The organism is Ulvibacter litoralis, assembly GCF_900102055.1.
GTDB classification, from domain to species: Bacteria; Bacteroidota; Bacteroidia; order Flavobacteriales; family Flavobacteriaceae; genus Ulvibacter; species Ulvibacter litoralis.
On the sequence record NZ_FNBA01000001.1, the window covers coordinates 576,714 to 633,399 of the forward strand.

The 56,686-nt window shown below is 36.5% G+C and carries 64 protein-coding genes (2 of these 64 only partly in view); 20 read left to right on the plus strand and 44 right to left on the minus strand.

The genetic code is table 11. The features are described 5' to 3' along the window. From BLQ00_RS02670 to BLQ00_RS02690, 5 genes are all read left to right on the plus strand, one after another. Positions 1-166, plus strand: partial view of a cell division protein FtsX gene (locus tag BLQ00_RS02670; RefSeq protein ID WP_093140136.1) — the final stretch only. Its footprint begins 713 nt before the window's first position; 166 of the gene's 879 nt are visible here — the last part of the coding sequence; its start codon lies off the left edge, out of view; the stop codon is at positions 164-166. 41 nt (positions 167-207) lie between these two features. Further along, positions 208-465, plus strand: coding sequence for a DUF3098 domain-containing protein (locus BLQ00_RS02675; protein WP_093140139.1), 258 nt, complete (start codon positions 208-210; stop codon positions 463-465). A 3-nt stretch (positions 466-468) separates the two neighbouring features. After that, positions 469-1,263, plus strand: a complete 795-nt coding sequence (locus BLQ00_RS02680) for an undecaprenyl-diphosphate phosphatase (RefSeq protein ID WP_093140142.1) — start codon at positions 469-471, stop codon at positions 1,261-1,263. A gap of 1 nt (position 1,264) precedes the next feature. Further along, positions 1,265-1,966, plus strand: a complete 702-nt coding sequence (truB, locus tag BLQ00_RS02685; protein WP_093140145.1) for a tRNA pseudouridine(55) synthase TruB — start codon at positions 1,265-1,267, stop codon at positions 1,964-1,966. A gap of 107 nt (positions 1,967-2,073) precedes the next feature. Beyond that, positions 2,074-2,793 (plus strand): hypothetical protein, encoded by a 720-nt coding sequence (locus BLQ00_RS02690; RefSeq protein ID WP_093140148.1) that lies wholly within the window; start codon positions 2,074-2,076, stop codon positions 2,791-2,793. On the opposite strand, the gene BLQ00_RS02695 is transcribed toward BLQ00_RS02690, so the two are convergent. Continuing rightward, positions 2,790-3,410, minus strand: coding sequence for a thioredoxin family protein (locus BLQ00_RS02695; RefSeq protein WP_093140151.1), 621 nt, complete (start codon positions 3,408-3,410; stop codon positions 2,790-2,792). The genes BLQ00_RS02690 and BLQ00_RS02695 overlap by 4 nt on opposite strands. Before the next feature lie 71 nt (positions 3,411-3,481). On the opposite strand from BLQ00_RS02695, the gene BLQ00_RS02700 reads away from it, so the two are divergent. Beyond that, positions 3,482-4,045: a DNA-3-methyladenine glycosylase I gene (locus BLQ00_RS02700; protein WP_093140154.1), complete on the plus strand. Its 564-nt coding sequence runs from the start codon at positions 3,482-3,484 to the stop codon at positions 4,043-4,045. Here the strand turns inward: BLQ00_RS02700 and BLQ00_RS02705 are convergent. The 4 genes from BLQ00_RS02705 to BLQ00_RS02720 form a co-directional block, all read right to left on the minus strand. Then, a complete protein-coding gene (locus tag BLQ00_RS02705; protein ID WP_093140157.1) occupies positions 4,042-4,392 on the minus strand; it encodes a hypothetical protein in 351 nt (116 codons plus the stop codon). The genes BLQ00_RS02700 and BLQ00_RS02705 overlap by 4 nt on opposite strands. A 157-nt stretch (positions 4,393-4,549) precedes the next feature. Beyond that, positions 4,550-5,200 (minus strand): leucyl/phenylalanyl-tRNA--protein transferase, encoded by a 651-nt coding sequence (gene aat, locus BLQ00_RS02710; RefSeq protein ID WP_093140159.1) that lies wholly within the window; start codon positions 5,198-5,200, stop codon positions 4,550-4,552. Positions 5,201-5,376: 176 nt separating this feature from the next. Continuing rightward, positions 5,377-5,754 carry a DUF3127 domain-containing protein gene (locus BLQ00_RS02715; RefSeq protein ID WP_093140162.1) on the minus strand — a complete coding sequence of 126 codons (378 nt, stop codon included), beginning with the start codon at positions 5,752-5,754 and terminating at the stop codon, positions 5,377-5,379. A 21-nt stretch (positions 5,755-5,775) separates the two neighbouring features. Next, on the minus strand, positions 5,776-6,606 hold the full coding sequence (locus BLQ00_RS02720; RefSeq protein ID WP_093140165.1) for a flavin reductase family protein: 831 nt from the start codon (positions 6,604-6,606) through the stop codon (positions 5,776-5,778). A 145-nt stretch (positions 6,607-6,751) separates the two neighbouring features. Here BLQ00_RS02720 and BLQ00_RS02725 point away from each other — a divergent pair, with 145 nt between their 5' ends. Together BLQ00_RS02725 and BLQ00_RS02730 are read left to right on the plus strand one after the other, a co-directional pair. Continuing rightward, positions 6,752-7,906 (plus strand): sensor histidine kinase, encoded by a 1,155-nt coding sequence (locus BLQ00_RS02725; protein WP_093140168.1) that lies wholly within the window; start codon positions 6,752-6,754, stop codon positions 7,904-7,906. Beyond that, positions 7,903-8,244 (plus strand): hypothetical protein, encoded by a 342-nt coding sequence (locus BLQ00_RS02730; protein ID WP_093140170.1) that lies wholly within the window; start codon positions 7,903-7,905, stop codon positions 8,242-8,244. The genes BLQ00_RS02725 and BLQ00_RS02730 overlap by 4 nt, the downstream gene beginning before the upstream one ends. A gap of 7 nt (positions 8,245-8,251) precedes the next feature. Here the strand turns inward: BLQ00_RS02730 and BLQ00_RS02735 are convergent, their stop codons facing one another. Both BLQ00_RS02735 and greA read right to left on the minus strand, forming a co-directional pair. Continuing rightward, positions 8,252-8,644 (minus strand): HIT family protein, encoded by a 393-nt coding sequence (locus BLQ00_RS02735; RefSeq protein ID WP_093140173.1) that lies wholly within the window; start codon positions 8,642-8,644, stop codon positions 8,252-8,254. Then, entirely contained in the window at positions 8,645-9,121 is a 477-nt protein-coding gene (greA, locus tag BLQ00_RS02740) for a transcription elongation factor GreA (RefSeq protein ID WP_093140176.1), read from the minus strand. A 180-nt stretch (positions 9,122-9,301) separates the two neighbouring features. Here greA and BLQ00_RS02745 point away from each other — a divergent pair, with 180 nt between their 5' ends. Beyond that, positions 9,302-9,736, plus strand: coding sequence for a Rieske (2Fe-2S) protein (locus BLQ00_RS02745; RefSeq protein ID WP_093140178.1), 435 nt, complete (start codon positions 9,302-9,304; stop codon positions 9,734-9,736). Here BLQ00_RS02745 and BLQ00_RS02750 read toward each other — a convergent pair. After that, on the minus strand, positions 9,733-11,910 hold the full coding sequence (locus BLQ00_RS02750; RefSeq protein ID WP_175445402.1) for a TonB-dependent receptor: 2,178 nt from the start codon (positions 11,908-11,910) through the stop codon (positions 9,733-9,735). The genes BLQ00_RS02745 and BLQ00_RS02750 overlap by 4 nt on opposite strands. Positions 11,911-12,209: 299 nt before the next feature. Between BLQ00_RS02750 and BLQ00_RS02755 the strand changes: the two genes are divergently transcribed. After that, positions 12,210-14,660: a hybrid sensor histidine kinase/response regulator gene (locus tag BLQ00_RS02755; protein ID WP_093140184.1), complete on the plus strand. Its 2,451-nt coding sequence runs from the start codon at positions 12,210-12,212 to the stop codon at positions 14,658-14,660. Here BLQ00_RS02755 and BLQ00_RS02760 read toward each other — a convergent pair. The 9 genes from BLQ00_RS02760 to BLQ00_RS02800 form a co-directional block, all read right to left on the minus strand. Continuing rightward, a complete protein-coding gene (locus BLQ00_RS02760; RefSeq protein ID WP_093140186.1) occupies positions 14,657-16,015 on the minus strand; it encodes a sigma-54-dependent transcriptional regulator in 1,359 nt (452 codons plus the stop codon). The two genes, BLQ00_RS02755 and BLQ00_RS02760, sit on opposite strands and share 4 nt — an antisense overlap. A 122-nt stretch (positions 16,016-16,137) precedes the next feature. Further along, positions 16,138-16,488: a hypothetical protein gene (locus BLQ00_RS02765; RefSeq protein WP_093140189.1), complete on the minus strand. Its 351-nt coding sequence runs from the start codon at positions 16,486-16,488 to the stop codon at positions 16,138-16,140. Between the two features lie 208 nt (positions 16,489-16,696). Further along, positions 16,697-17,101: an alternative ribosome rescue aminoacyl-tRNA hydrolase ArfB gene (arfB, locus tag BLQ00_RS02770; protein ID WP_093140191.1), complete on the minus strand. Its 405-nt coding sequence runs from the start codon at positions 17,099-17,101 to the stop codon at positions 16,697-16,699. After that, positions 17,101-18,630 (minus strand): DUF4301 family protein, encoded by a 1,530-nt coding sequence (locus tag BLQ00_RS02775; RefSeq protein ID WP_093140194.1) that lies wholly within the window; start codon positions 18,628-18,630, stop codon positions 17,101-17,103. The genes arfB and BLQ00_RS02775 overlap by 1 nt, the downstream gene beginning before the upstream one ends. Further along, positions 18,624-19,199, minus strand: a complete 576-nt coding sequence (locus BLQ00_RS02780; RefSeq protein WP_093140197.1) for an AAA family ATPase — start codon at positions 19,197-19,199, stop codon at positions 18,624-18,626. Before BLQ00_RS02780 ends, BLQ00_RS02775 begins: the two co-directional genes overlap by 7 nt. Beyond that, positions 19,160-19,792: a nicotinamide riboside transporter PnuC gene (gene pnuC / locus BLQ00_RS02785; RefSeq protein WP_093140199.1), complete on the minus strand. Its 633-nt coding sequence runs from the start codon at positions 19,790-19,792 to the stop codon at positions 19,160-19,162. The genes BLQ00_RS02780 and pnuC overlap by 40 nt, the downstream gene beginning before the upstream one ends. Next, entirely contained in the window at positions 19,776-20,036 is a 261-nt protein-coding gene (locus BLQ00_RS02790; RefSeq protein ID WP_093140202.1) for a thiamine-binding protein, read from the minus strand. Before BLQ00_RS02790 ends, pnuC begins: the two co-directional genes overlap by 17 nt. A gap of 3 nt (positions 20,037-20,039) precedes the next feature. After that, the gene (locus BLQ00_RS02795; RefSeq protein WP_093140205.1) at positions 20,040-20,738 is read right to left on the minus strand and encodes a phosphoglycerol geranylgeranyltransferase; all 699 of its coding nucleotides are present in this window, start codon (positions 20,736-20,738) and stop codon (positions 20,040-20,042) included. A gap of 8 nt (positions 20,739-20,746) precedes the next feature. After that, a complete protein-coding gene (locus tag BLQ00_RS02800) occupies positions 20,747-21,376 on the minus strand; it encodes a 4'-phosphopantetheinyl transferase family protein (RefSeq protein WP_093140207.1) in 630 nt (209 codons plus the stop codon). A gap of 83 nt (positions 21,377-21,459) precedes the next feature. On the opposite strand from BLQ00_RS02800, the gene ahcY reads away from it, so the two are divergent. Further along, a complete protein-coding gene (ahcY, locus tag BLQ00_RS02805) occupies positions 21,460-22,776 on the plus strand; it encodes an adenosylhomocysteinase (RefSeq protein ID WP_093140210.1) in 1,317 nt (438 codons plus the stop codon). Between the two features lie 169 nt (positions 22,777-22,945). On the opposite strand, the gene BLQ00_RS02810 is transcribed toward ahcY, so the two are convergent. From BLQ00_RS02810 to mutY, 10 genes are all read right to left on the minus strand, one after another. Continuing rightward, on the minus strand, positions 22,946-23,488 hold the full coding sequence (locus BLQ00_RS02810) for a hypothetical protein (RefSeq protein WP_093140213.1): 543 nt from the start codon (positions 23,486-23,488) through the stop codon (positions 22,946-22,948). Positions 23,489-23,525: 37 nt separating this feature from the next. Further along, entirely contained in the window at positions 23,526-23,861 is a 336-nt protein-coding gene (locus tag BLQ00_RS02815) for a hypothetical protein (protein WP_139149350.1), read from the minus strand. A gap of 126 nt (positions 23,862-23,987) precedes the next feature. Continuing rightward, complete coding sequence (gene rpmA, locus BLQ00_RS02820; protein WP_093140218.1) at positions 23,988-24,248, minus strand: 50S ribosomal protein L27; 261 nt, start codon at positions 24,246-24,248, stop codon at positions 23,988-23,990. A gap of 44 nt (positions 24,249-24,292) precedes the next feature. Next, entirely contained in the window at positions 24,293-24,940 is a 648-nt protein-coding gene (gene rplU / locus BLQ00_RS02825; RefSeq protein WP_093140221.1) for a 50S ribosomal protein L21, read from the minus strand. A 115-nt stretch (positions 24,941-25,055) separates the two neighbouring features. Next, positions 25,056-25,505 carry a DUF4199 domain-containing protein gene (locus BLQ00_RS02830; RefSeq protein WP_093140223.1) on the minus strand — a complete coding sequence of 150 codons (450 nt, stop codon included), beginning with the start codon at positions 25,503-25,505 and terminating at the stop codon, positions 25,056-25,058. Between the two features lie 74 nt (positions 25,506-25,579). Next, positions 25,580-26,458: a DMT family transporter gene (locus BLQ00_RS02835; RefSeq protein ID WP_093140226.1), complete on the minus strand. Its 879-nt coding sequence runs from the start codon at positions 26,456-26,458 to the stop codon at positions 25,580-25,582. Positions 26,459-26,516: 58 nt separating this feature from the next. Next, positions 26,517-27,074, minus strand: a complete 558-nt coding sequence (gene gldD / locus BLQ00_RS02840; RefSeq protein WP_093140229.1) for a gliding motility lipoprotein GldD — start codon at positions 27,072-27,074, stop codon at positions 26,517-26,519. Position 27,075: 1 nt separating this feature from the next. Continuing rightward, a complete protein-coding gene (locus BLQ00_RS02845) occupies positions 27,076-28,374 on the minus strand; it encodes a gliding motility-associated protein GldE (RefSeq protein WP_093140231.1) in 1,299 nt (432 codons plus the stop codon). Between the two features lie 21 nt (positions 28,375-28,395). Further along, the gene (locus BLQ00_RS02850; protein WP_093140234.1) at positions 28,396-28,857 is read right to left on the minus strand and encodes a single-stranded DNA-binding protein; all 462 of its coding nucleotides are present in this window, start codon (positions 28,855-28,857) and stop codon (positions 28,396-28,398) included. A gap of 60 nt (positions 28,858-28,917) precedes the next feature. Next, the gene (gene mutY, locus BLQ00_RS02855; RefSeq protein WP_093140237.1) at positions 28,918-30,006 is read right to left on the minus strand and encodes an A/G-specific adenine glycosylase; all 1,089 of its coding nucleotides are present in this window, start codon (positions 30,004-30,006) and stop codon (positions 28,918-28,920) included. A gap of 126 nt (positions 30,007-30,132) precedes the next feature. On the opposite strand from mutY, the gene BLQ00_RS02860 reads away from it, so the two are divergent. The 3 genes from BLQ00_RS02860 (at position 30,133) to BLQ00_RS02870 (ending at position 33,022) form a co-directional block, all read left to right on the plus strand. Continuing rightward, a complete protein-coding gene (locus tag BLQ00_RS02860) occupies positions 30,133-30,423 on the plus strand; it encodes an HU family DNA-binding protein (protein ID WP_093140239.1) in 291 nt (96 codons plus the stop codon). Between the two features lie 345 nt (positions 30,424-30,768). Further along, positions 30,769-32,319: an Rne/Rng family ribonuclease gene (locus BLQ00_RS02865; RefSeq protein ID WP_093140242.1), complete on the plus strand. Its 1,551-nt coding sequence runs from the start codon at positions 30,769-30,771 to the stop codon at positions 32,317-32,319. Positions 32,320-32,545: 226 nt separating this feature from the next. Next, the gene (locus BLQ00_RS02870) at positions 32,546-33,022 is read left to right on the plus strand and encodes a regulatory protein RecX (RefSeq protein WP_093140245.1); all 477 of its coding nucleotides are present in this window, start codon (positions 32,546-32,548) and stop codon (positions 33,020-33,022) included. A gap of 8 nt (positions 33,023-33,030) precedes the next feature. Here the strand turns inward: BLQ00_RS02870 and BLQ00_RS02875 are convergent, their stop codons facing one another. The 6 genes from BLQ00_RS02875 to BLQ00_RS02900 form a co-directional block, all read right to left on the minus strand. Next, the gene (locus BLQ00_RS02875) at positions 33,031-33,546 is read right to left on the minus strand and encodes a DUF6646 family protein (protein WP_093140247.1); all 516 of its coding nucleotides are present in this window, start codon (positions 33,544-33,546) and stop codon (positions 33,031-33,033) included. Between the two features lie 40 nt (positions 33,547-33,586). Then, positions 33,587-34,441, minus strand: coding sequence for a cupin-like domain-containing protein (locus BLQ00_RS02880; RefSeq protein WP_373287746.1), 855 nt, complete (start codon positions 34,439-34,441; stop codon positions 33,587-33,589). A 111-nt stretch (positions 34,442-34,552) separates the two neighbouring features. Then, entirely contained in the window at positions 34,553-35,647 is a 1,095-nt protein-coding gene (bioB, locus tag BLQ00_RS02885) for a biotin synthase BioB (RefSeq protein WP_093140250.1), read from the minus strand. A gap of 15 nt (positions 35,648-35,662) precedes the next feature. After that, positions 35,663-37,081, minus strand: coding sequence for a flotillin family protein (locus BLQ00_RS02890; RefSeq protein ID WP_093140253.1), 1,419 nt, complete (start codon positions 37,079-37,081; stop codon positions 35,663-35,665). A 1-nt stretch (position 37,082) separates the two neighbouring features. Then, positions 37,083-37,658 (minus strand): hypothetical protein, encoded by a 576-nt coding sequence (locus BLQ00_RS02895; RefSeq protein WP_093140257.1) that lies wholly within the window; start codon positions 37,656-37,658, stop codon positions 37,083-37,085. 71 nt (positions 37,659-37,729) lie between these two features. Further along, positions 37,730-38,914: a beta-ketoacyl synthase N-terminal-like domain-containing protein gene (locus tag BLQ00_RS02900; RefSeq protein WP_093140260.1), complete on the minus strand. Its 1,185-nt coding sequence runs from the start codon at positions 38,912-38,914 to the stop codon at positions 37,730-37,732. A gap of 66 nt (positions 38,915-38,980) precedes the next feature. Between BLQ00_RS02900 and BLQ00_RS02905 the strand changes: the two genes are divergently transcribed. Continuing rightward, a complete protein-coding gene (locus tag BLQ00_RS02905) occupies positions 38,981-39,421 on the plus strand; it encodes a cytochrome c oxidase assembly factor Coa1 family protein (RefSeq protein WP_093140263.1) in 441 nt (146 codons plus the stop codon). Here the strand turns inward: BLQ00_RS02905 and bioA are convergent. The 4 genes from bioA to BLQ00_RS02925 all read right to left on the minus strand — a co-directional run bounded on the left by bioA (position 39,407) and on the right by BLQ00_RS02925 (position 42,993). Beyond that, on the minus strand, positions 39,407-40,672 hold the full coding sequence (bioA, locus tag BLQ00_RS02910; protein WP_093140266.1) for an adenosylmethionine--8-amino-7-oxononanoate transaminase: 1,266 nt from the start codon (positions 40,670-40,672) through the stop codon (positions 39,407-39,409). The two genes, BLQ00_RS02905 and bioA, sit on opposite strands and share 15 nt — an antisense overlap. 129 nt (positions 40,673-40,801) lie before the next feature. Beyond that, positions 40,802-41,083 (minus strand): GIY-YIG nuclease family protein, encoded by a 282-nt coding sequence (locus tag BLQ00_RS02915; protein ID WP_093140268.1) that lies wholly within the window; start codon positions 41,081-41,083, stop codon positions 40,802-40,804. A 90-nt stretch (positions 41,084-41,173) separates the two neighbouring features. Continuing rightward, on the minus strand, positions 41,174-41,794 hold the full coding sequence (gene bioD, locus BLQ00_RS02920; RefSeq protein WP_093140271.1) for a dethiobiotin synthase: 621 nt from the start codon (positions 41,792-41,794) through the stop codon (positions 41,174-41,176). A gap of 32 nt (positions 41,795-41,826) precedes the next feature. Continuing rightward, complete coding sequence (locus tag BLQ00_RS02925) at positions 41,827-42,993, minus strand: aminotransferase class I/II-fold pyridoxal phosphate-dependent enzyme (protein WP_093140274.1); 1,167 nt, start codon at positions 42,991-42,993, stop codon at positions 41,827-41,829. Between the two features lie 37 nt (positions 42,994-43,030). Here BLQ00_RS02925 and BLQ00_RS02930 point away from each other — a divergent pair, with 37 nt between their 5' ends. Then, positions 43,031-43,561: a GNAT family N-acetyltransferase gene (locus tag BLQ00_RS02930; protein ID WP_093140277.1), complete on the plus strand. Its 531-nt coding sequence runs from the start codon at positions 43,031-43,033 to the stop codon at positions 43,559-43,561. Here BLQ00_RS02930 and BLQ00_RS02935 read toward each other — a convergent pair. The 6 genes from BLQ00_RS02935 to BLQ00_RS02960 form a co-directional block, all read right to left on the minus strand. Beyond that, complete coding sequence (locus BLQ00_RS02935; RefSeq protein ID WP_093140280.1) at positions 43,558-44,088, minus strand: hypothetical protein; 531 nt, start codon at positions 44,086-44,088, stop codon at positions 43,558-43,560. The two genes, BLQ00_RS02930 and BLQ00_RS02935, sit on opposite strands and share 4 nt — an antisense overlap. A 98-nt stretch (positions 44,089-44,186) precedes the next feature. Beyond that, the gene (locus BLQ00_RS02940; RefSeq protein WP_093140283.1) at positions 44,187-44,465 is read right to left on the minus strand and encodes a F0F1 ATP synthase subunit delta/epsilon; all 279 of its coding nucleotides are present in this window, start codon (positions 44,463-44,465) and stop codon (positions 44,187-44,189) included. Positions 44,466-44,508: 43 nt separating this feature from the next. Next, on the minus strand, positions 44,509-46,014 hold the full coding sequence (atpD, locus tag BLQ00_RS02945; RefSeq protein WP_093140285.1) for a F0F1 ATP synthase subunit beta: 1,506 nt from the start codon (positions 46,012-46,014) through the stop codon (positions 44,509-44,511). A 287-nt stretch (positions 46,015-46,301) separates the two neighbouring features. Continuing rightward, complete coding sequence (glmS, locus tag BLQ00_RS02950) at positions 46,302-48,149, minus strand: glutamine--fructose-6-phosphate transaminase (isomerizing) (RefSeq protein WP_093140288.1); 1,848 nt, start codon at positions 48,147-48,149, stop codon at positions 46,302-46,304. Between the two features lie 10 nt (positions 48,150-48,159). Beyond that, on the minus strand, positions 48,160-49,758 hold the full coding sequence (gene bamH, locus BLQ00_RS02955) for a BamH family beta-barrel-assembly machinery protein (protein WP_093140291.1): 1,599 nt from the start codon (positions 49,756-49,758) through the stop codon (positions 48,160-48,162). Between the two features lie 20 nt (positions 49,759-49,778). Next, positions 49,779-50,588, minus strand: a complete 810-nt coding sequence (locus tag BLQ00_RS02960; protein ID WP_093140294.1) for a glycogen/starch synthase — start codon at positions 50,586-50,588, stop codon at positions 49,779-49,781. 105 nt (positions 50,589-50,693) lie between these two features. Between BLQ00_RS02960 and panC the strand changes: the two genes are divergently transcribed. The 4 genes from panC to BLQ00_RS02980 all read left to right on the plus strand — a co-directional run bounded on the left by panC (position 50,694) and on the right by BLQ00_RS02980 (position 54,146). Continuing rightward, a complete protein-coding gene (panC, locus tag BLQ00_RS02965) occupies positions 50,694-51,539 on the plus strand; it encodes a pantoate--beta-alanine ligase (RefSeq protein WP_093140296.1) in 846 nt (281 codons plus the stop codon). Positions 51,540-51,618: 79 nt separating this feature from the next. Further along, entirely contained in the window at positions 51,619-51,966 is a 348-nt protein-coding gene (gene panD, locus BLQ00_RS02970) for an aspartate 1-decarboxylase (RefSeq protein WP_093140299.1), read from the plus strand. 1 nt (position 51,967) lies between these two features. After that, positions 51,968-52,933 (plus strand): lysylphosphatidylglycerol synthase transmembrane domain-containing protein, encoded by a 966-nt coding sequence (locus BLQ00_RS02975; RefSeq protein WP_093140302.1) that lies wholly within the window; start codon positions 51,968-51,970, stop codon positions 52,931-52,933. A gap of 64 nt (positions 52,934-52,997) precedes the next feature. Next, complete coding sequence (locus BLQ00_RS02980) at positions 52,998-54,146, plus strand: alpha/beta hydrolase (RefSeq protein ID WP_093140305.1); 1,149 nt, start codon at positions 52,998-53,000, stop codon at positions 54,144-54,146. A gap of 171 nt (positions 54,147-54,317) precedes the next feature. Here BLQ00_RS02980 and BLQ00_RS02985 read toward each other — a convergent pair whose 3' ends face one another. Beyond that, positions 54,318-56,686: the 3' portion of a T9SS type A sorting domain-containing protein gene (locus BLQ00_RS02985; RefSeq protein ID WP_093140308.1), read on the minus strand. The gene runs 1,651 nt beyond the window's last position; the window shows 2,369 of its 4,020 coding nt (coding positions 1,652-4,020); the start codon falls outside the window, past its right edge; the stop codon is at positions 54,318-54,320.

The following is a 56,686-nucleotide window of genomic DNA, read 5'->3' on the forward strand; positions in this document are numbered from 1 at the left end:
TTATTTAGACAAAAGTTTTCCAGAATTACAATTGCTAAGCGACGAAGTGCTTATCGGACTTCTATTTGCTTTTATCTTTTTTATGGGACTGTTTATTACGTGGATTAGCACCTTTTTTGCAACCCAACGTTTTTTAAACCTACGAACCGACGAATTGTATTATTAAAAAAGGGTAAATTTGCACCCGAAACCTAAAGTATATCAATTATGGGAGAGAAGAAACGAAGAGAAGAAACACAAATGCCTTTTGTATTTGAGCGTAAAAACTACAAATTCATGCTAATTGGTATTGCCGTTATTATTCTAGGTTTTATCTTAATGACAGGCGGAGGAAGCGACGATCCTAATGTGTTTAATCCTGCTATCTACAACTGGCAACGTATTCGTTTGGCTCCAGCGCTGATTTTAATTGGCTTTGGAATTGAGGTGTATGCCATTTTACTGAACCCTCATAAAAAAGACTAATTTATGGACGCATGGGAAGCCATTATTCTCGGTATTATTCAAGGATTTACCGAGTTCTTACCTGTTTCATCTAGTGGACATTTAGAACTAGGAAAAGCCATTTTAGGAGATACTTCGGTACCCGAAGAAAGTCTTTTATTTACCGTAATTCTGCACTTCGCTACTGCTTTAAGTACCTTGGTTGTTTTTAGAAAGGATGTATGGGAAATAATTAGCGGCTTACTAAAATTTAAATGGAATGAAGAGACTCAGTTTACTGTAAAAATTATAGTATCCATGCTGCCTGCTGTCATTATCGGATTGTTATTTGAAGAACAACTAGAATCCTTTTTTGGAGGAAATATCGCTTTTGTGGGTGCTATGTTAATTGTAACTGCAGTATTGCTTTGGTTTGCAGATAGAGCCAAAAGCACAGGCAAACCAGTAACCTTTAAAAATGCATTTATTATCGGGATTTCACAAGCCATCGCTATGTTGCCTGGTATTTCTCGAAGTGGCGCTACCATTTCCACCTCAGTACTTTTAGGAAATGATAAAAGTAAAGCCGCAAGATTTTCCTTTTTAATGGTTGTTCCGCTTATCTTCGGAAAAATTGCAAAAGACATTTTAAGTGGCGATTTAGCTTCAGAAAGTGCTAACTTTTCAACCTTAGGACTCGGATTTATTGCAGCTTTTGTTTCTGGATTAATTGCCTGTACTTGGATGATTTCACTGGTGCGAAAAAGCAAACTAAGGTATTTTGCCGTGTACTGCATTATTGTAGGGATTATCGCAATTGCTGTAGGATTATACCAATAAGATGAACGCAGAAGACTACAAGGAAGGACAACTTATCTTAATAGACAAACCGCTAGACTGGACCTCGTTTCAGGTAGTGAATAAAGTCCGTTGGCTTATTAAGAAGCAATTTCAACTTAAAAAAATTAAAGTTGGACATGCAGGAACATTAGATCCTTTGGCGTCTGGACTTCTTATTCTATGCGCAGGAAAGTTCACCAAGCAAATTGACACTTACCAAGCGCAAGTAAAAGAATACACTGGAACGATCACCTTAGGAGGCACGACACCGAGTTACGACTTGGAAACAGAAATTGATCAAACCTTTGATATATCAGGGATTACTTCGGAAGAAATTATAGCCGCAACGCATCAGTTTACAGGAGACATTCAGCAGCAACCACCAATTTTTTCTGCGTTAAAGAAAGAAGGAAAACGTTTGTACGAATTTGCTAGAGCTGGTGAAACCGTAGATATTCCAAAGCGAGACATTACGATTTCAGAATTTGAAATTACCAACATTACATTGCCAAACGTTGAATTTAGAGTGGTTTGCAGCAAAGGAACTTATATTCGATCGCTGGCACACGACTTCGGAAAAGCTTTAAACAATGGCGCCCATCTTTCGGCATTACGAAGAACCAAAATCGGAGACTTTTCAGTTGAAAACGCAATTTCTATTGAAGCTTTTGAAGCAAAATTGACCGAAGAAACGGCATCATAGCCACCCGCAAATTGCAATTGCAATTTGTTAAATGCATCAAAACGCTTCTCATTTTCGCCTAAATTCTATAAGTTTCCCTAAATTCGCTAAATATTTCAGTACTTACAATGAATTTTAATTATTCATATCGCGCCTTTTTAATCACTTCGTTACTCTTCGGAATTTTGTTTTTAGCCTTCAAAAGCATAAAACTTTCAAAATACAAAGTAGTTCCTGAAGAAAGCTTTGATATTGAATATGCGGTTATAGAAAATGAAGTAGAAGACGATATGGCTTCGGTTCCGAAGAAAACCATTAAAATTCAAACCAACAGAGCCTTTAATGAAGCTGAAAAATTTATTTCAGAAATAGAAAACGAAGAACGTATTTTAACGGAAGAAACCGACGGACTCAAAGAAGAGTCAGCATCTGAAAGCAATGAGAGCGACACCAATGCTTCTGCAGGAGATTTAGCCCTTCAGAAAAAAAAGGTTTCAGAAGTCAAGAAAAAAACCTCTAACGGTTCCAATAAAACTGAAAAAGTTTCAGTAACAAAATCGGCAAATAGAAACAGTACCGTTAGTTATCGTTTGGTAAACCGAAATGTGATAGACCTTCCAAATCCAGTATATACTTGCGGTAGCTACGGAAAAGTTGTCATAAACATTGAAGTGAGCGCCACTGGGAAAGTGGTTAAAAGCAAATACAACGAAGCGAGCTCTACCACCTCAAATGCCTGCCTTATAGATGCCGCTTTAGACTATGCAGATCAAACCAGATTTACCACAGAGGCTAATAAAGACAAACAATTAGGATCTATTACGTATAATTTTCAAGGACAAAATTAGCTTATATACTTTGTTAAATCTTCGATGGTACTTTGTCCTTTATCTTTATTGTACCATACTTGCAATTCTTGTTTAAATTCTGGAGTTAATAATCCGTGAGCTTCTTTAAATTCGGTTACCATCTTGGTTGCTTTTTCGGGTCTTGGTCCCCAAACACCTTGAATCGAATTTGACGTTTTATCAAAAACAACAAGTTTCGGAATAGACATAGCGCCGTTGGTTAAAAATGCATTCATCAAATCAGGATTTTCATCTCTTAAAACCACACTGAAATTGATTTTATCAGATAACTGAGCAACTGCATTCATAACAGGCATTGTTTGCGCCGCATCACCACACCAACTTTCCGTAATCACTAACCACTCGAGGGGCTCTGCAGTGTTTTTAAACAGTTCTAAAGCACTTTCTGGAACTTTCACTGTCTTGTCTAGACGTCGCATTCGCGCATCGTTAAGCACTGTGTATTGCGCCAAACCTTCATTTTGAACGGGTCCGGTATTGGTACCTTCTAACACATGATTTGCTACTAAGTCTCTATATTCTTTATATGAAATTGCTTTCTTCAAGCCTTCAGCCACTAAGGTTTCTGGCGTTTGTAATTCAATTGTTTTTTCCATAATCATTAAGACGTCATGTTGTTCAAAAACTTACTAGCTTTACTTATATTGCTGTTTCAAAAATAGTCAAAATGGATAAAAAAAGATGTTCTTGGTGTGGATCGGACCCACTTTATATGGCATATCATGATGAAGAATGGGGTGTTCCCGTTAAAGAGGATGCTTCATTGTTCGAATTTCTCCTTTTAGAAACTTTTCAAGCAGGTTTGAGTTGGATTACAATTCTTCGAAAACGTGAAAACTTCAGAAAAGCTTTTGACAATTTTGACTACAAAAAAATTGCCCACTACGATCAAGAAAAAATAGCCTCATTATTACAAGACGCGGGAATTATTCGAAATAAATTAAAAGTAAATTCGGCCGTAAGCAATGCCATTGCATTCCAAAAAATTCAAGACGAATTCGGTAGTTTCAGCAAGTATATTTGGAATTTTGTTGACGAAAAGCCTGTTCAAAACAAACTTACATCACTTACAAATGCTCCTGCCAACACTCCTTTAAGCGATGTTATTAGCAAAGACTTGAAGAAACGCGGATTTAAATTTGTAGGTTCAACCGTTGTGTATGCCTTTATGCAAGCCACCGGAATGGTAAATGACCACTTGATAACTTGTTTTCGATACCAGGAAGTTTAGTCAAGCTTTACAACCGCAAGGTATTCGTTGTTTGCGTGTGCAATATTTAAAGCCTTTAGCGTTTGTCTATATCTATGCTTAAGGGTTGCATCTAAAGGTTTTTGAAGTTTAAACAACTGTTCAAACCACTTTTTCGCCTTCTTGTACTCGTTTTTAAAATAATAGGCATTGGCTAATTCTTTATAAATACGAGGAGTTCCGTATCCTTCCATGGCTAATTGTTCGTAAACCTTAACAATATCAACATCTTTATTGACATCAATTTTTGAACTTTTAGTCGTTTGCGCTAAAGAACTAAATGAAATAAAAAGTAACAGTAGACAGATAAGCTGGGGGAGCTTTTTCATAAATAGTATTTTACATTGGAAAGCAAATGTAGGAAAATTCTTATTGATATGGAAATTTCTTACGTTTACTGTTTTTAATTAGGCTTGTTTCACAAAAAAACGAAAAAACTTGGAGATTAATCTATAGACTATGTTAAAATAAAAAGAAAACATAAATTTAGTCACCAAATCTATTCAAAAGCGCTAAAAACTGGTCTCTAGAAACCTCCTCAGCCCCAAGGCTTTCTAAATGAGCGGTATACACCTGACAGTCTATTACGTGGTATTCTTTTTGTCTAAGTTTCGATACCAAATGACAAAACCCAACTTTAGAGGCATCGCTTTGTTTGCTAAACATACTTTCGCCACAAAAAACCTTTTTTTCTTTTAAATCAATGCCGTACAGTCCGCCTACCAAGGCACCGTCTTTCCACACCTCAACAGAAATTGCAATTCCTTGATTGTGTAATTGAATGTAGGCTTCTTGCATTTCGGCTGTAATCCAAGTTCCATTTTGTCCGTTTCTTTTTGCGGTGGCACAGTTATGTATTACTTCGGAAAAAGCAGTATTATAGGTTACTGTAAATACATTTTTAGTAATTGTTTTCTGAAGGCTTTTCGAAACCTTTAACTGCTCAGGATATAATATCATTCTTGGATCTGGACTCCACCATAAAATAGGTTGATCGTCTTCATACCAAGGGAAAATTCCGGAGTTATAAGCTAGCAGTAACCGCTTTGTAGATAAATCGCCTCCTATGGCTAACAACCCATCATCATCTGCTTTGGAAGGTTCTGGAAAGGCAAGAGCTGAAGACAAGTAAAACACTTATATAATATGGTGTTAGCAGTTAATTTTTAAAATAAAAAGGCTGTCTATAGTTGTACTTATAATCTATTTGTAGAATCGAGCGAAGTCGAGACCTATGCAACAGTTAGGAACTGTGCTCAAACGGACATAAAAACGTACTATACAGACAGCCTTTCGTTTACTGTTTTATAGATTTAAAACGGTAAATCGTCGTGATCTTCTTCGTTTAAATTGCTCGCTGGCTCAAAAGCATCAACTGGAGGCATTGGAGGCATTCCAGCGCTATTAGCAGATTGATCAATATTTTCGATTCTCCAACCTGTAATAGAGTTGAAATATTTAGTTTCACCTTGAGGGTTTACCCACTCACGGCCTCTAATATTGATACTTACTTTTACGTTTTGTCCAACTTGGTATGAATTTAACAAATCTGTTTTATCTTGAACAAACTCAATAAGAATATGCTGTGGGTATTGTTCTTCGGTAGTAATTACCAGCTCTCTCTTTCTAAAACCATTGTTTCCAAACGTTTTAGTTTCATCTATCATTTTAATTTTTCCTTGTAAATCCATCTTATTCGTTTCTATAATTATTTATTTTTTTACTAAAAGTTTCCATGCTTCGGAAACATTTCCGTTACAAAGCTGCTGTTGTGCTAAAATATGTATTTCTTCCGAAGCATTTACAAAAGTGTTTGCTTCTTCAGGCAAATTTTCAACATTCGCCAACATTCCTAAATCATTTCCTGTTAATATCGCACTGTTTTTAATCGCTTCAGGTAAAGCATCTACACCAATACCAAGCGTTGTAAGAGGTTTTGGCACTTCAAACATTCCTTCTTTGGCACGATTGTACCAATTCCCACCCATTCTAGCTACCGTATCAATTTTTACAGGATCAATTTTTCCTTCGGAATCTAAAATAGTTTCATCTATATGTAACTGAACAACCTCGCAAATAACAAGGTTTCCTGCACCTCCATTGTCCCCAAGAGAAATCACTTCATTTACTTTACATTCAAATTGAACAGGAGATTCTGCCACGCGGGGTGGTTTTACTGCTACTGAAGCTGCTTCAGTAAACCCAGCTTTTTCAAACTCATTAACTCCTTTGGCATATTCTGTAGAAGACAAAGACATTTGTTGCACCATGGCATAACTTACAATGTTTATAACAACCTCTTTGTTAATAAGTACATTTTCTAGGGTGTGTTTTGTAGTATTATCACGAACTCTTCTCGCAGGAGAAAAAATTAGAATGGGCGGATTAGCACTAAACACATTAAAGAAGCTAAAAGGCGATAAATTTACATTGCCTTCAGCATCAACAGTACTTGCAAATGCAATAGGACGAGGAGCTATGGCGCCTAAAAGGTACCCGTGCAATTGCCCTGTAGATATGTCTTTCGGATTAATTGATTTCATGGATTACAAAAGTAGCCAAACTATAAAGTTTCTAAAAATTTGTGTACACAATAATATTAACATATTTGCATTATATTTATCCACTAAGGTTTTAACCCCACCGTATAAAATTAATGAAGGTTAAAATCGGAAATCGCTTTTCTGTATGCAAAACAATACTACACTTACCCGTTGGGTATTTATTTTTTCTTCACTTTGTATTATTGGACTTATTTTATGGAATACATATTCATTTTTTAATCAACTAAAAGAAAACGAACGAACCAAAATGCAGATTTGGGCTACCGCTCAGACCGAACTTCAGAACGACGATAAGGATGCTGTAATTAGCGACACTTCATTAGAAGTAATTAAAGCGAACACCACAACTCCTATGCTGGTATATAGTCATCGGGAACAAATTTACACCGAGCGAAATTTGGACAAAAGAGATGTAAATACGCCTGAAAAAATTGAAAATCTCGTAGTGCAATTTAAGTCTGAATACAAGCCTATTGAGATAAAATATAATGATGAATTATTAGCAACTATTTACTACGGAAACTCTCCCATTATTAAAAAGCTAAAGTATTATCCTGCTGTATTAATTTTAATAATCTTCTTATTTATTGCTGCAATTTATCTTTTTTATAAGACTTCTAAATCGGCCGAACAAAACAAATTGTGGGCTGGAATGGCAAAAGAAACTGCACATCAAATTGGAACACCTTTATCCTCGCTTGTAGGTTGGACCGAAATTTTTAAAACGGAAAATATAAATCAAGAATACATCGTCGAAATGGAAAAAGACATTCACCGTCTGGAAACCATTACAGAACGATTTTCGAAAATTGGATCGATCCCAAAACTTGAAAAAACAGATTTAATTGCTGAAACAAAAGCTACTTTTGACTATCTTAAAAGGCGTAGTTCTAAATTAATCAAGTTTGAATTAGACGTTCCTGATGATGAAATTTACGTAAAACTGAATTCTCAATTGTATAGTTGGACCATAGAAAATATGGTAAAGAATGGCATTGATGCAATGAGAGGGAAGGGAACCATTACCGTCTCCATTGAAACAAATGCAAAATACGCAATGGTTCGCATAAGTGATACGGGAAAAGGAATAGCCAAACGAGATTTTAAAAAAATATTTCGTCCTGGCTACACAAGTAAAAAGAGAGGTTGGGGACTCGGTTTGTCCCTCTCTAAACGAATTATATCTGAATACCATAACGGTAAAATACGCGTGTTAAAAAGTAGCCCAGAAACTGGAACTACTATGGAAATAGCATTACAATTTAATAAATTGACATGAATACCATAGAACAAATACTACATATCGCAAAGCTAAAAAACAATTGCCCTGTATGTTATGCTACAGATGGTTTAGAGATTTCGTTTATCCAAGAAGAACACGAAAATAAATATTACAACAAAATAAAAAAGGAAGTTTCAGAAACCCTGTATTGTCATAGTTGTAAAAATATTATTTATCCTGTAAACTGGAATGAAGATATTGAACGTGTGTATCAATATCATAAAAAACAAGCAAAACCAAAAAGTGCACAAATACAATTAAAACCTATTACGTATTCAGTCGTAATTGGCATTCTACTCGTTCTTTTTGTGGTTTTTTATGTAGCTAGCCTATAGCGTATTTCTAAGCCATGTTTTTTTGAATTGCCGTAGCCAAAGCTATAAATTCTTCTGAAGACATAGCAACTTTGTGAGAAAAAGTCATTTCTTTCATCTCATTTAACGGAATTAAATGAACGTGAACATGTGGCACTTCCAATCCAACAACTGCAACTCCTACTCGTTTACAAGCAACCGTTTTTTCCAAAGCGATGGCAACCTTTCTAGAAAACTTCATCAGTTTTATATAAGTTTCTTCATCTAGGTCGAAAATTTTATCCACCTCGACTTTAGGAACACATAATGTATGTCCTTTCGCATTTGGATTGATGTCTAAAAAAGCTATAAAATGTTCGTCCTCTGCTACTTTGTAACAAGGAATTTTACCTTCAATTATTTGTGTAAAAATAGACACCATTTAGTCTCTTGTAATTTCTAAAATTTCAAAATTTATAACTCCGTTTGGGATTTGTATTTCGGCTACATCCCCTACTTTCTTACCAAGCAATCCTTTTCCGATAGGTGAATCTACTGAAATTTTTCCAGTTTTTAAATCGGCTTCACTTTGCGCCACCAATTTATAATTCATTTCCATCCCGTTGGCTTGATTTTTAATCTTCACATTAGAATGCACTAAAATTTTAGAGGTATCTAAAACAGACTCATCTATTAAACGAGCATTGGCATATACTTCTTCCAATTTAGAAATGCGCATTTCTAGCATTCCTTGTGCCTCTTTTGCAGCATCATATTCTGCATTCTCACTTAAATCTCCTTTATCACGAGCTTCCGCAATTGCTTTAGAAGCATTCGGACGCTCCACATCTTTAAGCTGATTAAGTTCTTCTCTCAACTTTTTTAAACCTTCTGCTGTATAATAAGATACTTTACTCATAGTTTATTCGTTTTTGTTGTACAATGTCCTTTAAATACCACATTTTCAATTTAAAATGACGTCTGTCTCTATAAATACAAAAAATCCCATTGCGAGACGGGATTTCTTTTACACAAATATACTAAAAAATAACTTATTACATATTTTGTACTACTTTTGAACTTAAATTTTAGACCCCTAATGAAACGTATTATATTCTCCCTGTTTTTATCCTTAACACTTTTAAGCTGTAATAAAGATGATTCTCCTAACGACAACAATCCCTTCTTGTTAAGTCCGATTGTTAGCGTAAACTTAAACCTAAACTTACCGCAATACAATGACTTAAAATTTCCTGGAAATAGTATTGTTCTTCCCGGAGAAGGCATTCGAGGCATTGTGGTGTATTGTGTAAATTCTGAATTTTACACCGCCTTCGACCTAAGCGACCCAAATCATGTGCCTAGCTCTTGTTCGGGGATGACAATTTCTGGTATTGAAACCACGTGCCCTTGTACTTCAGATTCTAATAAATACGATATTGTTACAGGACAGCATAGATCCAATCCAGATTTATACCCTATGCAACAATATCGCTCTATTAGAACAGGTGACAATATTCAAATCACCAATTAAAATTTTACAGTAGCACCCACTAAAAAATTAATTTCAGCCTGCGGATAATAGCCTGCTCCTTCTATGGTCGTAACTTGTCCAGGAACGCTCCAGTCATCATCGTAGGTGTAGAAATATCCATTAGACACATACTTTGTGCTAAAGATGTTATTTACCAGTCCAGAGAATACTATTGATTGTACAACAGGCACATTGTCTAACGTATAGAAAATATTAAAGTCGTGGATAAAGTAACTCTCCAATTTTGAAGCATCGCTGTCAATATTTCCCATATATTGCTCGCCTACAAACTTTGATAGTAATGAAAACTGCAACTTGTTAATAGGACTGTATTCAATTCTATTTCCAGCCACAATTCCGGGAGAGAAAGAGGTATTTGTAGTTCCTAGATTTACCAAACCACCATCTCTAGCAGTCACAAAGTCTAAATTTTTATTCGTGCTTAAAGCAATGTTTGGAAACACACGTACTTGATTGGAAATACGCACTTCTGCATCCACTTCAAGTCCTAAACGATAACTTTTACCACTAGTAGCACGAATAGGCGCTCCTACATCATCTAGCGCTCCAGTAAGCACCAATTGATCTTTATAGTTCATATAAAAAAGGTTGGTATTTACTTTAACAGCTTCAGAAGCAGTTCGCCATCCTAATTCAAAATCGTCTAATTTTTCAGCCGTAAAAATGCCTTGTTCAAAATCGCTTTTACGAGGCTCTCTGTTTGCTTTTCCGTAGGAGAAATAAAACTGATTGGCATCGTTTAACTGAAATGAAGCCCCCGCTTTTGGGTTGAAAAAACTATACTTTTCACGAACTACTAACGGAAGTAAATCGGAGGTAATTCCGCTCGTTCTATAACTTACAAAACGTCCTTGAAGATCTCCAAATACACTCCATTGGTCATTTAAACGATAGGTCATTTTTCCGAAGACAGTGAATTCATTTTTATCTCCATTTCCACTATAATAACGGTCTCTAATCTCAGAACCTCCTGCATTTTGAGCCCAAATCACTTCTCCAAAATGATCCCCTCCGTAATAACTATAAAAAATTCCTCCCGTTACATCTACCCGAGTGTCTTTGTACGTTACGTTCGCATTGGCTGCGTAAAAGTTGTTGTTTAACCAACGACGACGTATTAAATCTGTAGTATTTATGGTTTCACCCCCTATTTCGATTGGCTCAAACCCGTAATCTTCAAAAGATTCGTCTTCTTTATATTGCTCAAAATACCCTCTTCCGTAGGTATAATTAAGTGCTAGATTGGTGCTCCATTTATTATTGAAACGTTGATTCCAAAGCAACTGATAATGATCTTGCGAATAGTGATCTACTTCTTGGTCGTAAAACTGATCGTTGCCATCGGCATCGGTATAAGCCCCTGAAGGATTATAGGTTCTGTCGTCTCGCAACTTTGTTGAATCAATTCCATTCCATGCTTGATACGTCTCTTCAGTTCCTCCAAAGGTGATGGCTTTAATTAAGGTGTTTTTTCCAACGTACGATCCTTGTAAGTAATACGATTTTAAATCACTTGTCGCTCTATCAATATACCCGTCTGACTGGATGGTAGACAACCGTCCCGCCAACTCGATGTGATCGCTTAACAATCCTGTGCTAAACTTTACATTGTGTTTGCGCGTGTTATACGAACCAATTGCATTTGAAATTTCGCCGTATGCCTTTTCTGAAACACCATCGGTAAGCATGTTTAAACTTGCTCCAAAAGCACCAGAACCGTTTGTTGACGTTCCAACACCACGTTGCAACTGCAAGCTTTGAACTGATGACGTAAAATCGGGTAAGTTTACAAAAAACGACCCCTGACTTTCGGCATCGTTAAACGGAATTCCGTTTAACGTAACATTTACTCGTGAAGCATCGCTACCACGCACACGAATGTATGTATACCCTACACCAGCACCTGCATCACTCGTGGTGACAACCGATGGTAAGTACGAAAGCATATAAGGAATGTCTTGCCCTAGGTTTCGCTTCTCAAGCTCTTCTTTTTCTAAATTTGAATGGGTAATGGGCGAATCTGCATCTACCCGAACTGATTGAATTAATACTTCCTCTAGTTTTTCTACGGAAGTAGAATCTTTAACTTTTTCTTGCGAATAGCCATTTGCTATTGCTGTTAAAACGGTAAGTGAAATGAATAATTTTTTCATTCGTAAATAATAATTACGAATAAAAGGGGCGTTATTCTTTGTTAAGGTTAAATAAATTGTTTGCTTCCGCAGATACGATATCATTGGTTCGCATGGTCTAAAAAAATATCTGAAAGACATTCTCTTAGACTTGGTTTCCTAAACAGCATTACCTGTTCAAGGTTCTATGGGTATAATCTCAGCTTTTTACGGCACCCCTTTGAGATGCCGCAAATATAACACAACTTTATTTTAATAGACATCCTTTTTTTATCAAAACCTTAATACTCGCCTGTTTTAATTGTGATTATTTTTGAAAGATGCAGCAACCAAAAAACAAACTTACCCTAAAAATCATCCTTAGCTATTTGGTAATCTTAGCGTTGGCTGTATTTGTAAGTGCTTTTATTTATTCTGAATACAAGGCGTATATTCAGAATGCTTCCGAAAATTCATTGGACCAAAAGTTTATTGAAACTGGAATGTTAATCAATTTGGTGTATGAAACGGATGGTTTTTCTCGCATTGCACTACTTACCGAAAAAGAAGAAGATTTTATAAAATACACCACGAAAGTGGATTCGCTTTACAATCAAATAGAAAACATTAAAAAACTCACCTCTAGTGCCTTTCAACTCAAACAATTGGATAGCGTAAAATCATTGTTGGAAGAAAAAACGCGAAACATAGAACAACTTCGTGTGTTAACGATTACCAGTAATAAAGATTCTTCGCTAGACGATATTCTGGATGAGATTAAAAAATTGGAAGAGACCATGGGAAAAAACTCCCTAGAAACCATGATTAAAAATCCTTCCATACTTTCTAAAAAAGAACGGAAAGTTTGGCAGTCGTATGTTGATTGGTTAAACGCAAGCACCCTCACCGACACCACAAAACTGAACACCAAAATGGTCGATTCTATGTTGGTCGCTTCGCGCTTTATTGTTTCTGAAGCTAAAAAAGAAAATTCGCGTATTCGGCAATCGTTGCAACAAAAAGAAAACGAATTGATTCGAAATGACCTTACCATTTCGGAACAATTACGTCAAATTATCGCAGCCTTAGATTTTGAAATTAGTAAAAACAACAATCTAGAGAAAGAACATCGCCTCGCCTCGATTCAACGCACTTCGTACACATTAAAGTTAGCGAGTATTGCAGCAGCGCTTATTATGCTATTGTTTACCTACCTTATTCTCACTGACTTTTTTAAGGCTGAAAAATTTAAAACCAATCTCGCTGAAGCCAAACAATATTCTGAAGATTTATTAAAAAGCAGGGAGCAACTCATTTCTACGGTGAGTCACGATTTAAAAACGCCACTAAATACAATTTTAGGCTATACAGAGCTCATTGAAGACACGCCTCTTTCAGAAAAACAACAACATTACAGCAGTCAAATTAGCACAAGCGCTACATTTATTTCGAAGTTGGTAAACGACTTGTTAGATTTTTCAAAACTGGAAGCTGGAAAACTCACTATTGATGCGATTCCCTTTTCGTTGGAAAATTGCATTAACGACATTGCAAAAGCTTCAGAAGACATGTACGCTCAAAAAAATGTGTCGCTTTTGGTATCTATATCTGAAACTGTTCAGAACACATTTTACATTGGCGATCCGCTTCGCATTCAGCAAATAATACACAACCTTGTTGGAAACGCCTTTAAATTCACGGAAGAAGGCACGATTGAAATTTCAGTAACAGAGCACAAACAAACTGCTGAAACTGCCGTGCTTCAAATTAGTGTAAAAGATACGGGGATTGGTATTTCAAAAGAAAAACAACAACTTATTTTTAAAGAATTTACGCAAGCGGAAGAAGACACCGCGCCTAAATATGGTGGCTACGGATTGGGACTAGCCATTTCAAAAAAACTTAGTCAGTTACTCAACGGAAGTCTTACCGTAACCAGTAAACTAGAAGAAGGAAGTACCTTTACCTTAGAACTTCCTTTGAAAAAATCGAATCGAATCATTCCTAAAAAACAAGTTTCAAAGCAACAGGGCTTTTCAAAAATAAAAGGATTAATTCTAGACGACGATGCTACAATGCTGGAACTTCTTGGCGAAGTTTTAGCGCTACTCAATGTTGAAACGGAATTATATACCACTTTTACAGAACTTCAGAAAAGAGCGACATCCGACTTCGATTTTATACTTACCGATATTCAAATGCCCGATATGGATGGATTTACAGTCCTAAAAAAAATACAACAAGGCACCCTTTCGGCTTATTCACAACAGCCTATAATTGCTATGACAGGAAATAGGGCTATTGAAAAGAAAGTATACCTTGAAAAAGGGTTTTCAAACATGCTTCTGAAACCCTTTAGTAAAGATCAACTCGCGAAGCTATTAAGCGAGTTATTTCCCTCTAAAATTGAAATTAAAGCTGAAAATTCTGAAATACTTCAATCACCCAAACATGCAAATGAAGAATATAGTCTAGCGTTGTTATCTTCTTTTGTTGGAGACAAAGCGGCCTTAAAAGAAATTTTAAGTGAGTATTTAAATCAAACAAAAAAGAATCGGATTGAACTAGAAGAAGCTTTTCAAACAAAAGACTTTGAAACGATTAATTCAATAGCACATAAAATGCTTACAATGAAGCGTCAAATTGAAGCAAAACACATCCTACCAATCCTAGAACGACTTGAAAAAGCAACTTCAGAAACAATTTCTGACAGTGAATTAAAAACGCTTTCAGAAACATTAAAAAAACACCTCAACAACCTTGTCACAGGACTTGAAAAGGAAATTTCTTAAAGCTCGATTTGATATTGTTCTAGTTTATTGTAAAGTGTTTTGCGGGTAATATTTAATAATTTTGCGGCGCGAGATTTGTTATTGCCGGCTTCTTTTAAAGCATTGATAATAAGTTGTTTTTCATTCGAATTTTTAGAAAAATCTTTCGGCGCTGCTTTCTTTTCAGAAGCTTCCATGACTTCTCTCGGAATCACATCCAACGGAATTAAACTTGAGTTGGTAAGCAGTACAGACCGTTTTATTACATTTTTGAGTTCTCGCAAATTTCCAGGCCACGCGTATCTTTTAAAAGCTTCTTCCACTTGCTTTGAGAGTCCGATCACGTTTTTTCCCAACGAAGCATTGGCTTGTTCTAAAAAATAATGTGTAAACAGAAATAGATCTTCGGTACGCTCACGAAGCGAAGGAATCTGAATCGAAAATTCATTCAAACGGTGGTACAAATCTTCTCTAAAATTTCCTTCCGAAACGGCTTTCACCAAATCTTCGTTGGTCGCCGTTACAATGCGAACATCCACTTCAATTTCTTTACTACTTCCAACCGGTTTAATTTTTCGTTCTTGAAGCGCACGTAACAATTGTATCTGGTTTTCGTACGAAAGATTTCCTACTTCATCTAGAAAAAGAGTTCCGAGATGTGCGGCTTCAAAATGTCCTTTTTTATCGGTAATGGCTCCTGTAAAACTTCCTTTAATGTGTCCGAAAAACTCACTTGCAGCAATCTCTTTCGGAATAGCACCGCAATCTACTGCTACAAAATTCTTGTCTTTACGATCACTAAAATTATGAATCGCATTGGCAGCAACCTCTTTTCCCGTTCCACTTTCACCTTGCAACAACACGTTCATTTGTGTAGGCCCCACCAATTTGAGATACTCATTAAACTTTTTAGAAACCCCACTATTTCCTGCTACAAAACCAGATTTTACCGTCTCTATTTCTTTCGCGGGTTGCTTTTTTTCTTCGGAAACATTTACGGGCACCTCTTTGTTTTCCGTTTCTAAAGCTTGCTCTATAATCATCACCAACTCTTCTGGGCGAAAGGGTTTTGATATATAATCTAACGCTCCTTTTTTAATAGCTTCTACGGCAGTTGAAACTTCTGCGTAGCCTGTCATTAAAATAGTTTGAGTTTTCTTGGCGTTTTTTCTTGAAAAATCTAGCAGTTCCAATCCCGAGCCATCTGGAAGTTGTAGATCGGTAATTAAAAGCTGATACTTTTGAGTTTCAATCTGAGTCTTCGCTTCTTCACTATTCGTGGCTATTTGAACCTCAAATTGACGACGCTCTAAAAAGTTAGCGATCATTTTTCCGAAGGCAATATCGTCTTCAACAATAAGAATTTTATTTTTCATAACTCCAGTGTGGTTCCGTAAAAATAAGGAGTATATACCTGTGAACTATTTAAAATTATCATAAAAAAAGGGAGCCCTATTGGGCTCCCTAAGAAGTATTGAATCTAATTACCTGTAGTGAACTACATTTTAATAAATTCCCCTTTACTGTTAAGATACACGGTTTGATTTGTGCTTTCTAAGTCAGTAGCATCACTACCAGCTGTAAGAACTAGTTTGTATACTCCTTTATCATTTTTGGCTGCGCTTGAAATCGTTGCTCCTTTGTAGGTTTTTTCTACGGAAGCTTTTACTTCTTGCGGTACGTCTGAAGCTTTTACGTCTTTAAAATCTTGAACATCATCAGCTGGTGCTTGAAGTGTCATTTCTTTTACAGGCGCTTCATTCATTGCGGTTGGTTGTTTCTTTTCTTGTGCATTTACAGCTGTTACAACTCCTAATGCGAATACTGAGGCTACAATTAACTTTTTCATTTTTTTTTGATTTTAAAATTTATAGTTTTCAATTTATTTCTGATTAGCTTATTGAAAAATTAGTGCCAAAGAAAATTAGTCGTCATCAAATCACACAAGTAGCTGATTTAAAGTACTTTTAAAGAATTTGTAGTATTGTGCCGAAAATATAGAAGTGTATAAAACAGAGTACAACTGTGTAAAATTTACACAGTTTGTGGATAGTATGTTAATCGATACTTGGAGGTTTACGGTTTGCTTTTTTTAAAGCATGTCCTTTTTTAGAACGCAACCTTCTTTCAATAGCACTTTTTGAAGGTTTTGATTTTTTACGAGGTTTGGCAACTTTTAAGGCATCCTTCAGTAAGGTAACCAATCGTTCTATCACAATAGCTTTGTTGCGATGTTGACTTCTCGTTTCGCCACATTGCAAACTTAGGATTCCATCTTGTGAGATTCGATTGCTTAATTTCTCCTGTAACCGCTCTTTTTCCAGCTCCGTAAATGCTTCCGAAGCAACAATAGAAAAGCTCAATTCAATTTTTGTAGCCGTTTTATTAACGTGTTGTCCTCCGGGACCACTGCTGCGCACCGCTTTAAAAGCAAGCTCTCTATAAAGCGTATCAAGTTCCATTAAAGGGTTGGGCTGTGTTCCTTGGTGAGTAGATCGTTTACTGTTTTAACTGGATTAAATGTTATTTGAGGTACTTCAACAAAAGCTGTATTCCAATTTGCCATTGCTCCATTCCAAAGACCTGGTAATTCCAAAGCTTTTAATGGAACACCATCTTGTGATTTGTTGGTTATAAACCCAGAAAAAGGATCTGTAAATCGTGTTAAATCGAATTTCTTGCCAGTATAATCACGAACGCCACAAACAATATCTACTGGATTAAAGTGAGTTGCTTCAGAGGCTATCGCCTTTTGATGTTCATCCTGTAAATCTATTTGTGATAGTTCCACAATTTGCAACGAAGTTTCACCATAAGCATCTTTTACCCAAAAAGGACCGCCCCCTGGAGCTCCGGTATTTTTCACCATTCCACAAATACGTATAGGCCTATTTAAAATGGTAATAATTGCTTCAGCAGTTGATGGAATGTCTTTAATATTTAATGCATTCCACAGAAATGATTTGATTTCTCTTAAAGACTCTTCTGTGTAGTCACTGTTAAGCAACATATTTAAGTATCCAAAAACCTTATCTTGAAGCCACAAAAGCTTACCGGCTAATACTTTTTTATAGTATGCCGTTTTATCTACTAACTCTTCTGTAACAACGTTGTCTATATTTTTAATGAAAATAATATCCCCATCAACATCATTTAAATTTTCAATTAAAGCGCCATGCCCAGAAGGTCTAAAAATTAAATTGCCGTCTCTATCACGAAGCGGTTCGTTTTTTAGATTTACTGCAATGGTGTCGGTTTCTTTTTTCTGAAAAGAATAGGAAATATGAAACTCAGTCTTTGTTTTTTTACTTACCCTTTTCTTAACACCTTCAAATTCGGCCTTAAAAAAAGGAACATGCTTTTCTGCGAAGGTAAAATGTAAAAATGCCTCATCTCCAGCGGAAGCATAGAATGCAGCTTCATACAATTGTTCTTCAAAAGCAGTCGTTGAATATTTTGTGTATTTATGAAATGGAATTAACCCTTTTGGAAGACTATTAAAATTTAGTCCTTTTCTACCCAACATCATATTCACAAAAAGATAGGCGCGCATTTCTTTGGTGCCATGTCTGTATTCTGGATAGTTTTCTCTAATTTTTTTTCGAACCGTATTTACAAAAGCAAAGTCTTTCAGGGACTTTATAAAAATTGCCATCTGTTTATTACGCTCTTTTTTTAAATAGCTATTTAGCCGGTCTGTTTCTGGATTAAAATGATCTAGAAATTCATGTAAAAAACGAAACATTCGTGTAGCAGCACCTGAGGCCGGAACAAATTTCACCAAATCTAAATCAACTTTACGTGATTCAAATAAAGCAACTAATTTTTGCTGGTCACTTTCTCCAATAACTTCAATCCCATTTCCTACAGAAGCGGCAGTAACAATAGTAGCATAAGGAATTCCGCGTTTAAACGTCTCTATTTGTCCTTCTATTTGCTCTAAACACAGTCCATGCCTCTCAATTTGTTCTAGGTCTTTATTTGTTAACATCCATTTTTTTCCTTAATCAATTCTTGTATAATTTTAACTGCGGAATCAAAACGTTGACTTTTTGAACCCGTTAAAACTTCATAACGGAGGTTATAGTTGGTTAGTTGAGTTTCAAAAATACAAAACATTTTTTCTCTTTCGTCCGGTCTATCACGTAAATCATCGATTTCCCAAGGCACGTCTATGCCCGTAAGAAAATACAGACTATACTTGCTTTCATTGATGCAAGTATCAATTTCAGGCGGACAAAACCCATTGTAATAAAATTCAGAATATGTTTTGATTTCCAGCAAGTTAGTGTCCAAAAACAATACCTTGTTAGCTTTTTTTGCAGCTTCATTTTCTGCCTTCATTTGTCCTTCAGCAATGGGAATTAAGTCAATTATTTCGCATTTTTCTCCTTTTTCATCCCATTTTTTTTGCAAATACCCACGCATAAATTCTGGAACCCATAACGTATTGAAGTAAATAGCCAACTGTTTTGCCAATGTTGTCTTCCCTGTTGACTCAGGTCCGAACAAGACTATTTTTAAACAAGTACTGGGTTGTTGTTTAAGTGTTTCTTCCATGCGAGGTAACCAAAAATGGCGATAAAAGTAAAAATAAAATATTGAATACTTGTAAATGTAAAGCCCTTATAAAAGTATAGCGGAGCCGAAATAATATCTCCGACAATCCAATACAACCAGTTCTCTATTTTGCGCTTTGCCATCAGCCACATTCCTACAAAAAAGATAGCCGTAGTGAAGGTATCTACATACGCAGTCCAACTATTCCATTTGTCGAAAGCGGTGTATACTAGAAACACAAAAAGTAAAGTCGCACTAAAAATAAGTACTGAATACAAATGCTCTTTTTTAGTTGTTTTACTGATAGGCGTAACATGCGACGCATCTATCTTACGAGTCCAAATATACCAACCATATACACTCATTATAAAGTAATACCCATTAATCATCATGTCTCCTAAAAGGGTCCATTTAAATAATAAATAGACAAAAATAGCAGTGCTAATCATCCCTGTTGGAAACACCCAAATTTTGTTCTCTTTAGAAAACCAAACAGATAGAAACCCAAAAATAACAGCTACAATTTCTAAAACGATATCTAACGTCTCATATTCATTGTACTGTCCGAATAAAAAATCAAAAATGGGGCTCATAATCGCTTCTATCAGATTTTACAATTTTAATATACAGCAAGCCTCTTTCAACAGCTTCTAAGGCAGTTTTCATTTCCTTCTGAAGGATATTCATCACTGCATCATACTCGCCATACACTTGTGTACTTAACGGATTCTCAAGCACGGTTAGTCCCGAGCTTCGTAAGCTCTTTATGAAGTCAATAATCGCAGGTTCGTAATTATCCTGCAAAGGGGTTAATGTTAACTCGACTGATATATTCATTCTTTATTTTTTTATCTTTTCAAAAACGGTTCCCATCACCACCAGATCCGCACCCGCAGTATACGCTTCTTGTTTTTGACGCTCCGTTCTAATTCCGCCACCAACCAACAAAGGTATGGAAATAGCTTTTTTAACTTCGGAAATTATTCTTGGGTGTACCGGAATTGTAGCACCACTCCCCGCTTCCAAATAAATTAATTTTGCACCCATATACTCGCCAGCCAATGCTGTGTGCACAATTGCGCCTACATCCTCTTGAGACATAGGCTCTGTATTACTTACTCGAGCTACCGCCGATTGATTCCCCCCATCGAGCAGCAAATAGCCTGTTGAAATAATTTCTAATGCTGTTTGCTGAAGCTTGGAAATTGACTTTACTTGTTGCCCTATCAAATACTCGGCATTTCTACCTGAAAGTAACGACAAAAAGAGAAGTACGTCTGCTTCAGAAGTAACTTGTGTATAGTCGCCCGGAAATAAAAAGATAGGCAATGTACTTGCTCGCTTTAATGCGTTTACAGTAGCTTCGGTAGCACCTTCAACAACAGTACTTCCGCCCACAAAAAGATGTGTTGTTTCCTTCGGAAGTTGTTTCAGAAATACATCTGCTTCCGCAATAAAAAACTTATCTGGATCTATTAATATGGCTAAGAATTTTCGATTCTCAGAAATACCTTTCAGCAGTGCTTGGTAACATTCCATCCTCACCCTTATTGTAGCAATGCGTACGCACAAGTAAACCCTTCGAACTCCAAAAAGTGAACATCGTAATTAACAGTTACGGCTTCAAATGAAACTGTAGAGGTGGTATGCAAGTTATCGAGGCTAAAATCTTCTACATAGATATTCTGAATAAAACTCACGCCAGGATGCGCAAAACTTTTATACAACGACTCCTTAGCGCACCAAACCAAGGTTAGCTTTCGCATAATGGCATCTTCATTAGCAAGAGTGCGATATTCCTCAATGGGCGTAAACTTATGTGCGATTCGTAAAATTTTAGAACGTTGCTTTTCAATGTCGATTCCAACCTCCAAATCACTAATCACAATAGCCGAAAAAATAAATGAATGTGTAATCGAAATATGCTTTCCATTGTGCAAATGCGGCTTTCCATTTTCATCGTAAAACAAATCGAAATCTGTATAGCCTTCCGCAGCCAATAAATGGCGTACACTCATAAAACCACGACGATGTAGGTCGCTTTTCATCCCAAGTACGCGATTTTCACAATGTTGTGTTAGTGGTATTCCTTCCGAAAGTTCTTCAAAAGACTCTTCTATCTTCCAAATGAGGACTTTAGTGGTTGGACTAAGTGTTATAGTTTTGTAAAGAGGCATAATTATATGATAGATATTATGTACTTTTGCAGTCGAAAATTAAATTTTAACATTCCCGTTACTTGGGAATAAAGATACTAAATATGTCAACGAACACAGTACCCTACACCGCGTTTAAAGTAAAAGATATTTCCCTAGCAGATTGGGGACGTAAAGAAATTGAGCTAGCTGAAGCAGAAATGCCCGGACTAATGTCGCTACGCGAAGAGTATAAAGACGAACAACCTCTTAAAGGAGCTCGTATTGCTGGATGTTTACACATGACCATCCAAACAGCTGTTTTAATTGAAACTTTACAAGCTTTAGGTGCAGAAGTTACTTGGAGTTCTTGTAATATATTTTCTACACAAGATCAAGCAGCAGCAGCAATTGCAGCTACCGGAACAGCAGTTTACGCTTGGAAAGGATTAACAGAAGAAGAATTTGAATGGTGTATTGAACAAACACTTTTCTTTGGTGAAGATCGCAAACCACTAAACATGATTTTAGATGATGGTGGTGATTTAACAAATATGGTATTGGACAAATACCCAGAATTAGCAGCAGGTATCAACGGGATTTCGGAAGAAACTACAACAGGAGTTCACCGTTTATACGAGCGTGTAAAAAATGGAACACTTCCAATGCCAGCTATCAATATTAACGATAGTGTTACTAAATCTAAATTCGACAACAAATACGGATGTCGTGAGAGTGCTGTAGATGCGATTCGTCGTGCTACAGACATCATGCTTGCTGGAAAACGTGTAGTTGTATGTGGATATGGTGATGTTGGTAAAGGAACTGCAGCTTCTTTTAAAGGTGCTGGTTCTATTGTAACCGTTACCGAAATTGATCCAATTTGTGCGCTTCAGGCGGCTATGGACGGTTTTGAAGTAAAACGTTTGGAAACCATTCTTCCAACTGCAGACATCGTAATTACGACTACTGGAAATAAAGACATCGTTCGTGGAGAGCATTTTGAAGCAATGAAAGACAAAACTATTGTTTGTAACATTGGTCACTTCGATAATGAAATTGCAGTTGCTTGGTTAAACGACAACCACGGAAGTACGAAAGTAGAAATCAAACCTCAAGTTGATAAATACACCATCGACGGAAAAGATATTATTTTATTAGCTGAAGGTAGATTGGTAAACCTTGGTTGTGCAACAGGACACCCAAGTTTCGTAATGAGCAACTCGTTTACAAACCAAACGTTAGCACAAATTGAACTTTGGAAAAACAAAGAAGCTTATGGAAACGAAGTGTATATGTTACCAAAACACTTAGACGAAAAAGTAGCACAATTGCACTTAGCTAAAATTGGCGTTGAGCTTACAGAGCTTACCGAAGAACAAGCAGCCTATATTGGTGTAACTGTTGAAGGACCGTTCAAACCAGAATACTACAGATACTAGATCAATTCATTTATAGAAATTTGAAAATCCCAAGCAGTTATTGTTTGGGATTTTTTTATTTTGGGCAATTACTACGTCGCGAAAAGCTACGCAGTACCGCGCTTTACACTGTATCTTTTTCTCGTGCCTCTAAAAAGGATGCCGTTTCAATCGCTAGTGCAAACCACTTCTATTTTGCTTTTAAAAATACTTCTATGTAATGTGTTGTTGTTAAATACTCATTTCTTAGATTAGAAACATATTTTTCTACTTCTTCAAAATTTTGATGTTCCTCATTAAGGCAGTCATTTAAATGATCGTCTGTTACTGTCAGGGCAAGATACCACTTCCCGCTTCTAGTGACCTCTAAACTTTTTAAAACAGGAGCATGCCCTTTATCTTCAAGTGCTGCATCTACGAGAACTGGAACAAGATTAACCGTTTTTGTTTCTTTATTAACTTCATAAAAAGTTAGATAACACGTTTGTCCATTAATAACCACAGGAATGTTTCCATTAAAATCATCGTAGTTAAGTTGGTACTTGGCATTTATGTAATAATAAAACTCATTGGCTTCTTTAGGATCATCAAAAACATAGCTAAATTGATTGGGAAGGTTATTAACAAACTTCTTTGCTTTCACAATTTTCCCTTCCTCTAAATTGGGCGCAACCCGAAGCGGAATACAAGAGGTAGTAACCAATAAAAGAATGATAATAAAACGAACTAACATAGATTCATAGCTTATTTTTTACAGCAAAAAGAAGCACCTACTTCGCCTTTCTAAAAATGTAACTCATCCACACAGGATCATTATCATCAGACACTACAGATTGTCGGTCTACAAACTCCCAATTGGCGCTATTCATATAATTAAGCAGTGTAGAAGTTTCTTCAATATCTTCAATTTCCTTTACGGTTATAGTTTTGCCTAGTAGTGACGTTTGTTCTTCTACTTTAATACGTTTCACTTTTCCTCGATTGTTCGCTTTCTGAACGACAATAATTTCCAAGAAATCATATTTCTGTATCTCTTGCGCAAAAGTTTCCGAAGTAAAAAAAAGAGAAAACGCAAAAACGAGTAACAAGGTACTTATTCTTTTCATAGTGGTAATTTTTAGTTGCAATTAAGGTACAATTAATCTTTGTAATAGCAACAAACACAAAAAAAGGCACAAAAAAACCCTGTTAGATATACTAACAGGGTTTCAATATTGTAAAGAAAGTGTTTCTTAAGCCTCGAAAGGAACTATAGAAACGTATGATTTGTTATCTTTCTTTTTAGTGAATTTTACCAAACCATCCACTTTAGCGTGAAGCGTGTGATCTTTTCCACCATACACATTTTCACCTGGGTGATGTGTATTACCTCTTTGTCTTACGATGATGTTCCCGGCAATAGCAGCTTGACCACCAAATATCTTAACACCTAGACGTTTCGATTCTGATTCTCTACCATTCTTAGAACTACCAACTCCTTTTTTATGAGCCATTTTCTTAAGATTTTATATTGTTAAACTTATAGTGTTTAAAGCAATTACGCTTTACCACCATCTAATTCGTCTTGCCATTTTTTAAGCTCGTCCCACTTACCATCGGCAGCCAATTGTGCTTGTGCTGGCCAAGTATCTGTTACGTGGTTACCACGAACATCAGCAATAATTTCTGATATTTTCGCAGCATCTGTTTTTGCTAAATCTGCAAAAGTTACAATTCCTGCCGCGTTAAGCGTTTCAGCAATTTTAGGTCCAATACCTTCAACTTTTTTAAGATCATCTGCTTTTCCAGAAGCTTTTGCTTTAGGAGCTGCTTTTGGCGCAGCTGCTTTTGCTTTTGGTGCAGCTTTTGCTTTTGGAGCTGATTTAGTTGCTCCAGAAGCTACAATGCTTTCAATAGTGATTTCAGTAAGAGCTTGACGGTGTCCGTTTTTCACACGGTATCCTTTTCTTCTTTTCTTCTTGAAAACAATAACTTTGTCACCTTTAAGGTGTTTCACGACTTTTGCTCCTACTTGAGCGCCGTCTATAGCCGGGGCGCCAATAGTTACTTTGTCACCGTCGCCAATAAGAAGTACATTGTCAAAAGACACTGATTTACCTTCTTCAGTAGCTAAACGATTTACAAAGACTTTTTGGTCTTTTGCAACTTTAAATTGCTGCCCTGCTATCTCTACAATTGCGTACATAGCGTAACGTTTAATTAAATTAGTTAATAATTATATCCCTTAGAACGAATCTTACTTCGCATAAGAGGGGTGCAAATATAATTTTAAAAAAGGAAATTACAAAGGGTTTAGAATCTTATTTTTCAGGATGTTTCGTAGCGTTCCAAGAATCCTTTAAGAGTTGCATAAATGCCAAGGTAAGTACTAAGGTAGTAGAAAAACCCATCATGATTAAAGTCACAATAATAATGAGGCCTCCTTTATTGTAATTTAAGCTCCAAGAATCTAATATAGCATGTGCAAATTCTGTGTCTATTTGGAAAATATACAATGCCATAAAAATAGAAAATAAGATTGTTGCAATTGCTCCAGTAACCAATCCTAACTGAAAACCATCTTGGTAAAAAAAAGACTTGCCACTCGCTTTGTACTTTTGCATTGCTATTAAAATCCCAACACCAAAGATAATTCCGTTTGCCACACTCAAAACGGGAAATTCATGCAGCCCTACAACTTTCAGTAGTAAAAAATAAACAATGAGAACCACCGCAGTTCCTATTCCATATTTTATTGCTATTTTCCCCATAATAGAAGTATTTATGACTCCTATAAATTTCGGAAAAAAATTTTAAAAACACTGATAATTAACACTTTATTGTCTTAATTTCTCCTTTTATTAGCTAAATACACGCCTGTTAAGATTACAAATGCAGCTACTATTTGAAGAAAACGAAACGTCTCCCCATCTAACAATCCCCAAACAACTGCAACAATGGGCATGGTATAGGTTACTGAAGAAGCAAACACAGGACTCGATGCCTGGATTAGCTTATTAAACAAAATTTTTGCTATTGCAGTACCAAAAATTGATAGAATTACTAAATATAAAAGTGACGTATGCACCACTTCCGATTGTATGATTTCTGCCGTAAAGAATCCTGAATATATCAAAACGAGCGTTGCAGGAATAACTAGAACGGCAAAAGTCCCAACGCTAATTGCCACAGCAGAGAGCTGCTGCAAATGCTTTTTTACAATATTTACATTTAACGCATAACAAACCGACGCTATCAATACCAACCCCGCATACCAGTAATTTTGATCAGGATTAATTTCGGAGCCCGCCCAAACCAACAGACAACTTCCAATTAACCCAACCACAACGCCCAACGCCTGTTGTCTAGACGATACAACACCAAACACGATTGCCCCTAAAAGCAGTGTCATAATTGGAGTGGTCGAATTTAAAATAGAAGCAATTGCACTGTCTATCTCTGTTTCAGCAAAAGCAAAAAGAAAAGCGGGAATAAAGGTTCCTAAAAAAGCTGAAATAGAAATCCACTTCCATTCTCTCTTTCGAATGCCTTTCAACTTAGGAAAACTAAACATTATTAAAAAAATAGCCGCAAACAGCGTGCGCAGTGCCCCTAATTGCATTGGAGTTAATCCTACTAACGCTTTTTTAATAAGTATAAACGAGCTTCCCCAAATGAGTGAAAGAACGCAGAGGAAAATCCATTTTAACTGAGTATTTTTCATTTGCTTTAAAAAAAGCAAAAGTCGCTAAAATTTTAAGAAGGACTGTAAAAATGAAGGGCTACTTTTCCCAAGTAAAAGTTTCCATTACGTGCCGAATGTCGTTACGCAAATACACTACTGCAGGATAAATAGAATCGAAATTAGGTTTTGCTTCAAAATAAAGCGATCCCGACACAAAATGATTCACACTGTCGGTGACATAAAAATGCGATTGCGAGGCAGCATTTCCATTAATCATATAAAACATTCCGTAGACTTTTTCATCCGTGTTTACAAAAGGCTGTTCTGGAATACTTTCAGCTTTAATATTATGATCGTATGCCAATTTTTGAGCATCATATAATAAGGAGTCTAAATTATTATGTGCGACATCTTGATAGGTTAAATAGATGGTCGCATTCATTTTAGGATACGAAACATTAAACGCACAGTTTGCATTGCTTTTTAACACAGCTTCCTCATTGATCTCGAAAGAATATGGGCAATTTGTCGCTATACCTTTATAGGTCGCTTTTGGGTACTCTAGCCGAAGCATTGCATTAGGCTTCACCAACACATCGTCGTTACAAGCCACTAAGAGAACACAAAAAAGTGTGATAAAAAATAATCTGAACATACTATTGGATAGAAAGTTTTACTTGTTTTATACGTTTGTTATCAAACGCTTCAATAGTAAACGTATAATTATGGAAGGTTATTACTTCGTCCTTTTTAGGAAATCCTTTCGAAATCTCTAACAGAAAGCCTGCAATGGTTTCAGCTTCCCCTTTTTCGTCTTCAAAAACCTGAGAATCTTCAATTTTAATCACTCGGTAAAAGTCTTTTAAAGCTGTTTTACCTTCAAACACAAAATTATTATCATCAAGTTTCGAGAACACAAGATCTTCATCATCAAACTCATCACTAATTTCCCCTACTATTTCTTCTAAAATATCTTCCAATGAAATCAAACCACTGGTACCGCCATATTCATCTACAACAATTGCCAAGTGCATTTTTCGCTCTTTGAATTCATTTAGCAAGTCATCCAACTTTTTATTTTCAGGAACAAAGTAAGGATCCCGTTTAAGTTCTTGCCAATCTAGATTTTTTCTATCTATAAAAGGCATTAAATCTTTTACATATAAAATCCCGGTGATATTATCAATGTTATCTTTATACACAGGAATTCTTGAATACCCTCTTTCAATAATTTCCGGCATGATATCTTTAAAACCCAATTCTTCATTCAATGCAAAAATATCCATCCGGTTTTTCATCACCTGTTTGGTGTCTGTATTCCCAAAGGTGACAATACCTTGTAATATTTTCTGCTCTTCGTGGGTTGTATCTTTCTCATCAGTAAGCTCTAGTGCTTGCGATAATTGATCTACACTAAGATTCGATTTTTGTTTCCCAAACTTTTCGTGAATATAAATAGTCGCCGAACGCATGGGCATACTTATAGGAGTTAGCAACGCATCCAATACATTTAAGGGGTACGCCATAAAACTAGCAAACTTAACCTTATTTCGACTTGCATATATTTTAGGTAGTATTTCACCAAACAATAATATAAGAAAGGTTACTACACCCACTTCTACTATCGATCTTAAGTAGTATTCAGTGGTAATACCAGAAAATAAAATATCTGTCAGCGAATCAAAAAGTAAAACGATGGCAATATTTATAAAGTTATTTGCCACCAATATGGTAGCCAATAACTTTTTAGGCTTATCAAGAAGTTTCTGAATGATTACCTCTTTACGAGAGGGCGTATCACTATTAATATCGGTTGGCGTAAGCGAGAAAAATGCCACCTCGGCTCCAGAGATTAACGCAGAACACAACAATAAAACAAGTAAAAAAACGATACTTGTAATGTACGTATAATTTAAAATTGTTATAAAAATTAAACTGGGAGGCTCTATATCCAAAATACTATAGTTCGTTATACATTAAAATGGTAAGTCGTCATTATCATCTCCACTTTCTGGATGATGAACCGTTTGTTTGCTTTGAGTTGGAGCCGATTGTTGTGATGGATTGGTATTTGTGTTACCCATCGGCGCTCCACCTTCAGTTTTAGGCGTTAAAAAAGTAAAATCTGTACACTGAATTTCTGTACTGTAGCGATCGTTTCCTTTTTCATCTTGCCATTTGCGAGTTTTTAAACGTCCTTCAATATAAACTTTATCTCCTTTTTTAAGATATTTCTCACAGACTTCAGCTCCTTTGTTACGAACCACAATATTATGCCACTCTGTATTACTTACTTTCTCACCAGTAGTTCTATTAGTATAGGTTTCATTTGTAGCCAAAGGAAAACGTCCAATACTACCACCACCTTCAAAATAATGCATTTTAACCTCATCTCCCGTATGCCCAATTAGCATCACTTTGTTTAACGTTCCACTCATTTTTACTTAATTAATTTTAACCACAAAGGTATATTTTGTACTTTAAATATAAGTGTTTTTTTAGAGTTTAAAAACTGAAAACTCTGAAATAAAATTTTCAATCAATACAGGCACAGCATACTCCTCAATTTCAGCAATAGCAACTTCCGTTTTTTCAGGAAATGATGCCTTTACATCAAAGCCATTACTTTCAGCAATCCAAAATCGCGTGTATAAATGCTGATGCGATAGCTTGTGTATTATTAAGGTGTCATTATACAACGAAATATCTTCAACACACAATTCTTCCGAAAGCTCTTTAAACTCATTCATCACAATTAATTCAGCATACGTAAGATCTTTTTTTGTTTCAATTAACGGAAACTCATACAACTGTTGCCAAATTCCTTTACCACTTCGTTGTTGCAAAATGGTTTTATGTGCTTCGGAAAGTACCACGATATAATTAAAATACCTTTTTCTTACCGTGGTCTTTTTCAATTTCACAGGCAAAGTCCCAACTAATTCTGAAGCATACGCATCACAAATGCTATTAAATATACAGCTTTTACAATCTGGATTCTGCGGCACACAGTATCGTGCACCAAACTCCATACTAGCTTGATTAAAGGTGCCTGGGTCTTTTTCATCGACCAACTCTTGTGCTAAAGCTTTAAATTGCTTTATTCCTTCGGTTGTATTAACAGGAGTGCTTATTCCAAAAACACGAGAAAGCACCCTGTACACATTCCCATCTACTACTGCAGCAGGCTCATTATAACAAATCGATGCTATAGCACTAGCGGTATAATCACCCACTCCTTTTAATGTAAGAAGTTCTTTATAAGTAGTAGGAAACACCCCATGTAGTTCATCTACAATATATTTAGCTGTAAAATGTAAGTTTCTCGCCCTAGAATAATAACCTAGCCCTTGCCATAATTTTAAAATTTTTTCTTCGGAAGCTGCTGCCAAATCTTCAACTGTAGGAAAAGCCCTTAAAAAACGTTCATAATAGGGCAAACCTTGCGCTACACGGGTTTGTTGAAGAATAATTTCAGACAACCAAATAGCATATGGATCACGTGTACTTCGCCAAGGAAGCTCCCGTTTATGAACCAAATACCACGAAATGAGATTTTTACGAAAAAAAGTGGGCTTTAACAACATTTAACAAATTTAGGGGATATCTGATTATATTTTAATGGATTAACGTTTGATTTATTGATTTTAAAATTCTTATATTTGCCCTCTTGAAAAAAAACCTATACTTATTAATAATAAAAAAAAATTAGAATGACGAAAGCAGATATTGTAGCGAAAATTTCAGAAAAATTAGGAATGGAAAAAGGAGATGTTCAAGCTACTGTTGAAACCTTCATGGAAGAAGTTAAAACTTCTTTAGAAAGTGGTGACAACGTATACCTTAGAGGTTTCGGAAGTTTTATTATCAAAACTAGAGCTGAAAAAACGGGAAGAAACATTTCAAAAAACACTACAATTAAAATCCCCGCTCATAACATCCCAGCTTTTAAACCTGCAAAAGTATTTGTAGAGGGTGTTAAAACAAACGTTGAAGTAAAATAATCTAAATAATAATCCGTCCGCCTTTGGTGGACACTAAAATGTATTTTATATGCCAAGTGGTAAAAAAAGAAAAAGACATAAGGTAGCAACGCACAAGCGTAAGAAAAGAAGACGCGCGAATCGCCACAAGAAAAAGTAGTTTCCCAACTACTTTTTCTTTTTACTAGCAATTAGTAAATTAAAACGTTCTTTGAAAATGAAATTGTAGTACTTTTCTACCTAAAAAGTAACCCACAATTTCGACGGGTTTTTCTTGACTTTACAATCAAGACAACAAAAACCTGTGATAAATTATTGTTTAATCCATTTGTCAGCCGTAGGCTGATGGATATAAATTAATTACAAGTGAACTACGAATTATTCATTAGATCCAGTTCACGAGAAGTTGATTTTGCCCTTTTAAAAGATGGAAGACTAGTTGAACTTAATAAAGAAGAAGAGGACAACAAATTTTCGGTGGGAGATGTATATCTCGCTAAGATCCGAAAAACAGTCCCTGGTCTCAACGCTGCATTTGTAAATGTTGGCTACGAAAAAGATGCTTTTTTGCATTACCATGACCTTGGACCAAAAGTCCTTACTTTATTAAAGTTCATAAAACGTGTAAGCACAGGTAAACTTAAAGAGTATTCTTTAAAAGATTTCCCATTAGAAAAAGAGATTGATAAACACGGAGGCATTAACGACTCTGTGAAATCTAATCAATCTATTCTGGTACAAATTGTAAAAGAACCCATTTCCACAAAAGGACCACGAATTAGCTCAGAGCTTTCAATAGCTGGACGCTATATTGTACTGGTTCCTTTTTCAGACCGTGTTTCTGTTTCTCAAAAAATAGAATCAAAAGAAGAAAAAGAAAGGTTAAAACGCTTAATTACAAGCATTAAACCAAAAGGATTTGGCGTAATAATACGTACGGTAGCAGAGGGCAAAAAAGTAGCAGAACTGGATAGAGATTTACAAAATCTCACAGATCGCTGGACAGCGATGTGTAAAAAGCTACAAGGAGCACACCATCCTTCTAAGGTGTTAAGCGAGTTAAGCAGAGGGTCATCTATGATTCGAGATGTATTTAACGATTCATTCTCGGCCATTCACATAGACGACGAAACCCTTTACTTACAAATAAAAGATTATGTGCAAGAAATTGCACCGCATAAAGAGAATATTGTTAAGTTTTATGACTCGAAAGTTCCAATGTTTGAAAAATTTGGAATCGAACGTCAAATCAAAACATCCTTTGGTAGAACCGTATCGGGAAGCAAAGGAGCCTACTTGGTGATTGAACACACGGAAGCCATGCACGTCATAGACGTAAATAGTGGAAACCGCAGTAACAAATCCAAAACACAAGAAGGAACAGCACTCGAAGTAAATCTAATTGCCGCTACAGAGGTAGCAAGACAATTACGATTACGAGATATGGGAGGTATTATCGTTGTAGATTTTATTGATTTAGCCTCGGCGGCCAATAGAAAACAACTTTTCGATCATCTTCGTGAAGAGATGAAAGACGATAGAGCCAAACATAAAATATTACCGCCAAGTAAATTTGGCTTGATACAAATTACCCGCCAACGCGTTAGGCCTGAAATGAATATTAAAACGCGTGAAGAAAATCCAGAAAACCTGGAAGGAGAAAACGCAGAAATTGAAGCGCCTATTGGAGTGGTAGACAAAATTAATGAAGAGGTAAAACGCCTTTTCAAAAAAGACTATAAAAAGATTACATTAAACGCACATCCTTTTATAGCAGCCTTTTTAACAAAAGGAATTCCATCAGTGCGAACCAAATGGTTTTTGGAGCACAAAAAATGGGTGAAAATTCAACCTAGAGACGCTTACACGTATCTGGAATATCATTTTTACGATAAAAATGGTGAAGAGATTAACTAGTATTAAAAGCCTTTTCAATTTAATTTGAAGAGGCTTTTTTTTTGCACTTTATTGGGCATTCCCTATTTCCGTTGCACTTCAGTAGGTCGGGTCATCCACTATATCTTTTTTGTCCCCTTCTGCGACAAAAAAGGATGCCGCTTCTACCCCTAATGCAAATCTTTATTAGATCTCGTTTTAGCATTCAATATGTATAATCAAACACAGAAAACAGTAACTTTGCTGTGTGGAAAAAAGTAAGTCTTATTCTGTTACTGAAGCTACCCAACGCTTAGAACGCTATTGTGCCTATCAGGAGCGTTGCCATAAAGAAGTACAGCAAAAACTTCGAGACATGCGAATGATTCCGGAGGCTATAGACCAAATAATTCACCACTTACTTCAGCATAATTTTTTAAACGAAACACGCTTCTCACAAGCCTTTGCCAGAGGTAAATTTAGAACTAAAAAATGGGGCAAAAACAGAATCGTACGGGAACTAAAGCTTCGCGCTATTTCCAAATACAATATTACCATTGCCTTAAAAGAAATTGAACCTTCAGAATACCTTCAAACATTTGATTTACTTTCAGAAAAACGTGTAAATCAGTTGGCTTCCGAAGAAAACCTTCAGAAAAAACGAAAAAAACTCGCAGATTATTTACTCTACCGAGGTTGGGAAAGTGAGTTGGTTTATGAAAAGTTACGGGAACTCATTCCGTAGCAATTTTACTACAAATTAAAAGTCGCACCCACGTTTACAGAAAGCTGATTGTTTAGCTCTTCCGAAGGTGTTAACACGCCCGTTTTATAACTCGCAAACGGAATATTTATTTCAGAAAAAAGCCCGAAACCGGTGCTAAAAAAGTATCGTGCTCCCAAATGACCTCCAAAATTTTTAATTCCTAAGTGCAAGCCTGGGTACACATCTAGGTGATCGTCTACGTTGATCACACTTCCGAGATTTGCATTAAAACGCGCTTGCACATCAAATCGATCGCCAAACTCAGCAACAACGATTTCTTCTCCTTGAAGGTTCCGAACTTTTTCAACGCCTAACAAATAAACAGACGCTACTCCTACTGAAATATTTTCTCCCAAACCATAATCCAAACTCGCCATAATACCTGTCCCATCTTGCTGCAAATTAGCACCAACTTGAAATTTTACATCTCCCTTTCCGTGAAATGCTTGCGCATGTAAACCACTTACAAACAACATGATAAAAATTAAAACGAATCCTTTCATTTTCTAAAGGTGTTAGTTCAAAACAAATATACTGCTTTTTTTAAATGGCTTTATGGGTTCTAAGAATGGCTTGTTCGTTTTTCCAATCGATCCACTTTTGCCCTTTTAGCTTGCGCATCAATGTATCAAAGTAACGCATCACAATAATATTATAGACAGCTCGAGCAAGATTTTTAGGACGCTTCGGAATGGAACGCAAGCTCATAGAAAAACCGGGGGTAATGTATTTCATATAATGCCAATAGCCTTCTGGCATGTACAGCATATGTCCGTGTTCCAAATAGGTTTTATAGCCCTCTGCCTTTTCTAAAGCGGGCCATTTTTTATAATCTGGATTTGAAAAATCGATATCCTCACGGGTAATGATTGAATGCGGAATTTTATATAAAAAATCATTTTGCTTCTGATCAAACAAAATCACTTCCTTTCTTCCTTCAAACTGAAAATGAAAAATATTTGCCAAATCAATATCGTAATGCATGAAAGTATAGGAGTCAGTTCCGCCGAAAAAAAGCATTGGTAACTTCTTCATCAACTTCATACCTAAATCTGGAAACTTAAAATCCTTCTGAAGCTCTGGTACTTCTTTCAAAATATTCCATAGAAAGATTCGGTATTTTGTAGGCTCCTTCTTCAGTAAAGCTACATAATCGTTCATTTTCATGGTGGTATGAGGCTCGTTGAAACCATCTTCATGACTTACTGGACGATTGTCGTACAGAGGCACTGTTTTCTCACCAGCTACTTTTGCCATAAAATCAAGGTTCCACTTGGTAAATGCAGGCCAATCCTCAACAAACCGCTCTATAATAACCGGTTTTTGAGGTTTGTAATAGCGTTCCAGAAAATCTTCTTTCGAAATGGTTTTTACTCTCTCTATTTCTCGTAATTTCATAGGCATAGTAACATGTAAATTTACGAAAGTTGTTCCGATTCGGTTTTTAAAAAAAGCATAAAAAAAAGGCACATCTTAGATCTGCCTTTTTTTTATATGAACACTTATAATTTATTTTGTGACTTTACGCTTCGCTTTAGCCTCTTCATTACGCTCTATAGTGTGTCCTGGACGCGTCCAACGTGGTTTTTCACCCAAGGGTTTATACTGAGAAGCTTCGGCCTCTACAGACTCCGGCTGTGCTTTTTTAGCAAAAGGCTTCATAGGCTCTAAACCTAATAACTTAAACATTTCCATATCTTGATTTACATCAGGATTTGGCGTGGTAAGCAACTTATCGCCTGCAAAAATAGAATTCGCTCCTGCGAAGAAGCACATGGCTTGTCCTTCACGACTCATATCCGTTCTTCCTGCCGACAAACGAACTTGTGTGTTTGGCATTACAATTCTAGTCGTTGCAACCATTCGGATCATTTCCCAGATTGAAATAGGTTCAATTTCTTCCATGGGAGTTCCTTCAACAGCCACTAACGCATTAATTGGAACTGATTCTGGTTGCGGACTTAAACTCGCAAGTGCGACTAACATTCCTGCGCGGTCTTCTACTTTCTCCCCCATTCCGATAATTCCACCGCTACAAACAGTCACATTGGTTTTACGAACGTTGCCAATAGTATCCAATCGATCTTGATACGCTCTAGTAGAAATCACATCTTTGTAATAATCTTCTGAAGTATCTAAATTATGATTGTACGCGTACAAACCAGCTTCTGCTAAGCGTTTTGCCTGATTCTCTGTAATCATCCCCAGTGTACAACACACTTCCATATCTAGTTTGTTAATGGTACGCACCATTTCCAATACTTGATCAAATTCTTCACCATCTTTCACATTTCGCCAAGCAGCTCCCATACACACTCTAGAACTTCCAGAGGCTTTAGCACGTAACGCTTGCGCTTTTACTTGTTGCACTCCCATAAGATCGTTTCCTTCCACATTGGTGTGGTAACGTGCTGCTTGCGGACAATACCCACAATCTTCTGGGCAGCCTCCTGTTTTTATAGATAGCAAGGTGGAAACTTGCACCTGATTTGGGTTGTGATTTTTACGATGTACTGTAGCTGCTTCGTACAGCAACTCCATCATTGGTTTATTATAAAGATTTAGGATTTCTTCTTTGCTCCAGTTATTTTTAATCTCGCTCATAAAGTTTTACTCCAATTATTTTGTCGTCTTTGTATCGTCAATTGTTTGGTCCGACTTGCTTGTATCTAGTTTTTTTCCTTGCAGGTATTCTGGCAATTCCATTCCCGCCATATTGAACATCTCTTGCAAAGGAGGAACAGATCCGTACATTCCAGAAATAAAGTTAGAAGTGGCTGTTTTACCATCTTTCCCAGCTCCATTTTCCCAAACGGTAATTTTATCAATTTTAATATTTTTAATAGCTTCTGCTTGAAGTCCGACAAGCTCTGGTAATTTGTCTGCAATTAATAGTAATGCCGCATCTTTAGAATTATTTCCTGCTGCTTTTACAATTCGATCCAGACCTTCTGCTTGTTTGGTTAGTATTTCAAAAATTCCTTGTGCTTCTGCTTGCGCCTTAAACAAAATTGCATCCGCTTCCCCTTTGGCGCGTCTTCTAATTTTTTCAGCTTCAGCTTCCGCGTCAATCTCTACCTTTTGTTTGTCAATTTCTGCAGGGATAATGATATCTGCTAATTGCGTACTACGTTCTCTTTCTGCTCTTGTATTTTCAGCTTCTTTCTCAGCAATGTATGATTCTTGCAATGCTTTTGCCGATTGTACTTTTTCCGAAGCAATAGCAACGCGTTCTGCTTCCGCTTCTCTTTGACGACGTAAGGAGTCGGAATTTGCTACATTAATTTTTGCAATGTTTTCTCCTTCTACTGCTTGTGCATTTGCGGCTGCTACTTGCGTACGTTGGTCTTGTACTGCATTTGCTTCACCAATAGATCCATCTCTGTTTTTTTCAGCTACCGATTTACGTGCTGCGTTAATTGCATGTGCAGCTGCCTCTTTTCCTAACGCTTCAATGTAACCAGACTCATCTACGATATCTGTAATATTTACGTTGATTAATTTAAGACCTACTTTTTTCAGCTCAGACTCAACACTGTTAGAGATATTGTTCAAAAACTTATCTCTATCGTTGTTAATTTCTTCAATATCCATAGAAGCAACTACCAAACGTAATTGTCCGAAAATAATCTCTTTAGCTAACTCTTGAACTTGCTCTAACCCTTGACCCAGCAATCTTTCCGCAGCATTTTGCATGATACCCGGCTCGGTTGAAATACCAATAGTAAAACGAGAAGGTACATTTACACGAATGTTTTGTTTACTTAAGGCATTTACCAAGTTAACCTCAATTGAAATTGGCGTAAGATCTAGATATTCATAATCCTGAATAACAGGCCAAATAAAGGCTGCTCCCCCATGAATACATCTGGCCGAATTACCTGTACCGACTTTACCGTACACAACTAAAATTCTATCGGAAGGACAACGCTTGTACCTACGAATGAAGGTTACTAAAATTATAAAAACGAATAAGATCGCAAATCCGATGGCAATTAAAGGCGCCAAACCTTCTATTTGTAGTGCTAAATTTATCATATTAAGAATGGTGTTTTTTTACAATTAAAATTCCGTTATCTGTTACATCTACAACCATCACAATGGTGTTTTGTACTAAATCTTCAGTTTCATTGGTCATCGCATCTAACTCTCTCAAGCCGCCCTGAACCTTTATAGAAATTTTCCCAATAGTACTTTTATTTGCGCCAACCGTAAGATAAACTTCCCCTACTTGATGCAGTGCATTTTTCATTTGTAAAGAGCCGCTGCTGTTTAATTTTCCTAAGTAATAGAAGATGGAAGCCATTACAAGCATCATTAACAACCCGCTCACTACAGAAAGAAGCACTGTAATGGTTCTAGAGGCTCCTTCATCAATACATGCAATACCAACCCATCCAAAAATGGTAAAGAATCCCACTAAATTTTTAAACGATAAAAACTGAAAGCCAATCCCTGTATCGGCGTCTATCTCTGCATCTACATCTCCTAAATCATCAACTTCGCCTCCAATAAAAGTAAGAATAAGCAAGACTATGAATATGCCTGAAGCGACTATCGCTATGAGCCAATAAATTTTTTCAAAAAAGATTAAATCTGCAAACCACTCAGCCATATACATTTACTTTTTATAAAACAATGAGGTAATATAGGTACTTTTTATATGTATCACAATAAAAGGTTTTGTTACTTAGAAACAATTATACTTACCGCATTGCCCCCAAAACCGACTGCATTGACTAAAATGGTTTTTAATTGCTTCGGAAACTGTTTTTCATTGTTGAAATATGGATTTTCTATAAATTGATTGTGTTTCAACATTAGCACAGCCATTTCTAAACTAAGCATTCCTGAAGCTCCAAAAGTATGTCCCACCAACCATTTATTAGAGGTTAATAGGGGCATTTCATTTCCGAAAACCTCTTTAATTGCATTTAATTCTGAAACATCTCCTTTTACTGTTCCCGGTGCGTGCATTACAATAGCATCTACGTTTTGCAAGTTTGCTTTTTGTAGTGCCATTTTCATTGATTTCTGAAAGCAACTTGCATTTTCTGAAATAGAACTATTGTGTGTTAGCTTTTCTGAAGCAAATCCGTAACCAGAAATAATGGCCTGCGTATGACTGAAAACACCTTTTTCTAAAACCGCTACGGCTGAAGCTTCTCCCAACACCATTGTATTTTTTTCTTTCTGAAATTTCATCGACTCACAGGCCAAATCATTTTCAGAATTGGAATATAATTTCATCGCTTTCATTTGAGCAATGGTAAAAGGGGTCAATGCTGCTTCGCTTCCGCCCACCACAAATGCGTCTGCCATATCGGCTTGCAACCAAGCAATTCCGTTAAGCACTGCGTGTAAAGCGGTCGAGCAGGTTACTGAATGCCCAATGGTAACTCCGTTGGTATTCAATTCTTGTCCCACCCAAGACGAAATATTTCCTAAAGTTGTGGTTGGTGATGTAAAAGCTGAAACTTTTTCTCCTCGCAAAAACTGCTCGTGAAAACCTTCAAACAACGATGTTGCTCCTCGGGAAGAACCAATATTAACACCTATGTTTTTGCCTTCAAATTGACCTAAAAAAGCTTCTTTTGAAGCCATAATTGCCAAAAGCACCGACCTGTCTAGCTTTTTGTAAGTCGCACTAGAACGTTTCATCTGTTGCAGAACAGCTTCAGCTTCCGAAGAAATTTCAGAAACCCACACTTTTATTTCCGAAGAAATTGGCTTTATAAAAGGGTCGCTAACAATAAAACTTTTCTTTTTAAAAAGGGGACGCCAATTTCGATAACTTTGCCACACTTCTTCTTGGGTAGTTCCTAAGGCAGAAATTGAAGCTATATTTGAAATAGAAATAGGTGTATCCACTTTTTTTATTAATTTAATGCAAAAATAGTGGTTCTACCGTTTTAAAGTGTCCTTAATAGAAATAATATGGAAGAAAATACAAAGACAGAAAATTGGTTTAAACGAAACTGGAAATGGGCAGTACCAACAGGTGGTTGTCTTTTAACTATTTTATTTATTATTGGTTTTGCCGGAACGATGGTTTTAGGCGTTAGCTCTTTATTTACAAGCTCTGAGCCCTATAAAGAAGCACTAACAAAGGCGCAAACCAGTCAATTAGTGATTGACATTCTTGGAGAACCCATTGAAAAAGACGGCATTGCAAAAGGAAGTGTTAATTATACCAATGGTGATGGATATTGCAACCTAGATATTCCTATAAAAGGACCTAATGGAACCGCTATTATTACCGTTATTGCTGAAAAACAAACCGACGTTTGGAACTATGAAACCCTAGAATTACGAGTTCATGATACCGGAGAAATCATCACTTTGCTTGAAAACAATGAGGTCTTAGACGATTGGTAAACAGCTTTCGATTGCCGTGTATATTGTTTGTAATTCGGAATCTGAAATAACAAAAGGTGGCAATATGTAAATTGTATTTCCTAACGGACGAAGAAATACCCCCGCTGTCATAAAATGCGAAAACAATTCATTTCGAAGGTTTCCGTAACGCTCCATTTCGATGTTTAAATCGAGTGCAAAAATGACTCCCAACTGTCTCACGGATGCCACTTTTGGATGTTGTATTATTTTTTCTGAAAAGGCTCGATGTGCATTTTCAATTCGATGAATTGACCCTTGAATCGCTTCTGAAGTTAACAAATCAATTCCTGCGATAGCCGCCGCACACGCTAACGGATTTGCACTATAGGTATGTGCGTGAAAAAAGCCTTTGGCAATTTCGTTGTCTAAAAAAGCATCAAAAACGGTTTGTGTGCAACTCGTAATACTCATTGCAGCAACACCCGCAGTAAGTGCTTTACTCAAACACATAATATCAGGTTTTGTCTCTAGATATTCTGAGGCAAAGTTTTTTCCTGTTTTTCCAAATCCCGTCATCACTTCGTCTGCAATACACAAAATATCATTTTGTTTGCAAAGCTTCAGCAGTTGTTCTAACCCTTCCGCAGAATGAAATTTCATTCCTGCAGCTCCTTGCACTAAGGGTTCGTAAATAAAAGCAGCACAATCATTTTCAGAAATAATGGTTTTCAATTTTGAAAGCACTTCAACATTGTTTTCAGCAGTTGGCACTGGAATTCGTTCCACCTTCAGAAAAAAGTCTTCGAAAGGCCCGTTATACACCGAAAGACTCGAAACACTCATTGCTCCAAACGTATCGCCATGAAATCCGTCGTCAAAAGCAATTAAGGTATTTCGCTTCGTTCCTTTATTAAAATAATACTGAAACGCCATTTTAATTGCGGCATCTACCGCTGTCGAGCCGTTGTCATTAAAAAATATTTTTTGCTGATTAGACGGTAAAATCGCCATCAATTTTTCAGAGAGTTGTACCGCAGGTTCGTGCGTAAATCCTGTAAAAACGACTTGATCCAGCTGTTGCATTTGTTTGCAAACAGCTTCAATAATAGTATCGTTGCAATGTCCGTACATGGCGGTGTACCAAGAGGCAATGCCATCGATGTAAGTGTTTTTGTTCTCATCGAACAACAACGCGCCTTTCGCTTTTACAATTCCGATAGGGTCGCTACTGGTTTTGTGCTGTGTTAACGGATGCCAAATGTGTTTTCTATCTCTTTGTTGTAGGCTCATACTATTGTCTTACTGAACTGGTGTTGCTCTTTTTTTATGGTGCGACCCTGAAACGAGTTCAGGGTGACGTAGTTTCTATTTTTTACCGTCTTCATACAACCGTCATGCTGAACTCGTTTCAGCATTTCACTAAAATATGTCTAATGTTTCAAGTTTAGGATTCGTTTCTCTTATTAGATTTAACTTCCATCCTTTATGCCAATTTTTCAATTGCTTTTCTCTTGCAATTGCTTGTTCAATATCACTAAACTCTTCAAAATAAATCAAATCTTTGAGATTGTATTTGCTTGTGAATTTAGAACCAACTCCTTCTATATGTTCTAAAATTCTCTTTTGAAGGTTAGCTGTAACTCCAATATAAAAAGTTGTTCTGTACTTATTTGTCATAATATATACAAAACTTCTTTTCATCATTTTTTGTTTGTGTGACCCTGAAACAAGTTCAGGGTGACGCATGATTTCATGTTATAGTCGTCCTGCTGAACTCGTTTCAGCATCTCACTAAAATATGTCTAATGTTTCTAATCTTGAAGCATACTCTCGCACTACATTCGCATCAAAATAAGGCTCTTCTTCAATTCGTCCGAGAATGGCTACTCCACTCATTTCTGCAATAATAGTTTCGGTGGAAGGATTTTCGTCTCCGTTAAACAAGATTCCGAAAATGGATAGACCGCGTTGTTTCAATACCTCGATGGTTAGTAATGTATGATTGATACTCCCTAAATAATGACGAGAAACAACAATCACTTTATCTTTCGGCTGAATCAAATCCAGGACCGTTTCTGAATTATTGATCGGCACTAAGAGTCCGCCAGCACCTTCAATCACTAATTTATTTTGAGTCGTAGGTCTTTTGATTTTTTTAGCTTCAATAGTAATACCATCTAATTGCGCAGCTGCGTGCGGACTCATAGGGGTATTCAAATTGAAGGCACTTGGATGAAATTTTGTTTTTGTATTGCTCACAAGCGCTTTCACTTTATGTGTGTCACTTGTATCCAAATCGCCAGCCTGAATGGGTTTCCAATAATCTGCTTGCAATGTTTCTGTGAGTATTGAAGCAGCAATTGTTTTACCCACATCGGTACCAATACCCGTAATGAAATACGTTTCTTTCATTCGCCAAAAGTAAATAAAGACGAGCATTTGCCCTATATATCGAGTCTATTAATTGCGCTTTTTAGCGCTTCCATCAAGCGCGTAATTTCTGCTTCGGAATGGGACGAATGAATACAAATGCGCAAGCGTTCTTTTCCTTCTGAAACTGTGGGAGAAAGGATCGCTTTTACAGAAAAACCTTGTTGGTGTAATGCTTCTGAAACTGCTTTTACACGATTATTTCCAGGAAGCAAACAACAATGTATGGCTGTTTCACTTTTTATAAAGTAGTTCTGAAGTGTATATTTTTCAATATTTGATTGCAATATTGCTATATTCAAATTTAACTTTATTATGTTTTTAGTACTTACTAACTGTTCATATGCAGCTTTTATTGTGGCCACCGAATGGGGCGGCAGTGCGGTTGTGTAAATAAAGCTTCTTGAAAAATTTAATAAGTAGGTAATTAAGTCCGAACTTCCTAAAACGACAGCACCGTGACATCCTAACGCTTTTCCGAAGGTGACAATACGCGCAAAAACAAAAGCCTCTAAACCGAGTTCTTGTACGAGTCCGCGCCCTTTACCTACAACTCCGACAGCGTGTGCTTCATCTACAACAAGATGAAATGAATGTTCTGTGCAATAGGCTGAAAATGCATTTAGATCTGGCATATCGCCATCCATAGAAAAAACAGATTCCGTAACCACATACACTTCGACATCTTTGGCATTTGGCTGAGCGTTTTGTAACTGAATAATTTTTTGCTGAAGATCGGCCAAGTCGTTGTGCTTAAACTTCACTGCTTTTGCATGACTTAGTGAAATTCCGTCCCGAATGGACGCATGACTATACTCATCGTAAAAAATACAATCTCCTCGTTGGGGCACACTGCTGAAAAAACCCAGATTAGCATCGTAGCCGCTGTTAAAAATTAATGCTGAGTCTATGTTGTGAAAAGAAGCTATAAAGGCTTCAGCGGACTTAAAAAGTGGATGATTACCCGAGAGTAAGCGAGATCCTGTGGCGCCATTTACTTCAAGTCGTTCTTCTGCTAAAATTTTAGAAGCTCTTTTAAAAATGGCTTCAGAAGTACTGAATCCTAAATAATCATTGGAAGAGAAATCGATCAAGCCTTCTTCGTTAGAAAGACGACGCAGCGATTTGTTTTCGATGCGTTTCTGTAATTTGGATTGAAGCTTTTTCGGAATGGATTTCATTTGTCAAATTTAAGTATCTTTCCTGAAAGGTTTGTTTATGATTAGCTATAAAAAAGCATCGAGTGTTTCGGAATTACAACAAATTATAAACCTTCAGAGAGACAACGTACCTGAAGGCATTTCTTCCGAAGAAAAAGAAACAGAAGGATTTGTTACCGTGGTTCACACACTGGAGCTCCTAACAGCTATGAATACTGTTTGTCAGCACAGTATAGCTATAGAAAATGATACGGTAGTTGGATATGCACTTTGCATGCACCCTTCGTTTGGAGATGAAATTGACGTATTAAAACCGATGTTTTCAGAAATACAAAAAACAATAGACCCTACCACTTCTTGGATGGTAATGGGACAAATTTGTATCGACAAAAATTTCAGAAAAAAAGGAATTTTCAGAAGACTGTACGAACATATGTCAACCTCTATTCGTCCTGAATTCACCACAATTATTACCGAAGTTGACGCAACAAACACTCGTTCGTTGGCGGCACATTATGCGATTGGCTTTAAACTGATGTCAACCTATACAGCCGACAGAAAAGAATGGGTTTTAATTCGCTTGAACTAAAATATAACTTCAGGCGCTTCAAGATCTACCCACTCAGAGTCTCTCGGATTTGTAGCGGCATCCAATAAATCGACCTTCAGTTGAATTGCCAACTCCTTTCCAAATTGCATGGCACCGTTAAAATCGTAGAATCCAGCTACTAATAAATTTTTATTTTTGTTATACCACACCTTCACCTGATAATGCGAATCGCCTCTTTTAAAAACAGAAACATACTCAATACTTTTAAAATTTTTCCAATTCCCTATAGAAAAAGGACCGATACGTCGAACAACCTTGTATCGTCTTGTGATAAAATCGAAGTGAAAATCGCGAACGCGAGAAAAGAAAAGTCCGACTAAAAAACAGAGATATGCAATAAAAAACCACGACATAATATTGCCCGGATTATTCGGAACATTGGGTCTTGGCGGCTCAGTCACTCCTTTATACAGACACACAAACATGGCCGTATATCCTAGGGCTGCAATTATTTTTTGCCATAACGGGCGTGATCCATAAAAGGAAATATGAGCATCAAATTTCATGTACAGTTTTATCGAAATTTAAATAAGAATTAAAGTATAAAAAAACCCCAAACTCCTTACGGAATTTGGGATTTATATTTAAAATGTACTACAGAAACTTAGTCTGCCAATACAATTATTTTATTATTGTTCATTTCAACAGTACCACCACTAATTTGTAGTGACCATTCGCCTTCCGCTACTTTTGTAAATTTACTTTCAAAACCAGCAGCAATCGTTGGGTTACCTTTAAATCGAACTACACCCGCATCTAATAAAGACACAATAGGAGCGTGATTGTTCATCATTTGAAAAGAACCTTCCATTCCAGGCACAGTTACCAAGTCAACTTCACCTGATACTATTGACGCTTCTGGAGTTACAATTTCTAAATACATAGTTTATATTGCTTTGGCTTTAAGCTTTTAGCTTTAAGCGTTATTAGGCTTCGGTTAACATTTTCTCACCTGCTTCAATAGCTTCTTCGATGGTTCCTTTCAAGTTAAAGGCAGCTTCTGGCAAGTGATCTAATTCACCATTCATAATCATATTAAAACCTTTGATGGTTTCTTTAATATCTACCAACACTCCAGGGATCCCTGTAAATTGCTCTGCTACGTGGAAAGGTTGAGATAAGAAACGTTGTACACGACGTGCACGGTAAACCGATTGTTTATCTTCTTCAGACAGCTCTTCCATACCTAGAATAGCAATAATATCCTGTAATTCTTTATAACGTTGTAACAACTCTTTTACACGTTGTGCACAATCGTAATGTTCATCACCTAAAATATCTGCTGATAAAATACGAGATGTAGAATCCAATGGATCTACTGCTGGATAAATACCAAGCTCCGCAATTTTACGAGACAATACTGTAGTTGCATCCAAGTGAGCAAACGTTGTTGCTGGTGCTGGATCCGTTAAATCATCTGCAGGTACGTAAACGGCTTGTACAGATGTAATAGAACCTCTTTTAGTAGAAGTAATACGCTCTTGCATCGCACCCATCTCGGTTGCTAATGTTGGTTGGTATCCTACTGCAGATGGCATACGTCCAAGTAATGCAGATACTTCAGATCCTGCTTGTGTAAAACGGAAAATGTTATCTACGAAGAAAAGTACATCTTTCCCTTGTCCTTCACCTGCTCCATCACGGAAATATTCAGCAATTGTTAAACCAGATAAGGCAACACGCGCACGTGCTCCAGGTGGCTCATTCATTTGTCCGAATACGAAAGTTGCTTTCGATTCTTTCATCGCTGTTTTATCAACTTTAGAAAGATCCCATCCGCCTTCTTCCATAGAATGCATGAAATCGTCACCATATTTAATAATACCTGACTCTAACATTTCACGAAGTAAATCGTTACCCTCACGAGTACGCTCTCCTACTCCAGCAAATACAGACAAACCACCGTGTCCTTTTGCAATATTGTTAATCAACTCCTGAATTAATACTGTTTTACCTACACCGGCACCACCGAATAAACCAATTTTACCCCCTTTTGCGTAAGGCTCAATTAAGTCAATTACTTTAATACCAGTAAATAAAACTTCAGTAGATGTTGATAAATCTTCAAATTTTGGTGCATCACGGTGAATTGGCAAACCATCTTTACCCGCTTTAGGTAAGTTTCCAATACCGTCAATAGCATCTCCAATTACGTTAAAAAGACGACCATAAACATCATCTCCAATTGGCATTTGAATAGGTGCTCCTGTTGCAACAGCATCTACCCCTCGGCTTAAACCATCGGTAGAATCCATAGAAATGGTACGTACTGTATTTTCACCAATGTGAGATTGTACTTCAAGAACCAATAAATTTCCGTGGTTGTTAACTTCTAACGAATCGTAAATTTTTGGAAGCTCTGCTCCACTCGCAAATGCAACATCTACAACTGGACCAATAATCTGTGCAACTTTTCCTGTAACTTGTGACATGAATAACTGTTTATTTTTTAGTGCTATACGAATGCCATAAGCACCCTCATTTTTAACGGTGCAAAGATAGTTTTTTATCTTTTAAAATTGCAACGGATTTAATAAAAAATTGCAGGGTTTTTTTTAGAAGGGCTACTTCTTCGCCAAGCTTCGAAGTACCGCGCTTTCAGCTATATCCTCGATACCTATCGAGGGATGCCGCTTCTATCGCTGCCCCAAACATTACAAACAAAAAAAATCGCCTATTAATAAGAATAGGCGATTTTTAATTATTTTATAAATATTGGTTATTCTACCGTAACCGATTTCGCTAAGTTTCTAGGCTGGTCTACATTACGATCTAATAGCACCGCAATATGGTACGACAATAGTTGTAAAGGGATTGTAGTCACTAATGGCGTTAACATTTCTGGTGTTTTAGGAACTACCATTACATAATCTGCCATTTCAGTTACAGCGGTATCTCCTTCAGTAACCACAGCAATAATAATTCCCTTTCGAGACTTAATCTCCTGAATATTACTTACCACTTTATCGTAATGATCACTATTAATAGCAATCACAACCACCGGCATATTTTCGTCGATAAGTGCGATTGGCCCGTGTTTCATTTCGGCAGCAGGATACCCTTCTGCGTGGATGTATGAGATTTCTTTTAATTTCAAGGCACCTTCTAAAGCTACCGGGAAATTACACCCTCTTCCTAAGTATAGGAAATTAGACGCATTTTTAAACACCTCTGCTATCTCCTTAATCTTTTCGTTGCTCTTTAATGCTTCCTCAACACGCGTAGGGATTAATTCCAATTCGTGTAAGTACAACATGTAATCACGTTTAGAAATAGTTCCTTTTGTTTTAGCCAGTTTTAAAGCTATCATGGTAAGCACCGTAATCTGTGTTGTAAATGCTTTGGTAGAAGCTACACCAATTTCCGGTCCTGCATGGGTATAGGTTCCACTATGCGTTTCACGAGAGATTGAAGATCCTACTACGTTACAAATTCCGTAAACAAAAGCGCCTTTTTCTTTCGCTAATTTAATAGCCGCAAGTGTATCTGCTGTTTCTCCACTTTGAGAAATAGCAATTACCACATCTTTTTCCGTAATAATTGGATTTCTATATCTAAACTCGGAGGCATATTCTACTTCAACAGGAATACGAGTTAAATCTTCAAAAACATATTCAGCCACCAATCCAGCATGCCAAGAAGTACCACAAGCAATTATGATAATTCGATCCGCATTCAGAAATTTCGGAATATAATCTTCTAAACCTCCTAAGTGAATAAGACCTTGATCTGCTAATAAACGACCACGGTATGTATCTTTAATAACAGAAGGTTGCTCGTAGATCTCTTTCATCATAAAGTGATCGTACCCGCCTTTTTCAATCTGCTCTATATTAAGTTGTAACTCATGAATATGTGGCGTTACCAACTTATCATTTTTAATTTTACGAACCTTTACATCTCTTCCTAATCTAACAATTGCCAACTCCTCATCTTCTAAGTAGATCGCATTATTTGTGAATTCAATAAAAGGAGAAGCATCACTCGCAATGAAAAACTCATCATCACCAATTCCGATAGCCAATGGACTTCCAAGTTTTGCAACAACAATTTCATCTGGTTTATTTCTATCAAATACAGCAATAGCATACGCTCCAACTACTCCATTTAAAGCAATTTGAACTGCTTTTCCAAGCTTTACATTTTCTTTCTTCTTAACTTCTTCAATAAGGTTAACAAGAACTTCTGTATCTGTATCGGATTTAAAAGTATATCCTCTATTTTGTAATTCTTTTTTAATAGACGCGTAATTTTCAATAATACCATTATGGATAATTACTAAATCTCCACTATTAGAATAATGCGGATGTGAATTCACGTCATTTGGAACTCCGTGAGTTGCCCATCTTGTGTGGCCAATTCCAAGATTCCCTTTCATCGTAATTTCCTTTTCAGCACGAGCCTCAAGATCAACTACTTTTCCTTTTGTTTTGCTTAACTGAATATCCGTACCATCAAACAATGCGATACCAGCACTATCGTACCCTCTATATTCTAGTCTTTTTAATCCATTAATGATAATTGGATATGCTTCTCTTTTACCTATGTAACCTACAATTCCACACATAAATTAATTATTAATTAGGTTTAGTATAATAAACTTGGAGTTTTAATCTTTTTTCTTCGTTGGCTGTATTATTACCAAACAATACCGTTCCTCGATGAGAGAAAACACTAGAAGTAGGCACCGCTTCTAATTCTGAGTCAGTTCCGATATCAATTGGGGTTTTGATACTATTAAAACCTGGTGTTAGTACATTTTGAGTAACCACAAGTGCCAACGGGACGTTTGTAGAATCATGTAGTACTATATTATTAAGGTGGTGTGTAATTCTAATTTTGTAATACTCACCATTTTCATCACTTCCACGTTGTAATTTACCTAAATGTCCTGTTACAGCGTCTGACGCTTCTTCATATACAGTATTATCATTACCATAGTCAAGTAATACTGATTCGTTTGCCACATCATATATAAGTAAACGGTCTGGTTCAGCTGTTCCTCCTGTAACTTTATCTTGATCTACATAAAAGATAAGATTTGCTTCATTAACAAGCCATTGCTCAAGTCTCATTTCGTCAATCTCATCTGACACCCCGTTACCATCAGCATCTTCAGTTCCAAATAAGTTTATAATAGTAGCAACACCAGCACCTGGATGTACATATAACGTTTCTTCTCCATTAATCATGTCTGAATTTTCTAAAGCGGCCGCGATTGTAGGATTAAAATCATTATCGAAAAGATTTACATTATTACCCGTAAAAGAAAGAGATAAAACCCCCTCCTCTCGTTCAACTTCTTCTCCAGCAGCTGGCTCTTCTTCGTCTTGATACGTATAAAACAATGTTACAGATGCATTTGCGATATTAAATAGAAAAAGATTTCCGTCGGTTCCTAAATCGTCTGTTTTAAAATAAAGCCCTCTAAAGTAATCTTTAAAGTTGTTGTTGTTTGCCAATACTGAATTTCCTCCTTGTGTAAGAATTTTTTCTTCAAAAAAGGCTACAGGCAATTTAACTCTATATCCTGGCGCCACTAAAGTTTCGTCTGGATCTTCATCTTCATCGTCGCCGTCGGCAGTTAATAAAAGATGCCCTTCATTGGAAGGTAAAAAACTTTCCTCTTCGTAAATCAACTCTCCTACATTACTACCTCCTTCAAATACGTCTCCTAAATTAGAATAGTATTTTTGGCGATCTTGAAGCCCTGTTGTTGGGTCAAAATCACGCAAGTAATAATTAGATTCGTATATCTTTAAATTGATAGGGTTTGTTCCATACACTGAATCTATAGTATAGGTAGTAACCTCATCTGAAGTCGTAGCATCGCTAAAATATGGAATGTATAAAACCACACTGTCAAGTTCTGTTTCATATCCAAAGTCTGGATCAGGTGTTCCTAATACCACTTGAGACACCAAATCCACTTTCGTTTTACCGTATATCGGGTCCGAATATGTCCCAAGCTGGTACACTGGCAATCCGTTAGATTGTACAGCCTCCAATTTTTTACTAAACGCTACAACAGTGTTATTTGTTTTAGACAGCACATTAATGGGTTGCCCCCCAATAACGTCTGACCCTAAGCTACTAAAATCTTCTTGACAAGATGCTAAGCCAATAATTAAAAATAGTATTGCCAACAGTTGAGGCAATGTATTCTTGAATTTCATACGCAATTAAAATAAGTTTATTACTGAAGTACTTTTGTTTCGTAAAAGTCTAAATATGCGTGAGAAAACTCATCCATATTGTGATACTTTAACACAGGTTTATCAAGATTGTTAATATATTCTTCTAATTCTTCAGGGATCTCTTTAGACCCAACAATGATAGCATCAGAATTTTTAATAGCAATCTTCATCAAATTGACATAATTAGGCAATTCTAACTCCTCAATAGCTTCATCGTCTATTGCATCGTATCTAATTTTATCAATCGCACCCATATTTAACGTACCATCAAAGCCTTGATTGTACACAGAGGTAACTATTTTACTATTCTCGAATAATGGCTCATTACCATAGTAATTGCGAAGGTAAAGTGGCAAGAAAGAAGCCAACCATCCGTGAACATGAATAATGTCTGGAGACCAGTTTAATTTTTTTACTGTTTCAATAACACCTTTCGCAAAGAAAATAGCACGTTCGTCATTATCTGAATAAAACTTTCCATCTTCATCTGCAAATGTTGCTTTTCTCTTAAAATAATCTTCATTATCAATAAAGTACACTTGCATGCGCTCTTTAGGAATTGAAGCAACTTTAATAATTAACGGCATGTCTAAATCATTAATTACAAGATTCATCCCCGAAAGGCGAATTACTTCGTGCAATTGGTGTCTACGCTCGTTAATGTTTCCATAACGTGGCATAAAGATTCGTATCTGTCCGCCATTATTGTTAACCATTCTAGGAGCTTCAAACGACATCGAAGAAATCTCGGTCTCTGGAAGATAAGGTATTACTTCGGAAGACACATACAAGACTCTTTTATCTTTCATCTATTTTATTTTTATGGGTGTTTGATTTAAAAAACACGCAAAATTACGAAAATTTATGTAGATTGCCTGTAATATATTAATATTGCGGGTCATTAATTCAAAATTATGGGTGTCTATACCAACCGCGAATCTCTTTCAAATGCCCTTTTACCCTTCAGAAAAGGAAAAAAAATTGGCTTTATCCCAACGATGGGCGCTCTGCACAATGGGCACCTATCCCTTGTAAAACAAGCACTTAACGAGAATGATTGTGTGGTAGTAAGTATTTTCGTAAACCCTACACAGTTTGACAATAAAAAGGATTTAGAAAAATACCCTAGAAACTTAGACGCAGATGTTAAATTTCTATCCCAACTAGAAGGAACCCTCTTTGTTTTTGCACCAGAAGCCTCTAATTTATATAATGGCCCAGTCATTTCTAAAAAATATACCTTCGGAAACATTGAACATGAAATGGAAGGAAAACACCGAAAAGGACATTTTGACGGTGTGGGTACCGTAGTAAATTTATTGTTTCGAGCCGTAATGCCCGATCAAGCTTATTTTGGAGAAAAAGATTTTCAGCAATTGCAAATCATTAGAAAATTAGTGGCTATTGAAAAGCTTCCTATTCGCATTGTAAACTGTCCAATTGTTAGAGAACCCAACGGTTTGGCAATGAGCTCAAGAAACAAACGCCTCACAGAACAACAATTTAACGACGCAGTTCTTATCAACAAGACACTTTCCGAAGTAAAAGAAAAATTTAGCGCCCTTTCCATTCCAGCATTAAACAAATTGGTTGTGGAACGGTTTTTGAAAAACACTTCATTAAAAATCGAATATTTTGAAATTGCGAACGAACGAACTTTAAAAACTGCAAAAAGAAAATATAAAAACAGCAGTTATAGAGCTTTTATAGCTGTCTATGCCGGCGAAATTCGCTTGATAGACAACATGGCATTATCATAATTTAAGCTATATATTTTCAACGAATCGCATTTTCAAGGTCAAAATTTAGAATTGTAAACCCTTTTAGTATCTTTGCCCCATGTTAATACACGTAGTAAAATCTAAAATTCACCGAGTAAAAGTTACTGGTGCAGACCTCAACTATATAGGCAGTATCACTATTGATGAAGATTTGCTGGACGCCGCCAATATTATTGAAGGTGAAAAAGTGCAAATTGTAAACAACAATAATGGAGCACGTCTTGAAACATACGCTATTCCAGGACCTCGTGGAAGTGGCGAAATAACCCTTAATGGCGCTGCAGCTCGTAAAGTTGCCCCAGGTGACATCCTTATTTTAATCACCTACGCTATTATGGAACAAGAAGAAGCGAAAGCATTTAAACCTTCTCTTGTATTCCCAAACGACGATAATTTACTCACATAACGTGAACAAATTTCTTGGTAAATTTTTAAAAATTGCCTTACCCTTAGGGTTAGGTGTCTTTTTAATTTGGTATATCTATACCTCATTTACCCCCGAACAACTCGCCGAAACACAATCCTATTTCAGTAAAGCGAACTATGGTTTTGTACTTCTATCTGTTTTGTTCAGTATTTTAAGTCATATCTCGCGTGCGTATCGGTGGAGTTTTATACTAGAACCTCTAGGATACCGTCCAAAATTAGCAAACAGCTTCATGGCTATTTCTGTAGCCTACTTAATGAATCTTTTAATTCCGAAGAGTGGAGAAGTATCACGCGGAATTATACTCGACAAATATGAAGATGTCCCGTTCGAAAAAGGGTTCGGCACCATTATTTCTGAAAGAGTGGTAGATCTTATTTTCTTACTTGCCTTTGCCTTAATGGCGCTAATTTTAAAATTTGACCTTCTTTCTGAATACGTCACAAATAGCATCCCGTCTAATGCAATTTACCTTCTTGTTATAGGTGGAATCTTGTTGGGTCTTGTCATTATCGCTTTTCTGAAGTTTTCCAAATCGAAAACGAACTTAAAACTTAAAAGTTTCGTCATCGGGCTGAAAGACGGCGTTTTTAGCATTCTTAAAATGAAGAAAAAGGGGGCTTTTATTTTTCATACGTTTGTAATTTGGGGACTCTACCTACTTTCGTTCTACACCGCTTTATATGCACTCCCAGAAACCTCTCATATTGGCTTCGGAACCATTATTATTGCCTTTGTTGTTGGTAGTTTTACCTTCGCTTTTACCAACAGTGGTTTTGGGACTTATCCAGCCGCATTAGCAGGTATTTTAGCCGTATTTGGTGTCGCTAAAACAGCAGGCGTTGCTTTTGGTTGGATTGTTTGGACTTCAAACATTGCTTCCATTTTAGTAATAGGCTGTTTATCCCTAGTATTATTACCTATTTACAACGCTTCAAAAAAATAAGCAGTAGCTGAAAATAGTCCGATTATAAATTTTGTTATCTTTCAGATTGAAAAAAACATCAATTATGAAAAACATACTTGTACTATTTATTTGTCTTTTGGGAAGTTTAGGTGCTTCAGGACAAATAATTTACGAAGAATTCAATTCTACTAAACTAGGCGAATCTAGACGGTTAAAAATTCAATTACCTCGAAACTACGACAGCAATACCGAGAAAGTGTACCCAATTGTTGTGGTTCTTGATGCCGATTATCTATTTGAGCCTGTTGCAGGAAATGTAGATTACTTTAGCTATTGGGAAGACATGCCCGAATCTATTGTGGTAGGAATTATGCAAGGAGATACGCGCTATGACGATTGCTCCTACGACGAAACAAATTATTTTCCAGCAGATAAAGGTGCCGACTTTTTTGAATTTATCGGACTAGAATTGATTCCGCACATCGATAAAACCTACCGTACTGCAAAATTTGTAATCGCTGTAGGACACGATTTTACTGCAAACTTTATCAATTATTACTTATACAAAGACCCACCATTATTTAACGGGTACATTAATTTAAGTCCAGATTTAGCTCCTGGAATTGATATGAGCCTTCCAGAACGTATTCCACACGTAAAGTCTAAAATATTTTATTACTTGGCTACAGGAACAGACGACATTCAAGGACTTATGGAAACTGCTGAAGAACTCAACACTTCTTTAAAAGGTCTGAAAAGTGACACGTTTACCTATTTTTACGACAATTTTGAGGGCGCTACGCATTACTCCTTAGTAGCTCGAGGAATTCCAAATGCATTGGAAAAAATATTTGCGGTGTACAGACCTATAAGCAAAAAAGAATATACCGATGTGTTAATGAAAACCGAAACTCCTATTCATGAATATTTAAAAGAAAAATACAAAACGATTGAAGACCTATTCGGACTTACCAATCCAATTCGTATCAACGATTTTATTGCAACTGGACGTGCTTCTGAAAAAAGAAAACAATTAGAGTCGCTAAAAGAAATTGCCGAATTGGCTAAAAAACAATATCCCGATTCTGTGTTAGGAAATTACTTTCTAGGACGCTATTATGAAGAGTCTGGAGAACCAAAAAAAGCAATGCGAACTTTTCAATCTGGTTTTGACAAAGAGGAAGTAGATTTTATAACCGTAGACTTATTATTAGAAAAAGCAGATAAAATAAGAACCGATTTCGGGTATTAATTTCTTTTCCTTCTGAAAAATAAAAAAGCTGTCTAAAAAGTAATTTTTAAGTCTGTTCGAACACAATCGAGAACTTAAATTTATGATGGTCAATCAGATTCGACCCCACTCGACCTGATACATTGATAAATCATTTCTTTTTAAACAGCTTCTTTTACAACTGGTTAGTTATTAGTTTTTAATTAGTTGTTTTGTTATCGTTCCTACTGAAGATTTTAAAACCACAAAATACGTCGCACTAGATAATGTTGAAACGTCTATCGTTTTATTCTCTTTTGTTTGTTCCAAATTTGAGTGCAATAACACTCTTCCTGTCGCATCATAAATATCAATCTCTTGTAACAATACTCCATAAGGCACACTAATAGTTAATTGGTCCTGTGCAGGATTTGGAAACAAGCTTATTCTATTTAACATATTATCGGTTGTTCCTAAAATTTCAGATTTAAACTGAAGTATAAATCGGTTGTTATAGGTTCCTGCTGTGGCTGTAAATTGATAATCACTCTCCGATAAGTTGGTTGTAATTCCTAAATACGTATCTACTAAATAAACGGTGGAAGCTTCTAACGCCAAGCCTTCCATATTTGCAATGGAAATAATATACGGCAAGCCTTCATCTACTTCTAATTGTGTAGAAAATCCGAGAGGAATATAACTGTCAGCATCAAAAGCTTCTCGCGATTGGATGCTAAATTCGCCACTTCCATCTTCTAGATGCGAGTACAACGAAACTACCGTTGCCAACCTTCTACTATCGTATCCATTATCGATACCTGCGGTAGCATTTTCAGTAAAACCAATTAAAGCCGTATTTTGCATCGTATAGGTTCTATTCTGAACTGAAAGCCAAATTTTATTTACTTCGGAATCATCAAAACGAAGTGTATTGTTATTAGACAATCTACGCATCGAATTGGTAAATAGTGCCGATCCTGAAGCAGTTGCTTTAATTCCAAACCCTTGCCCTGTTGAAATAAAGCCGTCAGGTTCAGAATCTACTCCTGAAGGATCACTGGCAGCAGCAACACCTCCCATTAAATTATACATAGAAATATCCTCCATGCTAAAATTCATTCCGTTATACCCCGGAAGTGAAGCATTTGGAGACGTAAAATGTTCCCAAAAATAAACCTCATCTACCATTGCATTTTGATTAATAAAATCGGTAGCGGAGATGGATGAAGCATACGGATTTGCTAAAATATTCGGACTGTCATTTTTTGTGGTGTTATACGCTACTGGAAACGAAATGTCCCCATTATTCAAGGTTCCTTCAGAATATACCAAATCGTACGAGGTGTCTCCATCGGTGATCGACGCTTGAGGCCAAACTAAAAACCCTTCCGAAGCATTAATAACCCCAGTGTATAGCGACCAATTATCTCCATTGTCGTCTGCAAAATTTTCAGCATCAGGAAATGCAGCTGCAACCGTTGCATCTGGAACAAAATTAGCAGTAGTATGATGTAAAACTCTAAAAGCATTTCCGAAGACATCGTCTCTTGTTTCCGAATCCATCGGACTCCCAAGTACCATAAAATCTCTTGGTTTTAGAACTGGTGTGGTTACATTTACATTGATATCGCCATTATTAAGTGCTATGGCGTCAGCATCACGTTGCACTAAATTTCCTTGATGATTTACATTTAGGGTTCCATTTACATTTACCCCATACCCTACTTCAATATAATCATCTGCCTCAACGGTCACTACTACTCCGGTGTCGATATACAATGAACACGCAGAGAAACTACCAAAATCTTCTGTGTTATAATTCACTCGAATAATTGCATTAGTCGTTAAATTTGGCTCGGTTGGCGACCATATTCCAGAAATAAATTCGGTAGTAGCATTACAACTAGCCAAAGGCGCTTCAATGGCTTGAATTCTGAAAGTAATTTCATTCGCTAAATCCGCTCGTTTTGATAAACGTATATAATATGTGGTTCCTGCAGTTAAACTAAAAAACAATCCGTCATCAGAAAAACAACTCAATTCTGTACCACCACAACTATCAAAAAGAGAGACACCTTCTGAATTTGAAATATTTGACACTTCTATATTTCCATCTACAGGCATTACAAACTCATACCAAAAATCTAAATTAACAATAGATGTATTATCACAACTAGCATTCATACTTTCGGTGGCTCTTCTAAAATCGTTGGTATATTCTGAATAGGTTACAACCCCCACATCTATAAACGAAGCTGAAGCGCAAGTATCGTTTTCTAATGCTTCAAAAGCCTGCAAATCAAAAGAAGAGTTATTTGCAAAAAGGGTTCGTTCGGCATAGCGCAATACATAGGTTGTACTTTCAGTTAAGCCATAAAAGAAATCATTCCCAGTAAAACAATACAACTCTGTTCCCTCACAGGCATCGTACAAAGTAAAGGTTTCAGTATTTGCGGCATCAGTAATACGAATATTACCCGTAACAGGCATGGTAAACTCATACCATACATCTAAAAAATCAATAGAAGTTGAGGTTTCACAATTGGTCACAAAATCGGGAGCTGTAGGACTAGCAGCACTAA

Excerpts from the sequence above, each read along its gene's own strand:
- BLQ00_RS02675 (WP_093140139.1), top strand. The coding sequence starts at position 208 with ATGGGAGAGAAGAAACGAAGAGAAGAAACACAAATGCCTTTTGTATTT.
- BLQ00_RS02680 (WP_093140142.1), top strand. The coding sequence starts at position 469 with ATGGACGCATGGGAAGCCATTATTCTCGGTATTATTCAAGGATTTACC.
- truB (WP_093140145.1), top strand. The coding sequence starts at position 1,265 with ATGAACGCAGAAGACTACAAGGAAGGACAACTTATCTTAATAGACAAA.
- BLQ00_RS02690 (WP_093140148.1), top strand. The coding sequence starts at position 2,074 with ATGAATTTTAATTATTCATATCGCGCCTTTTTAATCACTTCGTTACTC.
- BLQ00_RS02695 (WP_093140151.1), bottom strand. The coding sequence starts at position 3,410 with ATGGAAAAAACAATTGAATTACAAACGCCAGAAACCTTAGTGGCTGAA.
- BLQ00_RS02700 (WP_093140154.1), top strand. The coding sequence starts at position 3,482 with ATGGATAAAAAAAGATGTTCTTGGTGTGGATCGGACCCACTTTATATG.
- BLQ00_RS02705 (WP_093140157.1), bottom strand. The coding sequence starts at position 4,392 with ATGAAAAAGCTCCCCCAGCTTATCTGTCTACTGTTACTTTTTATTTCA.
- BLQ00_RS02715 (WP_093140162.1), bottom strand. The coding sequence starts at position 5,754 with ATGGATTTACAAGGAAAAATTAAAATGATAGATGAAACTAAAACGTTT.
- BLQ00_RS02720 (WP_093140165.1), bottom strand. The coding sequence starts at position 6,606 with ATGAAATCAATTAATCCGAAAGACATATCTACAGGGCAATTGCACGGG.
- BLQ00_RS02725 (WP_093140168.1), top strand. The coding sequence starts at position 6,752 with ATGCAAAACAATACTACACTTACCCGTTGGGTATTTATTTTTTCTTCA.
- BLQ00_RS02730 (WP_093140170.1), top strand. The coding sequence starts at position 7,903 with ATGAATACCATAGAACAAATACTACATATCGCAAAGCTAAAAAACAAT.
- BLQ00_RS02735 (WP_093140173.1), bottom strand. The coding sequence starts at position 8,644 with ATGGTGTCTATTTTTACACAAATAATTGAAGGTAAAATTCCTTGTTAC.
- greA (WP_093140176.1), bottom strand. The coding sequence starts at position 9,121 with ATGAGTAAAGTATCTTATTATACAGCAGAAGGTTTAAAAAAGTTGAGA.
- BLQ00_RS02745 (WP_093140178.1), top strand. The coding sequence starts at position 9,302 with ATGAAACGTATTATATTCTCCCTGTTTTTATCCTTAACACTTTTAAGC.
- BLQ00_RS02750 (WP_175445402.1), bottom strand. The coding sequence starts at position 11,910 with ATGAAAAAATTATTCATTTCACTTACCGTTTTAACAGCAATAGCAAAT.
- BLQ00_RS02755 (WP_093140184.1), top strand. The coding sequence starts at position 12,210 with ATGCAGCAACCAAAAAACAAACTTACCCTAAAAATCATCCTTAGCTAT.
- BLQ00_RS02760 (WP_093140186.1), bottom strand. The coding sequence starts at position 16,015 with ATGAAAAATAAAATTCTTATTGTTGAAGACGATATTGCCTTCGGAAAA.
- BLQ00_RS02765 (WP_093140189.1), bottom strand. The coding sequence starts at position 16,488 with ATGAAAAAGTTAATTGTAGCCTCAGTATTCGCATTAGGAGTTGTAACA.
- arfB (WP_093140191.1), bottom strand. The coding sequence starts at position 17,101 with ATGGAACTTGATACGCTTTATAGAGAGCTTGCTTTTAAAGCGGTGCGC.
- BLQ00_RS02775 (WP_093140194.1), bottom strand. The coding sequence starts at position 18,630 with ATGTTAACAAATAAAGACCTAGAACAAATTGAGAGGCATGGACTGTGT.
- BLQ00_RS02780 (WP_093140197.1), bottom strand. The coding sequence starts at position 19,199 with ATGGAAGAAACACTTAAACAACAACCCAGTACTTGTTTAAAAATAGTC.
- pnuC (WP_093140199.1), bottom strand. The coding sequence starts at position 19,792 with ATGAGCCCCATTTTTGATTTTTTATTCGGACAGTACAATGAATATGAG.
- BLQ00_RS02790 (WP_093140202.1), bottom strand. The coding sequence starts at position 20,036 with ATGAATATATCAGTCGAGTTAACATTAACCCCTTTGCAGGATAATTAC.
- BLQ00_RS02795 (WP_093140205.1), bottom strand. The coding sequence starts at position 20,738 with ATGGAATGTTACCAAGCACTGCTGAAAGGTATTTCTGAGAATCGAAAA.
- BLQ00_RS02800 (WP_093140207.1), bottom strand. The coding sequence starts at position 21,376 with ATGCCTCTTTACAAAACTATAACACTTAGTCCAACCACTAAAGTCCTC.
- ahcY (WP_093140210.1), top strand. The coding sequence starts at position 21,460 with ATGTCAACGAACACAGTACCCTACACCGCGTTTAAAGTAAAAGATATT.
- BLQ00_RS02810 (WP_093140213.1), bottom strand. The coding sequence starts at position 23,488 with ATGTTAGTTCGTTTTATTATCATTCTTTTATTGGTTACTACCTCTTGT.
- BLQ00_RS02815 (WP_139149350.1), bottom strand. The coding sequence starts at position 23,861 with ATGAAAAGAATAAGTACCTTGTTACTCGTTTTTGCGTTTTCTCTTTTT.
- rpmA (WP_093140218.1), bottom strand. The coding sequence starts at position 24,248 with ATGGCTCATAAAAAAGGAGTTGGTAGTTCTAAGAATGGTAGAGAATCA.
- rplU (WP_093140221.1), bottom strand. The coding sequence starts at position 24,940 with ATGTACGCAATTGTAGAGATAGCAGGGCAGCAATTTAAAGTTGCAAAA.
- BLQ00_RS02830 (WP_093140223.1), bottom strand. The coding sequence starts at position 25,505 with ATGGGGAAAATAGCAATAAAATATGGAATAGGAACTGCGGTGGTTCTC.
- BLQ00_RS02835 (WP_093140226.1), bottom strand. The coding sequence starts at position 26,458 with ATGAAAAATACTCAGTTAAAATGGATTTTCCTCTGCGTTCTTTCACTC.
- gldD (WP_093140229.1), bottom strand. The coding sequence starts at position 27,074 with ATGTTCAGATTATTTTTTATCACACTTTTTTGTGTTCTCTTAGTGGCT.
- BLQ00_RS02850 (WP_093140234.1), bottom strand. The coding sequence starts at position 28,857 with ATGAGTGGAACGTTAAACAAAGTGATGCTAATTGGGCATACGGGAGAT.
- mutY (WP_093140237.1), bottom strand. The coding sequence starts at position 30,006 with ATGTTGTTAAAGCCCACTTTTTTTCGTAAAAATCTCATTTCGTGGTAT.
- BLQ00_RS02860 (WP_093140239.1), top strand. The coding sequence starts at position 30,133 with ATGACGAAAGCAGATATTGTAGCGAAAATTTCAGAAAAATTAGGAATG.
- BLQ00_RS02875 (WP_093140247.1), bottom strand. The coding sequence starts at position 33,546 with ATGAAAGGATTCGTTTTAATTTTTATCATGTTGTTTGTAAGTGGTTTA.
- BLQ00_RS02880 (WP_373287746.1), bottom strand. The coding sequence starts at position 34,441 with ATGAAATTACGAGAAATAGAGAGAGTAAAAACCATTTCGAAAGAAGAT.
- bioB (WP_093140250.1), bottom strand. The coding sequence starts at position 35,647 with ATGAGCGAGATTAAAAATAACTGGAGCAAAGAAGAAATCCTAAATCTT.
- BLQ00_RS02890 (WP_093140253.1), bottom strand. The coding sequence starts at position 37,081 with ATGATAAATTTAGCACTACAAATAGAAGGTTTGGCGCCTTTAATTGCC.
- BLQ00_RS02895 (WP_093140257.1), bottom strand. The coding sequence starts at position 37,658 with ATGGCTGAGTGGTTTGCAGATTTAATCTTTTTTGAAAAAATTTATTGG.
- BLQ00_RS02905 (WP_093140263.1), top strand. The coding sequence starts at position 38,981 with ATGGAAGAAAATACAAAGACAGAAAATTGGTTTAAACGAAACTGGAAA.
- bioA (WP_093140266.1), bottom strand. The coding sequence starts at position 40,672 with ATGAGCCTACAACAAAGAGATAGAAAACACATTTGGCATCCGTTAACA.
- BLQ00_RS02915 (WP_093140268.1), bottom strand. The coding sequence starts at position 41,083 with ATGAAAAGAAGTTTTGTATATATTATGACAAATAAGTACAGAACAACT.
- bioD (WP_093140271.1), bottom strand. The coding sequence starts at position 41,794 with ATGAAAGAAACGTATTTCATTACGGGTATTGGTACCGATGTGGGTAAA.
- BLQ00_RS02925 (WP_093140274.1), bottom strand. The coding sequence starts at position 42,993 with ATGAAATCCATTCCGAAAAAGCTTCAATCCAAATTACAGAAACGCATC.
- BLQ00_RS02930 (WP_093140277.1), top strand. The coding sequence starts at position 43,031 with ATGATTAGCTATAAAAAAGCATCGAGTGTTTCGGAATTACAACAAATT.
- BLQ00_RS02935 (WP_093140280.1), bottom strand. The coding sequence starts at position 44,088 with ATGAAATTTGATGCTCATATTTCCTTTTATGGATCACGCCCGTTATGG.
- BLQ00_RS02940 (WP_093140283.1), bottom strand. The coding sequence starts at position 44,465 with ATGTATTTAGAAATTGTAACTCCAGAAGCGTCAATAGTATCAGGTGAA.
- atpD (WP_093140285.1), bottom strand. The coding sequence starts at position 46,014 with ATGTCACAAGTTACAGGAAAAGTTGCACAGATTATTGGTCCAGTTGTA.
- glmS (WP_093140288.1), bottom strand. The coding sequence starts at position 48,149 with ATGTGTGGAATTGTAGGTTACATAGGTAAAAGAGAAGCATATCCAATT.
- bamH (WP_093140291.1), bottom strand. The coding sequence starts at position 49,758 with ATGAAATTCAAGAATACATTGCCTCAACTGTTGGCAATACTATTTTTA.
- BLQ00_RS02960 (WP_093140294.1), bottom strand. The coding sequence starts at position 50,588 with ATGAAAGATAAAAGAGTCTTGTATGTGTCTTCCGAAGTAATACCTTAT.
- panC (WP_093140296.1), top strand. The coding sequence starts at position 50,694 with ATGGGTGTCTATACCAACCGCGAATCTCTTTCAAATGCCCTTTTACCC.
- panD (WP_093140299.1), top strand. The coding sequence starts at position 51,619 with ATGTTAATACACGTAGTAAAATCTAAAATTCACCGAGTAAAAGTTACT.
- BLQ00_RS02980 (WP_093140305.1), top strand. The coding sequence starts at position 52,998 with ATGAAAAACATACTTGTACTATTTATTTGTCTTTTGGGAAGTTTAGGT.